This is a genomic window from Caballeronia sp. LZ029, assembly GCF_031451275.1.
Classification (GTDB): domain Bacteria; phylum Pseudomonadota; class Gammaproteobacteria; order Burkholderiales; family Burkholderiaceae; genus Caballeronia; species Caballeronia jiangsuensis.
In genome coordinates this window covers 732,545-789,184 of record NZ_JARUXO010000004.1, presented here as the reverse complement: position 1 = coordinate 789,184, position 56,640 = coordinate 732,545, and the positions used below count along the sequence as shown (strand labels likewise).

Annotated in this window: 51 protein-coding genes (1 of these 51 running past the window's edge); 16 read left to right on the top strand and 35 right to left on the bottom strand. The window is 64.0% G+C overall.

Annotated elements, in window-relative coordinates; all coding sequences use genetic code 11:
- Positions 1-1,116, top strand: the 3' portion of a protein-coding gene (locus QCE73_RS29595) for a Na+/H+ antiporter (RefSeq protein WP_309884718.1). It extends 495 nt beyond the left edge of the window; 1,116 of the gene's 1,611 nt are visible here — the last part of the coding sequence; its start codon lies off the left edge, out of view; its stop codon occupies positions 1,114-1,116.
- 3 nt (positions 1,117-1,119) lie between these two features.
- Here QCE73_RS29595 and QCE73_RS29590 read toward each other — a convergent pair whose 3' ends face one another.
- Both QCE73_RS29590 and QCE73_RS29585 read right to left on the bottom strand, forming a co-directional pair.
- Complete coding sequence (locus tag QCE73_RS29590) at positions 1,120-2,649, bottom strand: hypothetical protein (protein ID WP_309884717.1); 1,530 nt, start codon at positions 2,647-2,649, stop codon at positions 1,120-1,122.
- Positions 2,650-3,034: 385 nt separating this feature from the next.
- A complete protein-coding gene (locus QCE73_RS29585; RefSeq protein ID WP_035501920.1) occupies positions 3,035-3,823 on the bottom strand; it encodes a TerC family protein in 789 nt (262 codons plus the stop codon).
- Positions 3,824-3,966: 143 nt separating this feature from the next.
- Here QCE73_RS29585 and QCE73_RS29580 point away from each other — a divergent pair, with 143 nt between their 5' ends.
- The gene (locus QCE73_RS29580) at positions 3,967-4,848 is read left to right on the top strand and encodes a LysR family transcriptional regulator (RefSeq protein ID WP_035501922.1); all 882 of its coding nucleotides are present in this window, start codon (positions 3,967-3,969) and stop codon (positions 4,846-4,848) included.
- A 94-nt stretch (positions 4,849-4,942) separates the two neighbouring features.
- On the top strand, positions 4,943-5,353 hold the full coding sequence (locus QCE73_RS29575; RefSeq protein WP_309884716.1) for an HPF/RaiA family ribosome-associated protein: 411 nt from the start codon (positions 4,943-4,945) through the stop codon (positions 5,351-5,353).
- 38 nt (positions 5,354-5,391) lie between these two features.
- Here the strand turns inward: QCE73_RS29575 and QCE73_RS29570 are convergent, their stop codons facing one another.
- The 3 genes from QCE73_RS29570 to QCE73_RS29560 all read right to left on the bottom strand — a co-directional run bounded on the left by QCE73_RS29570 (position 5,392) and on the right by QCE73_RS29560 (position 7,592).
- Complete coding sequence (locus tag QCE73_RS29570; RefSeq protein WP_309884715.1) at positions 5,392-6,657, bottom strand: hypothetical protein; 1,266 nt, start codon at positions 6,655-6,657, stop codon at positions 5,392-5,394.
- 276 nt (positions 6,658-6,933) lie between these two features.
- Positions 6,934-7,356: a DUF3574 domain-containing protein gene (locus tag QCE73_RS29565; RefSeq protein WP_309884714.1), complete on the bottom strand. Its 423-nt coding sequence runs from the start codon at positions 7,354-7,356 to the stop codon at positions 6,934-6,936.
- Positions 7,353-7,592 carry a hypothetical protein gene (locus tag QCE73_RS29560; protein WP_309884713.1) on the bottom strand — a complete coding sequence of 80 codons (240 nt, stop codon included), beginning with the start codon at positions 7,590-7,592 and terminating at the stop codon, positions 7,353-7,355. The genes QCE73_RS29565 and QCE73_RS29560 overlap by 4 nt, the downstream gene beginning before the upstream one ends.
- Positions 7,593-7,845: 253 nt before the next feature.
- Here QCE73_RS29560 and QCE73_RS29555 point away from each other — a divergent pair, with 253 nt between their 5' ends.
- Positions 7,846-8,850: a hypothetical protein gene (locus tag QCE73_RS29555; RefSeq protein ID WP_309884712.1), complete on the top strand. Its 1,005-nt coding sequence runs from the start codon at positions 7,846-7,848 to the stop codon at positions 8,848-8,850.
- Between the two features lie 4 nt (positions 8,851-8,854).
- On the opposite strand, the gene QCE73_RS29550 is transcribed toward QCE73_RS29555, so the two are convergent.
- The 8 genes from QCE73_RS29550 to QCE73_RS29515 all read right to left on the bottom strand — a co-directional run bounded on the left by QCE73_RS29550 (position 8,855) and on the right by QCE73_RS29515 (position 19,407).
- Entirely contained in the window at positions 8,855-11,242 is a 2,388-nt protein-coding gene (locus QCE73_RS29550) for a DNA polymerase II (RefSeq protein ID WP_309884711.1), read from the bottom strand.
- Between the two features lie 161 nt (positions 11,243-11,403).
- Positions 11,404-12,066, bottom strand: a complete 663-nt coding sequence (gene flhC, locus QCE73_RS29545) for a flagellar transcriptional regulator FlhC (protein ID WP_035501929.1) — start codon at positions 12,064-12,066, stop codon at positions 11,404-11,406.
- Positions 12,067-12,084: 18 nt separating this feature from the next.
- Positions 12,085-12,402, bottom strand: a complete 318-nt coding sequence (flhD, locus tag QCE73_RS29540; RefSeq protein ID WP_014250878.1) for a flagellar transcriptional regulator FlhD — start codon at positions 12,400-12,402, stop codon at positions 12,085-12,087.
- A gap of 527 nt (positions 12,403-12,929) precedes the next feature.
- Entirely contained in the window at positions 12,930-14,018 is a 1,089-nt protein-coding gene (locus tag QCE73_RS29535) for a purine nucleoside permease (protein WP_309884710.1), read from the bottom strand.
- 86 nt (positions 14,019-14,104) lie between these two features.
- Positions 14,105-16,660: a mechanosensitive ion channel domain-containing protein gene (locus tag QCE73_RS29530; RefSeq protein ID WP_309884709.1), complete on the bottom strand. Its 2,556-nt coding sequence runs from the start codon at positions 16,658-16,660 to the stop codon at positions 14,105-14,107.
- A gap of 154 nt (positions 16,661-16,814) precedes the next feature.
- Positions 16,815-17,741 (bottom strand): cation diffusion facilitator family transporter, encoded by a 927-nt coding sequence (locus QCE73_RS29525; RefSeq protein WP_309884708.1) that lies wholly within the window; start codon positions 17,739-17,741, stop codon positions 16,815-16,817.
- Between the two features lie 18 nt (positions 17,742-17,759).
- Entirely contained in the window at positions 17,760-18,806 is a 1,047-nt protein-coding gene (selD, locus tag QCE73_RS29520) for a selenide, water dikinase SelD (protein WP_309884707.1), read from the bottom strand.
- A gap of 40 nt (positions 18,807-18,846) precedes the next feature.
- Positions 18,847-19,407 (bottom strand): putative glycolipid-binding domain-containing protein, encoded by a 561-nt coding sequence (locus tag QCE73_RS29515; protein ID WP_309884706.1) that lies wholly within the window; start codon positions 19,405-19,407, stop codon positions 18,847-18,849.
- 217 nt (positions 19,408-19,624) lie between these two features.
- On the opposite strand from QCE73_RS29515, the gene QCE73_RS29510 reads away from it, so the two are divergent.
- Positions 19,625-20,047 carry a BspC domain-containing protein gene (locus tag QCE73_RS29510; protein WP_035501934.1) on the top strand — a complete coding sequence of 141 codons (423 nt, stop codon included), beginning with the start codon at positions 19,625-19,627 and terminating at the stop codon, positions 20,045-20,047.
- A gap of 12 nt (positions 20,048-20,059) precedes the next feature.
- Here the strand turns inward: QCE73_RS29510 and QCE73_RS29505 are convergent, their stop codons facing one another.
- Positions 20,060-20,584, bottom strand: coding sequence for an Rrf2 family transcriptional regulator (locus tag QCE73_RS29505; RefSeq protein WP_035501936.1), 525 nt, complete (start codon positions 20,582-20,584; stop codon positions 20,060-20,062).
- A gap of 405 nt (positions 20,585-20,989) precedes the next feature.
- Between QCE73_RS29505 and QCE73_RS29500 the strand changes: the two genes are divergently transcribed.
- Positions 20,990-21,211, top strand: coding sequence for a hypothetical protein (locus QCE73_RS29500; protein WP_309884705.1), 222 nt, complete (start codon positions 20,990-20,992; stop codon positions 21,209-21,211).
- Between the two features lie 67 nt (positions 21,212-21,278).
- On the opposite strand, the gene QCE73_RS29495 is transcribed toward QCE73_RS29500, so the two are convergent.
- The 5 genes from QCE73_RS29495 to QCE73_RS29475 form a co-directional block, all read right to left on the bottom strand.
- The gene (locus QCE73_RS29495; protein WP_309884704.1) at positions 21,279-22,070 is read right to left on the bottom strand and encodes an anti-sigma factor; all 792 of its coding nucleotides are present in this window, start codon (positions 22,068-22,070) and stop codon (positions 21,279-21,281) included.
- Positions 22,067-22,591 (bottom strand): RNA polymerase sigma factor, encoded by a 525-nt coding sequence (locus QCE73_RS29490; RefSeq protein WP_035501939.1) that lies wholly within the window; start codon positions 22,589-22,591, stop codon positions 22,067-22,069. The genes QCE73_RS29495 and QCE73_RS29490 overlap by 4 nt, the downstream gene beginning before the upstream one ends.
- Before the next feature lie 46 nt (positions 22,592-22,637).
- The gene (locus tag QCE73_RS29485) at positions 22,638-22,778 is read right to left on the bottom strand and encodes a hypothetical protein (RefSeq protein ID WP_187606338.1); all 141 of its coding nucleotides are present in this window, start codon (positions 22,776-22,778) and stop codon (positions 22,638-22,640) included.
- Positions 22,779-22,877: 99 nt separating this feature from the next.
- Positions 22,878-23,258 carry a hypothetical protein gene (locus QCE73_RS29480; protein WP_187606339.1) on the bottom strand — a complete coding sequence of 127 codons (381 nt, stop codon included), beginning with the start codon at positions 23,256-23,258 and terminating at the stop codon, positions 22,878-22,880.
- 187 nt (positions 23,259-23,445) lie between these two features.
- Entirely contained in the window at positions 23,446-24,444 is a 999-nt protein-coding gene (locus tag QCE73_RS29475; RefSeq protein ID WP_187606340.1) for an AraC family transcriptional regulator, read from the bottom strand.
- 217 nt (positions 24,445-24,661) lie between these two features.
- Here QCE73_RS29475 and QCE73_RS29470 point away from each other — a divergent pair, with 217 nt between their 5' ends.
- The gene (locus QCE73_RS29470; protein ID WP_309884703.1) at positions 24,662-25,714 is read left to right on the top strand and encodes an aldo/keto reductase; all 1,053 of its coding nucleotides are present in this window, start codon (positions 24,662-24,664) and stop codon (positions 25,712-25,714) included.
- 195 nt (positions 25,715-25,909) lie between these two features.
- Positions 25,910-27,091, top strand: coding sequence for a 4-hydroxybenzoate 3-monooxygenase (locus QCE73_RS29465; RefSeq protein WP_035501943.1), 1,182 nt, complete (start codon positions 25,910-25,912; stop codon positions 27,089-27,091).
- Positions 27,092-27,139: 48 nt separating this feature from the next.
- On the opposite strand, the gene QCE73_RS29460 is transcribed toward QCE73_RS29465, so the two are convergent.
- Positions 27,140-29,395, bottom strand: a complete 2,256-nt coding sequence (locus tag QCE73_RS29460) for an amylo-alpha-1,6-glucosidase (RefSeq protein ID WP_035501944.1) — start codon at positions 29,393-29,395, stop codon at positions 27,140-27,142.
- Between the two features lie 179 nt (positions 29,396-29,574).
- Here QCE73_RS29460 and QCE73_RS29455 point away from each other — a divergent pair, with 179 nt between their 5' ends.
- Both QCE73_RS29455 and QCE73_RS29450 read left to right on the top strand, forming a co-directional pair.
- Positions 29,575-30,369, top strand: a complete 795-nt coding sequence (locus tag QCE73_RS29455; RefSeq protein ID WP_035501945.1) for a sulfite exporter TauE/SafE family protein — start codon at positions 29,575-29,577, stop codon at positions 30,367-30,369.
- A 256-nt stretch (positions 30,370-30,625) separates the two neighbouring features.
- On the top strand, positions 30,626-32,323 hold the full coding sequence (locus tag QCE73_RS29450) for an acid phosphatase (RefSeq protein ID WP_309884702.1): 1,698 nt from the start codon (positions 30,626-30,628) through the stop codon (positions 32,321-32,323).
- Positions 32,324-32,326: 3 nt separating this feature from the next.
- Here QCE73_RS29450 and QCE73_RS29445 read toward each other — a convergent pair whose 3' ends face one another.
- Positions 32,327-32,719 carry a RidA family protein gene (locus QCE73_RS29445; RefSeq protein ID WP_309884701.1) on the bottom strand — a complete coding sequence of 131 codons (393 nt, stop codon included), beginning with the start codon at positions 32,717-32,719 and terminating at the stop codon, positions 32,327-32,329.
- Between the two features lie 142 nt (positions 32,720-32,861).
- Here QCE73_RS29445 and QCE73_RS29440 point away from each other — a divergent pair, with 142 nt between their 5' ends.
- Positions 32,862-33,758, top strand: coding sequence for an NAD-dependent epimerase/dehydratase family protein (locus tag QCE73_RS29440; RefSeq protein WP_309884700.1), 897 nt, complete (start codon positions 32,862-32,864; stop codon positions 33,756-33,758).
- Positions 33,759-33,822: 64 nt separating this feature from the next.
- On the opposite strand, the gene QCE73_RS29435 is transcribed toward QCE73_RS29440, so the two are convergent.
- The 3 genes from QCE73_RS29435 to QCE73_RS29425 form a co-directional block, all read right to left on the bottom strand.
- Positions 33,823-34,932, bottom strand: coding sequence for a malate/lactate/ureidoglycolate dehydrogenase (locus QCE73_RS29435; protein ID WP_309884699.1), 1,110 nt, complete (start codon positions 34,930-34,932; stop codon positions 33,823-33,825).
- A gap of 179 nt (positions 34,933-35,111) precedes the next feature.
- Positions 35,112-36,581 (bottom strand): M20 family metallopeptidase, encoded by a 1,470-nt coding sequence (locus tag QCE73_RS29430; RefSeq protein WP_309884698.1) that lies wholly within the window; start codon positions 36,579-36,581, stop codon positions 35,112-35,114.
- A 96-nt stretch (positions 36,582-36,677) separates the two neighbouring features.
- Positions 36,678-39,155: a penicillin acylase family protein gene (locus QCE73_RS29425; RefSeq protein ID WP_309884697.1), complete on the bottom strand. Its 2,478-nt coding sequence runs from the start codon at positions 39,153-39,155 to the stop codon at positions 36,678-36,680.
- Positions 39,156-39,280: 125 nt separating this feature from the next.
- On the opposite strand from QCE73_RS29425, the gene QCE73_RS29420 reads away from it, so the two are divergent.
- Together QCE73_RS29420 and QCE73_RS29415 are read left to right on the top strand one after the other, a co-directional pair.
- On the top strand, positions 39,281-39,472 hold the full coding sequence (locus QCE73_RS29420; RefSeq protein ID WP_309884696.1) for an oxidoreductase-like domain-containing protein: 192 nt from the start codon (positions 39,281-39,283) through the stop codon (positions 39,470-39,472).
- A gap of 93 nt (positions 39,473-39,565) precedes the next feature.
- Positions 39,566-40,075: a DUF1993 family protein gene (locus QCE73_RS29415; RefSeq protein WP_035501953.1), complete on the top strand. Its 510-nt coding sequence runs from the start codon at positions 39,566-39,568 to the stop codon at positions 40,073-40,075.
- A 95-nt stretch (positions 40,076-40,170) separates the two neighbouring features.
- Here the strand turns inward: QCE73_RS29415 and QCE73_RS29410 are convergent, their stop codons facing one another.
- Positions 40,171-41,463: an AcvB/VirJ family lysyl-phosphatidylglycerol hydrolase gene (locus tag QCE73_RS29410; RefSeq protein WP_309884695.1), complete on the bottom strand. Its 1,293-nt coding sequence runs from the start codon at positions 41,461-41,463 to the stop codon at positions 40,171-40,173.
- The gene (mprF, locus tag QCE73_RS29405) at positions 41,460-44,054 is read right to left on the bottom strand and encodes a bifunctional lysylphosphatidylglycerol flippase/synthetase MprF (RefSeq protein ID WP_309884694.1); all 2,595 of its coding nucleotides are present in this window, start codon (positions 44,052-44,054) and stop codon (positions 41,460-41,462) included. The genes QCE73_RS29410 and mprF overlap by 4 nt, the downstream gene beginning before the upstream one ends.
- Positions 44,055-44,456: 402 nt before the next feature.
- Here mprF and QCE73_RS29400 point away from each other — a divergent pair, with 402 nt between their 5' ends.
- Positions 44,457-44,813 carry a hypothetical protein gene (locus QCE73_RS29400; protein WP_309884692.1) on the top strand — a complete coding sequence of 119 codons (357 nt, stop codon included), beginning with the start codon at positions 44,457-44,459 and terminating at the stop codon, positions 44,811-44,813.
- Between the two features lie 16 nt (positions 44,814-44,829).
- Here the strand turns inward: QCE73_RS29400 and QCE73_RS29395 are convergent, their stop codons facing one another.
- Both QCE73_RS29395 and QCE73_RS29390 read right to left on the bottom strand, forming a co-directional pair.
- Positions 44,830-45,348 (bottom strand): hypothetical protein, encoded by a 519-nt coding sequence (locus QCE73_RS29395; RefSeq protein ID WP_309884691.1) that lies wholly within the window; start codon positions 45,346-45,348, stop codon positions 44,830-44,832.
- 161 nt (positions 45,349-45,509) lie between these two features.
- Entirely contained in the window at positions 45,510-46,205 is a 696-nt protein-coding gene (locus QCE73_RS29390; RefSeq protein WP_035501961.1) for a response regulator transcription factor, read from the bottom strand.
- Positions 46,206-46,401: 196 nt separating this feature from the next.
- On the opposite strand from QCE73_RS29390, the gene QCE73_RS29385 reads away from it, so the two are divergent.
- Positions 46,402-46,854, top strand: coding sequence for a response regulator transcription factor (locus QCE73_RS29385; protein ID WP_035502017.1), 453 nt, complete (start codon positions 46,402-46,404; stop codon positions 46,852-46,854).
- A gap of 120 nt (positions 46,855-46,974) precedes the next feature.
- On the opposite strand, the gene QCE73_RS29380 is transcribed toward QCE73_RS29385, so the two are convergent.
- The 7 genes from QCE73_RS29380 to QCE73_RS29350 all read right to left on the bottom strand — a co-directional run bounded on the left by QCE73_RS29380 (position 46,975) and on the right by QCE73_RS29350 (position 55,490).
- Complete coding sequence (locus QCE73_RS29380; protein WP_309884690.1) at positions 46,975-47,910, bottom strand: aldose epimerase; 936 nt, start codon at positions 47,908-47,910, stop codon at positions 46,975-46,977.
- A 51-nt stretch (positions 47,911-47,961) separates the two neighbouring features.
- Positions 47,962-48,801, bottom strand: coding sequence for an ABC transporter permease (locus QCE73_RS29375; protein WP_404989840.1), 840 nt, complete (start codon positions 48,799-48,801; stop codon positions 47,962-47,964).
- Positions 48,802-48,878: 77 nt separating this feature from the next.
- A complete protein-coding gene (locus tag QCE73_RS29370; RefSeq protein WP_035501965.1) occupies positions 48,879-49,745 on the bottom strand; it encodes an ABC transporter permease in 867 nt (288 codons plus the stop codon).
- Entirely contained in the window at positions 49,742-50,818 is a 1,077-nt protein-coding gene (locus QCE73_RS29365; protein WP_035501966.1) for an ABC transporter ATP-binding protein, read from the bottom strand. Before QCE73_RS29365 ends, QCE73_RS29370 begins: the two co-directional genes overlap by 4 nt.
- An 81-nt stretch (positions 50,819-50,899) precedes the next feature.
- On the bottom strand, positions 50,900-52,003 hold the full coding sequence (locus QCE73_RS29360) for an ABC transporter substrate-binding protein (RefSeq protein WP_371882254.1): 1,104 nt from the start codon (positions 52,001-52,003) through the stop codon (positions 50,900-50,902).
- 652 nt (positions 52,004-52,655) lie between these two features.
- Positions 52,656-53,348 (bottom strand): FadR/GntR family transcriptional regulator, encoded by a 693-nt coding sequence (locus QCE73_RS29355; RefSeq protein WP_309884689.1) that lies wholly within the window; start codon positions 53,346-53,348, stop codon positions 52,656-52,658.
- A 156-nt stretch (positions 53,349-53,504) separates the two neighbouring features.
- Positions 53,505-55,490, bottom strand: coding sequence for a YadA family autotransporter adhesin (locus QCE73_RS29350; protein ID WP_309884688.1), 1,986 nt, complete (start codon positions 55,488-55,490; stop codon positions 53,505-53,507).
- A 16-nt stretch (positions 55,491-55,506) separates the two neighbouring features.
- On the opposite strand from QCE73_RS29350, the gene QCE73_RS29345 reads away from it, so the two are divergent.
- A partial coding sequence (locus QCE73_RS29345; protein WP_309884687.1) for a hypothetical protein occupies positions 55,507-56,640 on the top strand: 1,134 nt, incomplete at its 3' end.

Genomic DNA, 56,640 nt, shown 5'->3' with positions numbered 1-56,640 from the left:
TTCGCGCTCGTCGCCGCGATGAGCGGCGTGTTCAGCGCGCCGCGCGCCGTCGCGAGCTTCGCGGGACTGGCGATCGGCGGCGTCGTGGTCGGGATCGTCGCGGGCTTCATCGCCGTCAGGATCATGCGCGCGCTGGAGGACGATTACCTCGTCATCACCACGTCGATGTTGACGTCGTGGGTCAGCTATATCGCGGGCGAAGAACTGGGTGTGTCGAGCGTCATCGCGACGGTCACGTGCGGCATGGTCGTCGGCTGGCATCAGCACGAAGTGTTCACGGCGGCGCAGCGCATGCGCGGCACGGCTTTCTGGCAAGTCGTCGTGTTCGTGCTGGAGGCGCTCGTCTTCGTGCTGATCGGCTTGTCGCTGCGGGGCATCGCGGTACGGCTCGGCGGCGTCGGCGATGCGTTCTCGCTGCTCGGGCCCGCGACTGTCGCGGTGATCGCCGTCGTGATCCTGTCGCGCTTCGTGTGGGTGTTCGGCGCCGAGGCGGTGAAATGGATCGCGTGGACCGTCAGCGGACGCAAGCGCGGGACCGGCCCCGAAGCCGGCGCCGCCGTTCCCGACTGGCGCGCGGCCACTGTCGTGAGCTGGGCCGGCATGCGCGGCGTGGTGACGCTCGCGGTTGCGCTCTCCTTGCCCGAAACGATGCCGGGCCGCGATCTCATCCTGTTCGCCGGCTTCGCGGTGATCCTCGTCACGGTGCTGCTGCAGGGCGCGACGATCGGCCCGCTCATCGCCCTGCTTTCGCTGACGCGCGGCCATGAGCGCTCATCGCGACATCTCACCGAGCCGCAGGCATGGGCGCGTCTGGAGTCCGCGCAACTGACCGCGATTCAGCCGCTCGTGCACGACGCGGACGGCAATGTGATCCATCCGCGTCTCCTGGAGCAATACTCGTATCGCGCGGGTCTTACGAGGCGCTTCGAGGACATGGAGGAATTTCCGACGGACGCGCGCCACGCGCATTACGACGTCGTGCTCGCCGCGATCGCGGCCGGGCGCGCGGAGTTGCTGCGTATGCATCGTGCGGGCGAGATTCACGACGAGCTTCTGCACTCGCTGGAGCACGACCTCGATCTTCAGGAGATCATCGCGCTCCATTCACGCGGTTGAGGGCTACTTGCCGTCATCGCGCGAATGCGACGGAACGACGAGCGGCGTCTCGTCGAACGATTCGTCGCACTGCATCCACGCATAGGCGGTGACCGTCGCGGGCGCGTTGTTCCGCAGGCGAATCAGCCACTCGCCCGCCTCCGCGCGGCGCATGCCGCTGCGTGCGGCGGTCGGCGCGAGCGCGACGAGGATCATGTGTCCTTCCCCGCGCGCGCCCCGGCCGAGATGCACGACGGTGCAGATCGCATCGCCGCCGCGCGTGTATGTGCCGATATCGCCGAGCGTGAGCCACGCGCTCGCGATGCCCTGGGGCGGCACGATCTGCACATCGACGGCGGGCGCGCCGGCATCGCTCGAACACCAGATTTCCGCGAGACTCGGCGATGCGGAATGCGCGCGCACGGGCCAGCGCAACGCCGACTCGGCGCGATCCGCGATCGTCAGCGCCCCGCGGCAGTGCGACAGATCGACGTTGCCCGATGGAAGCACGACGGAGCAGGCGCCGGTGTCCATCAATTCGTCGAGCGCGCTTTCGATGAGCGAACTGCCGTCCTGCTGCCACGCCACATGGCCGGCGTTCAGGCTGACGAGCGCATGACAGCCCGCCCCGCCGATGTCCTGCGCGCGCTGCACGACGTAGCGGACGGCGTCGAGCACTTCGGCATCGGGACAGGGACCGAACGCGTCGCGCATCGTGCGGCAGCGTCGCTTGAGCTTCACGCCGATCATCAGCAGGGGCGCATCGTGACTGCCGTCGTCGTCTGCGGAAGCGGCGCGCCGCAACGCGCGCGAAGGATAGCGGCCCGCAAGCTCGGCGGCCGCCGGGCCGTCATGCGCGAAGCCGTAGACGCGTGCGCCGCCGGCCGTCTGCGCCGTTTCGGCATGTAGACGCGCATCGTTCAGCATCGCGTCCATCTGATGTTTGAGCAGCTCGCTTCCGTAGCCGAGACCGGCTGCCGGTTCGGCCGCGTCGTTCTGATTCCAGAAGCATTGAAAGCGCGTGCGCGTGCCGGTGGCGTCCTCGGAGAAACGCGCGTGCGTGAACGCGATGTCTTCATCGCATACGCCGACGATCGCGTTAGCCAGTCCTTCGCGCACGGGCGCATGTCCTGCTGCTATCCGTTCCACGGCCGCATCGACATGCGACGTGATCACCAGCGCTTCCGTGAAGCGTTCGAATTTGCCCGCGAGGTCGGTGTTCAGATGCGCGTAGAACTCGCGCGTCACGTGAGCGGTGCAGAAGCGCGTCGCCTCCAGCGCGGCGGGCGGATCGCGATAGAGCGCCGACATCCAGATCCACTCCTGCCAGCCGTTACGCTCGATGCTCTGCGCGAATTGCTGCGCGGTATCGCCGCCCTGCTTCATCTCGATGGCGATCGGCACGCGGCCGCGCGGCGTGCCGCCGAGGTCGCGATAGTGCGTTGCGTTGGCCCACACGATATATGGATCGATGCGCGCGACGGATGCGAGCGCTTGCGGCGCGATGGGTTCGAACCCGACGCTCGCCGTGCCGATCTCCCAATGCGGGCTCATTCGTCCCTCCTGTGGCCTGCATTCCGAGGCGTCTGATCAATCGGGCGACCGTTCTTCTTGTCGTGTCGTTTCTTTTCTGCCGACGATTGATCGCGGTGCGCGAACTGCAATTTCATCGGTGGATATTTCGGGAACCGAAAGAAATCAGGCGTTCGCTATCGCATAACGTAGTCACTTGCTGTGCGAGAAGCAAGTGGAATTCCCGGTTGAGCGTGCGTGAACTGCGAGTCGGCGCACAGTCGGGTGCAAGCCGCGCGAATGTTCGTTTCATCGCACAGCGCCGCGGATTTCTTCAGTCGCATCAGGCTGATAGCGCGCGGCTCCCCTGTTTGTCCACAGCCTTGTGCACCAAAGCTGTGGATAAGCGCCGCGCGCCGTTCGAAGGTCATCCGGACACGCCATCCAGACGCGCGCGGTTTTCCGTCTGCACATTCGCGTCCCGCTTGCCCTTCACGCGCCGCGCAAGCAGATTCAGGCCTTCGACGAATCCCGCGAAGCCCATCGCCGCATAGATGTATCCCTTCGGCACGTGCGTTCCGAAACCTTCGGCGATCAGCGTCATCGCGATCACGAGCAGGAACGAGAGCGCGAGCGTCACGACCGTCGGATTGCGCTCGATGAAGCGCGAGAGCGGCTGAGCGGCGAACAACATCGTCGCGACCGCGAAAATGACGGCGATGAACATGATCGGCAGATGCTCGGTCATCCCGACCGCCGTAATGATGCTGTCGACGGAAAACACGAGGTCGAGCAGCAGGATCTGGCCGATTGCCGACCACGCCGTGATGCTGCCGAGACTCGACGCGACACCGGCGGCCTCGTCGTGGTTCTTCCCGACGTGATGGTGCATCTCCTTGGTCGCCTTCCATACGAGGAACAGTCCGCCCGCGAGCAGGATGAGGTCGCGCCACGAGAACGCATGATCGAACACGGAGAACACTGGCGTGGTCAGTTGCGCGATCCATGCGACCGTGCCGAGCAGCGCGAGCCGCATCACGAGCGCAAGCATGATGCCGATGCGCTGCGTGCGCGCACGCTGGGCGACGGGCAGCTTGTTGCTGAGTATCGAAATGAAGACGAGATTGTCGATGCCGAGCACGACCTCCATCACGATCAGCGTGACGAGGGCGGCCCACACGGCGGGATCGGCGGCGAGCGAAAGTAGATATTCCATGAGCGAGGGAAGGTTCGATTGACTGGATGTATCGCGCCATGATCGTCGTTTCTCGCAATCGAAAAAATCAGCGATAATCGAAATCAAACTTCGGGTTTTTCGAAGTATCGAATGTTCACCGGAACTGCGAGGACGCGCAGCGTATGCTCAACTATCGACATTTGCACTACTTCTGGGTCGTCGTGAAGGAAGGCGGCTTCGCACGCGCGGCGGAGCGGCTCGATATGGCCGTGCAGACCATCAGCGCGCAAGTGCGCGAACTGGAAAAATCGCTCGGACATCAACTGCTCAAACCGGCGGGACGCGGCGTCACCATGACCGAAGCGGGACAAGCCGCATTCGCGCGCGCCGAGGAAATCTTTCAGCTCGGGCAGATGATCCAGGATGAAGTGCGGGAAGCGGCGAGCGGCACGCTCGCGCGTCTCGCCGTCGGGCTGTCGGACGGCATCTCGAAGCTCGCCGCGCACGCGCTGCTTTCGCCGGTGCTCGCCAATCCGTCGCTGCGCCTGCTCTGTCACGAAGGCGAAACGGACGAACTGCTCGCCGAACTGGCGCTACATCGGCTCGATCTGGTGCTCGCGAGCCATCCCGCGCCGCACAACCACAATCTGCGGCTTACGAGCGAGCGCCTCATCGCGTCGCCGGTCGATTGGTACGGGCCCGCTTCGATCGTGCGCAAGAGCGCGATCGATCACTTCCCGGAAAGTCTCGCCTCGTTGCCGATTCTCCTGCCGACCGGCCATTCGTCGCTGCGCGCGCGGCTCGATCGCTGGCTGGAGACGCAAGGCATCGCGCCGCGCATCGTCGGCGAGTTCGAAGATAGTGCATTGATGGCGGTGTTCGGCGCGCGTGGCCTCGGCGTGTTTCCGCTCGCGGAATTCGGCGCGGGCGATGCGCCGCTGTTGCGCGGCCTGCGCTGGCTCGGCCGCTCGCCCGACGTGAAGGAGGAAGTCCACGCGATCATTTCGCGGCGCGGGCGGCATCATCCGTTGACGCAGCAGGTGCTTGCGCGTGCGGGAGCGTAACTTCGGTTTTTTCGAAGTTCGTGTTCCGTTACTTCTGCTTTTTCGCAACGCGCTCACGCCTTACGCTGATCCCATGTTCAACGAGGAGGCGTCAATGAAAGTCCTGTTCAAGTCCCGCGATCCCGAAGCCATTGCGATGCACGAACTCGCGAAGGCGCGCAGCGAATTCGTCTTTCGACGCCTCGCGTGGCTGATCTCGAAGGCGACTGTCAGCTTGTCCGACATCAACGGGCCGCGCGGCGGCGTCGACAAGCGCTGTCAGGTGGAAGTGCAGTTGAATCGGGAAAACAAGGTCGTGGCGACGTCGATCGCGCGCGACTGGCGCGGAGCAATCGACCTCGCGCTCGCTCGCGCCGTGCGCTCGCTGGTGCGCCGGCGTGAGCACGTCAAGCCGACGCGCCGCGTCCGTGCACGCGGCTTTGCGTGGGATCTCGCGCCGGAGCCGGCGCTACAGGAGGCGGTGGACCCGCGCGCGCGTCTCATGAGGAAGATGGCCGGCGCGTAACGCGAACTTCGGGTGGCATCAGCGGCGCGCTGTGCCGCTCATTCGATGGCTTCGAAACCGCCGTCCGGCACGGCGTTCATCGACATATACAAGGTCCGCATCTCGGTGCTCAGGCCGTGGAAGTGGCACAGGAACGTGTTCCGGTCCGCGTAGTACCACGGCGTGTTGAGCTCCCTGAAGCTCACGAGTTCGGCTGAGTCCATTTCGGGGCACAGGCCGTGTGCGATCAGTCGCTCAAGGAAGACATACTGGTCGCCCTGACTCGAGAACGTGTACTTGACGTCCTCGATCTCACGCACCTTCGCGAGCACGTCATCGAGTGCGCGGGCGTTTTCTTCCGTGTTGCGAAAGCCCATCACGCCCGAATTGAAACGCCAGCCGCAAATGTCCGCGGTCAGCACGCGCTCGCGTCCTTCGATGAACGTCTCGAGTTTCACGGTCTGATTCATCGCGATGATGTCCGCGTCCATCCAGAAGACCCAGTCGTGCAGCGGCAGGTACTTCTGGAGCAGGAACGGTTTGGCCCAGTTGCCACAAGCGTCGCGCCCGAAGTCCGGCGGCACGTCACGGTGCACGTGGAGCGTATAGCCATGCCGCTCGCAATAGGCGCGCAAACTCGCTTCACCGTAACGCGCATAGCTCGCGATGTTCGGCGTGTAGAGCATCACGACCGCGATTGAGCGTCCCGGCTGATACGTGAAAATCGGCTCGTTGGAATCGTTCGACAGCGGCGCCGCGCTGTCGAACACGCGCAGCTCGCCCGACGCGTGGCACGCATTCAGATGGCGTGCGAACATCGCGCGCCACAGCGGGCCGCACTTGCTGTAAAGACGCGGCGTATAGACGAGCGAGACGGCAACGACTTCCCTGCCGCGCAGATCCGGATGCTGGCCCGACCACATCGACGCGATCGGCACCACGCCGTTCAGATCGTCCCAGTCGGGCACGGTCGGCATATCGTCGAGCAAGGCTTCCTCGGTGACGAAATCGCCGTAATCGTAGTACTCACGGCAGCGCGCGGCGAATCCTCGCGCGATGCGCCGGTTCTCTTCCGTGTTTCTCAGCACGAACATTTCGGTGTTGACGCCGAAATGTCCTTTGGTCCACAGCACATCGCGGCCGGTCATGATCGGCTCGAAGTCGTGAAAGCGCACGAACAGTGCGTTTTCCGTCGCGAAGATGACCAGTTCGCCCTCGTCCGCTTCGCGCAGCATGTCGCTCACGAGCTGATATTTGTAGAGCGTGCGCAGCTCGATCGAATCGACGCAGCTCGACACCGCCTCGAAGCGATGTCTCACATTCATGCGGCGACAATATTCATCGTGGTTGTCGCGCGATGATGTTGCGTTGCGATCGGAGAAAAAGCTGACCAGAGTGACCATGGCGTTTGAGAAGCGAAAAGATGGAAATAGGGGAAAAGACACGCAGACCGGCCGCACACATGAAGCGTCCGAGCATATCTGGCCCCGTCCGTGGATTTGTAAATTATTGATGCAGCCACGCTGCTCGACGCTAGGAATCGGCCGATTTTTGAGAAGTTTCTACGGAGATTCCGAGCAGTCGCGTGGTGCGAAGTCGAACTAGAAAGACGCGCAGGCCGTGTGCCGCACGCGCAGCGTCGATTCCTGCTCGAAGCGCGCGCGATAGTGCTCGCGAATTTCGCCGATGGCCTTGTCGCTCGCTTCGTCGTCGGGATGGGCGAGGCTCAGCACCCAGGTCGGCTCGTGCACCATCGAGCCATCCGCCGCGCGCCATTGCCCGCTCGCGCGCCATGTCGTGAAGCCTTGCGGGAAGCGCGGCGTGACTTCGGTGCGCAGGAAGTCGTCGAATTCCGCGGGCGTGACGAAATCCACCGGCTTCGCGGTGCCGAAATAGATGAGGTCATTCACGACGCGCTGTTCGCCCGTCGCGCACGTTTCATTAATCAGCGTCGTACAGGACGAAACAAGCGGCGCGAGCATCAGCAGCGAGATCGTTCGATATGTCGCGCGCGATGCCTTCAACCCGACACCGCGACGCGCGGCTCGCGCACCGACAGGCGGCCGTCGAGTTCCGCCTTGCCGCATTCGATCGCGTAGTTCGCGGCGGCCTGGGCCGTCGGAAACGCGCGAAGCGGTCCGATCGCGCGCCGCACGCCGCCGGGCCGCTCGATCAAGAGCGTCGCCGCGAATTGTCCGGACACGTGCCGGACGATGACCGAAAGCTCACAGCCTCGATATTCGATTGGAGTGGAGTCCATCACTGACCTCGCTTGCTCGATTTCACTGGAATGAAATCAATCTACGCAAGCTGGACGAAAGACGTAACCCCGCGTGTGAGTGGCTGCGAACGTAGGCCGAGCGATTGTCGGTCGCGGCAAACGCGCAAACGTTTGACTTCGGGATCGACGTAAATAGGAATGACTCAGATTTCTGCGCGAATCTTCTTATGTCTGTATCCTGCTCGAACAGGACCATACGAAAGATGCCGGACTTTCGAATCCGACTTCGCCGATGACAACCTCCAGGAAAGCACGATTTTGCCGAACCGCCGCGCGCGTGATCGCCTGCGCAACACTCGCCATTGCGACGAGAGCGGCGCACGCCCAGGAATTTTCTTTCCTCGCCGGCGCGCTCAGAAGCGGCAGCCAGAACACCTATTCCTGGGAAGCCAACTATCGCGAAGGACTCGGGCGCTATGCCGCCTGGAGTTTTTCGTGGCTCAACGAAGGCCATATCCCCGATCATCATCGTGACGGGCAGTCGGTGCAGATCTGGGGGCGCCTGCCGCTCTGGAACGACCGGCTGGAACTGTCGGCGGGCGCGGGGCCGTATCGCTATTTCGATACGAGCCAGGCGCAGGCCGGTGGCGAATATTCGAACACGCACGGCTGGGGCGGCATGTTCACGCTGCGCGCAGCGTATTACTTCGATAACCGCTGGATCGCGGAGATGAAGCTCAATCGCGTGCAGGCGTTCGGCGGCCCCGACACGACCGCGCTGCTCTTCGGCATCGGCTATCAACTCGACGCGCCCGAAGGACGCGGATCGCGCGCGCGCCCCGTGCCGCGCACGACGAACGTCACGAACAACGAAGTCACCGTGATGCTCGGCACGACGATCCTGAACAGCCTCGACTCTGAAACGAATCTGGCGGAAAGCATCGAGTATCGGCGCGGACTATGGCATTACATCGATTTCACCGCCTCGTATCTGCATGAAGGCGGGCATGTGCAGTCGCGTCGCGACGGTCTCGCCGCTCAGATTTGGGCGACACGCGCGTTCTTCGACGACAAATTAACTCTAGGCGTCGGCGCGGGACCGTATCTGTCGATCACGCAAAACGACGACCTCCCGCAAAACCGTACCGGCGACGGCCGCTTCTCGGGCCTTGTTTCGGTATCGGCGAGTTACCGGCTCACGAATCGATGGCTCGCGCGCGTGACGTGGAACCGCATGGTCACGCGTTATGACCGCGATGCGGACATCATCGAGGCGGGTTTCGGCGTGCGCTTTTAACGGATTAAAACAGCTCTTTCTGGCCGGACATCAGCGCGGTGAAGTCGTCGCGCAGGAACGGCAGGATGCCGTCCGCGACCGGCTGAAGCTGTTTGCTCACGTAGTGCTCGTAATCGATCGGCGCGTGCCGCGCTTCCACCGGCTCGGGACCGGCCGTCGTCATCACATAGCTGATCCAGCCGCCGTTCTGATATTGCAGCGGGCGACCGGCGCGCGCGTTGTATTCATCGGCGATGCGCGCGGCGCGCACGTGCGGCGGGACGTTGCGCTGATAGTCGCCGAGCGTGCGCCGCAACCGCTTGCGATACACGAGCAGTTCGTCGAGTTCGCCGCGCCGCGTGCTGCCGACGTAATCGCGCACATACGCCTCATACGTCTCGCCCTTGAAAACGCGCATGTAAAGCTCGCGCTGGAAGCGCTGCGCGAGCGGCGTCCAGTCGGTGCGCACCGTTTCGAGCCCTTTGTAGATGATTTCCTCGCTGCCGTCGACGCGCGTCGTCAGTCCTGCGTAACGTTTCTTGCTGCCCTCTTCCGTGCCGCGGATCGTCGGCATCAGGAAGCGTTTGAAATGCGTTTCGAATTGCAGTTCGAGTGCGCTGTCGAGTTCGAACGTCTCGCGCAGATACTCGCGCCAGTATTCGTTCACATGCGCGACGAGCGCGCGGCCGATACGCGCCGCGTCTTCTTCATCGCGCGCGCGCCGCAGCCACACGAAGGTCGAATCGGTGTCGCCGTAAATCACGCTGTATCCGCGCGCTTCGATCAGCTCGCGCGTGCGATGCATGATTTCATGACCGCGCATCGTGATCGACGACGCGAGACGCGGATCGAAGAAGCGACAGCCGCTCGATCCCAGCACGCCGTAGAACGAGTTCATGATGATCTTCAGCGCCTGCGACAGCGGCTTGTTGTGCTGGCGCTTCGCCGCTTCGCGCCCTTCCCACACTTGCGCGACGATCGCGGGCAGGCAGTGCGTGTCGCGTGAAAAGCGAGCGCCGCGAAAACCCGGCACGGTGTCGGCATCGTCCGGCGTGGCGATGCCTTGCGCGAGCCCGGCCGGATCGATCAGAAACGTACGGATGATCGACGGATACAGGCTCTTGTAGTCGAGCACGAGCACGGAATCGTAGAGTCCGGGACGCGAGTCCATCACGAAGCCGCCGGGGCTCGCTTCCTCCGGCACATCGCCGAGATTCGGCGCGACATAGCCGAGCCGATGCATCCGCGGCATATAAAGATGCGTGAACGCCGCAACCGAGCCGCCGCTGCGATCGGCCTGCAAGCCGGTGACGGTCGCGCGTTCGAGCAGAAATGACAACAGTTCGGTCTTCTCGAAGACTTTCGTGACCAGTTCGCAGTCGTTCAGGTTGTAACGGGCGAGCGCGGGCTTGTCTTCCTGAAAGCGCCGCTCGATCTCGTCCATGCGCGCGTAGGGACTGTCGATCGCCTTGCCTTCGCCCAGCAGCGACTGCGCGACATATTCCAGGCTGAACGACGGAAAATTCCACGTCGCGGAGCGCAGCGCCTCGATGCCGTCGATCACGAGCCTTCCCGCGATCGAGACGAAGAAGTGATTGCGCTTCATGCCATGCTCGCGCCATTCGACCGCGCTGCCGTCGCGGCCGAGCGTGAGGGGCACGCCGTAGTCGTCGGCGTGCCGCTGGAGGATGCGCAGGTCGAACTGCACGACATTCCAGCCGATGATCGCGTCCGGATCGTAGTGCGCGATCCACGCGTTGAAACGACGCAGCATGTCGGCGCGGCTTTCGCAATAATCGAGCGCGAAATCGGTTTGCTCTTCCACGCCATTCGGCGAACCGAGCATATAGACCTGGCGCGCGCCGCAGCCTTCGAGCGCGATCGAATAGAGATCGCCTTTCGCGCTGGTTTCGATATCGAGCGACACGACTTTCAGCGATGGCCGGTAATCCGGCGCGGGCTTCAGTTCGCTGGAAATGTAACCGTCACCGGCGACGCCTTCGAACGACGCCGGCGCCGTGATGAACCGCTCCATCAGATAGCGCTCATGCGGACGGATATCGGCTTCGAAGACATCGACGCCCGCGCTTCTCAGGTTCTTTTCGAGCGCGAGCAACTGGCGATATTGCGGGCAATAGAGGCCGAGCACGGGCTTCTGGCGAAAATCCCTGAGCGGCAGCTCGCGCAGATACGCGTCGCGCACACCGGCGACGATCGGCTCGGCCTTCGCGCGATCTTCCACGCGAATGAACGCGACGCTCGTCTGCAAAGCGATGCGGATTTTTTTCGGGCCGTCGTCGGTGGCGAGCCAGAAATCGACTTCCGTCCCGGCCGCGGTGTCGCGCCAGTGACGAGTCAGCAGAAAACCCTGTTGTGCGGAAGCCAAGCCGGTACCTTCGAGAGCGCGTGCCATCGAAGCATTTTACTTGGGCGCAAAACAAAAGAGCCCGGCGCATCGAGGTGCGCCGGGCTCGGGAATTCGGGAAAAGAAAAAAGTAAAACACGGTAGCGGCAAGCCGGTCATCCACCATCCTCGCGGACAGTCCCCGGAGGATGGCCGGCGGCCGCTACCGCCTAAGCAGCCTGTGCGACCAGGCTCGCCCGTTGCGGCTGCAACGCCGCTACGTTACCGAGTGCCGTGTGCTCCGCATGCTCCGGCACTTCGTTCTTCGACATCACTACCTCCAGCGCGGCTTCTTGACTGGCCTGTCTTGCGGCCGCCGCTTTCTTGGTCTTCCCCGCGCGTGACGGCGGCTGGCAGGCCCCGCACACCACGTTGTTCTGCAAATCATGTTTGTGTGCGACGAACTTCCCGGTGCAGCGGCAGCAAGGTGTCATCTGCAGCATGCCCGCGTCGAAGAAGCGCACAAGAGTCCAGGCCCGCGTAAGGTCGAGTACCGCCTCGGCACCGCTATGGTTACAGTGCTCGAGATACAGCCGATACCCTTTGGTCAACGCATCGAGATGCGAACAGCCAGCTTCGTTCTTCAGGAACGTATAGGTGTTATAGAAAAGCGATGCGTGGATATTGGCGAGCCACGTCATATACCAGTCGGCCGAGAACGGCAGCATGCCCTTCGGCGGCGATACGCCCTTTACTTCGCGATAAAGGCGGATCATGCGATCGCGCGAGAGCGTGAGTTCGCTCTCCAGCACTTGCATGCGCGCGCCGAGCTCGATCAGCGCGATGGCGCGGAACACTTCCTGGGCGTCTTCGGTGAGGCTCTTCTTCAGCATGGCTCGCTCCGTCATCACTTAAGCGAACTGTTCGGCCGGCTGGCCAGCCAGCAGGATTGCCGCGTGCGTCGGCGCGATGTCCGCGTTCTTCGCGGGTTGCGTCAAGGCCGACAGCATCGTGTGATCGTTGAAGCGGAATGCGCAAAGCAGGTTATCCGACGACGCGAGCTTGACGACCTGTGCGAGCGTGAGGCCCGACAGCAGATCGGCGAGTTCCGCCGACAGACCGAGCCGGAACATGCCGATGGCCCGGTCCTCGCGCAACAGACGCTGCGCGAGCATGATGTAAGACAAGTTGATTTCCCGGATCGATTCCAGCGTTTCGCGACCGTTCATGGTTGCAACTTCCAGTAAATCCCCGAATTTCCCGCCGGCTTTTTGCCGATATCTTTTTTGTGCCTCACCGGACTCGTTCTGCCCGGCTACGTACTGCGTAATCTTTGTTTCAGTGCGTTACATCTTGTAACAACCACTGTGAGACGGATTCTAAGTACGGTCTGAATCTAAAGCAAGGGTGTCTCAATAATATTTTGTTGCAAACAACATTTTCGATCGGTAATTTTTTCGGTCTGGCAAATTCAGCCGAATTTAGCGCGCACGCTCTATTCTTCTTATGTTTGCGGCGCTTAATCGGGGCGGCTTGGTTTTAGTCGGAATAATTGCGTGCCGCCAGCAATAACGGGGGATTGCGGGAATCGGTTGACGTCGGTAGCAGCTATTTTTGGGGTGATTCATCTGATGATAAACCCGAAAAATAGCGGTCAAAACGCTCTTTACCGATTCCCCAATTGTTGGGTAATAATTACTTCTACCTTGTTACGTCCATGTTACGGCGCGTGTTACGCGGTTTGTAACCTCGCTTGTTACCTTTGCGGGACAGCTTTACTCCACGCGTCCCAATGTGTAACAACCTCCTGCACAAAAGGATTCCCAGTCCGGTACAGGTTTTCGAGGGCCGGCGCAAAGCCGCCCTGCTCCGCGTAATTGAGCAGATTGTCGACGGCCGGCTGGCCCTTGTACGGGCGATCGAAATCGGAACCCGCGCGCAGCACGGCCACGCGCGCCAAATCCACCCGCTGCACACTCGCCGCCCGCTTGAGCGCCTCGTAGGTCGCGTTGTCCTCTTGTTGCGTCGTGCAGTACACGCCGCGACCGTCGGTCAGAAGCCGCGTCCATGCGCGCGCCCGCTCGCCGATGTATTTGCCCGACCACCACGTATCGCCCGCGAGCGTGTCGCACTGGATCACGCGTGGCGGCCGGTTGGCCGGCGCGTAGTTGAATTTTTTGCGCGCGGCTTTGGCCTGGTCGCTGTCGGCGAGCGCGACGTTGCGCGAGATCGCGTAGGCCGTGTCGGCGAGCGTCGCGTTGAGCGCGAAGACTTCCGTGCGATAGTCGGGCGCCGGCTTGTCGTTCGGCCCCTTCGTGTTGATGCCGATGAATCCGCTCGGCCAGCGGGCCGGCTTCTCGCGCGCGTCGAGCTCCCATTGCGGGCCGAAATCGACGAGATACTTGGCCCACGCCGCCGAGCCGACCGTGCCCTGCGCCGGATCGATGCCCGCGATGCCCGCGATCAGAAAGTACGTGTGGCGCAAGTCGAAGCGGTCGGAGAACGCGAGCGCCATCGTCGACGCGGCCGCGTTCGTGTGGCCCATGCCGGTCGTGACGACGCACACATCGTCGCGGTTGCAATGTACGTCGGGGTAATCCGGCGACAGTCCGGCCACCTTGATCGCGTCCCACGGGCCGAGTTTGTCGAGCCACACTTTGCCTTCGGGCGCGAACATCGTGACGATCATGACCTTGACCGCGCGCACGCTGCTCGCGCTATCGGACGCGCGCGGCGCGGATGCGCATCCCGCGAGGCCCGATGCGCCCACGGCGATCGTCATGGCGACGACCGCGCGCCCCAGTCCGTTCGATGTCTTTTTCGATTCCGATGCGGCGACTCTCATGGCAGGCGTGATCCTCGTAAAAGTTCGACCTTCGAAAAAAATCGCGCCCGTCAGAGGGCGCGATTCAGGGCCGAACGATTATAGGATCACGTGCCGCTTTGCGAGGTCCGCGGCGGCGGCGCATTCGATGCGACGTTCGCCGAGCCCGCCGCCTCGCTCGTCGGATGCTGCGCGGCCTTCGACGGCTCGCCGCGCTGATCCGCGCCCGCTTCGTCCGCGTCCTGAACGCCTTCCGGATTGCCTTCCGCATTCCCGCCGTTGACGATCACGAAATTGCGCTGCGGATTCGCGATCTCGATGCCGCGCGCCGTGAACTCGTTGAGAATGCGTCGGTTGAACTCGCGCTGCACCGGCCAGCGCGCGCTGTCGCGGCACTGGATCTGGCCGGCGAGCGTGACGGTCGAACCGTCGACGGCATCGACGCCCCAGAAGCTGAAGTCGGACAGAATGCCGTCGCGGAAGGCTTCGTCCTCGCGCAGCGCCGCGCCGATTTCCTTCAGCGTGGAGATCGCGCGATCGACGTCCTGGCCGAGCGCGATCGACACGCGCACGGCCGCATTGCCGATGCCGCGATTCGTGTTATTCACCGTCGATACCGAACTGAACGGCACCGTGTAGAGCGAGCCGTCGCCGCCGCGCAGACGCACCGTGCGGATCGACAGATACTCGACCGTGCCCGACACGCCCGCGAGCGTCACCCAGTCGCCGACCTGCATCGCGTTTTCCATCAGCAGGAAGATGCCGGTGATGAGATCCTGCACGAGCTTTTGCGAGCCGAAGCCGAGCGCCACGCCGAAGATGCTCGCGCTCGCGAGCAGCGGCGCCGTGTTCACGCCGATCTCGGAGAGGCCCGTCAAAACGACGACCATCGCGATCACGATGAAGAGGCCGGAGCGCATCATCGGCAGCAGCGTGCGCAGGCGCGCGGCCCGCAGACGCTCGCCGCTCGCGGTCCATTGTTCGAGCCGCTGCTCGACGACGATGTTCGCCGCCTCCCACACCAGCACGGCGAACACGGCCGCGACCACGATGGTGAGAAACGCCGACGCGAGCCGGTTGCCGACGCCGCCCGAGGTGAAGAAATGCAGGATGTTCACGTGCCACACTTCGAGCAGCGCGACCACCGTGACGACCGAAATCAGCGCCTGCACGATACGCCGCAACGCCGGGTAATAGCGATAGGCGCGGCGGCGCACGATGGAATCGGTCGTGAGATCGTCCTCGTCACTGTGATGAAACACGCGCCCGAGCGCACCGAACGCGACGATCGCCAGCACGCGCGCGCCGACCAGCACGAGCAGCGACACGCCGCCCAGATGGAACAGCGTTCGATAGCCGTTCTGCACGTCGAGCGCCCACACGAACCACAGCGCGATCACGAAAAAGATCGCGACGCCCGCCCAGACATCGGCGACCCAGTTGCCGAAGAGCCTCACCGAGCGATTCGTCCGCGCCTGCTCGCGGATACGCTCGGCCACCGACGTGCGGCTCTGGAAGATCACGAACGCGATCATCAGATGCACGATCAGCAGAACGATCTTCAGGATCGCGATGCGCGCATCGGCGGACAGACCGAGCGGCTCGGCCGCATTGGCGAGCGCGATGCCGGCGCCCGCGATGGACACGATGCGCTGCACCCAGCGATGCAGATAGATCGCGTAGAAGTCGCGAATCTGGATGAGGCGCAGGCCGGGTGCACGCGGCGCGAGGAAAAATCCGCTCACGATCACGATCGCGCGGCAGACCAGATAGACGTCGATGAGCGAACCCGCGACGCGCGCTTCGGGCGTGTTGTCGTCGATGAAAATCGACATGAGCAACGTGACGACACCGATGAAAACGACGAGCGGAACCAGCGAAAGAAAGCCGTACAGAAGCGCGCTCGGCAGACGCTGCAACAGCGTCCAGTGACGCGCGGCGTGACGCTGGCCGCGCGCCGTATCTGCCTTGCGCTCGGCCAGATGCATGGCGGTCTCGTCGCCGCTGCGCGCCGCGGCGTCCTCCGCACGCTCGGCCGCGCGTTGCTCGCGCACGAGATCGGGGTCCTGCTCCTCGGCATCGGCGACGCCGCGTGCCGCGATCCGCGCACGCGGCCGCTTCAGCAGGCGCAGGCACAGGAATTCGAGCAGTAGCGCGGGAACGAGCGACGCCAGCACGGTCCACACGACATGGCCGACGAGCGCACGCGCATCCGCGCTCGAGGTCCGGTCGCGCCACCACGAAACGACGGAGCCGAAATCGAGCAGCGCCACGGTCGAATGCCGCAGCCCCGCGCCGATCTGCACGAGCCAGTGCCCTGCCTGTCGCGACAGTTGCGATGCGAGACCGTTCGCGGTCAGCGAATGGGCCAGCACGCTCGACGCGCCCGATGCCGGCGCAGCCGCCGATGCGGCCTGCGGCGCGCTTGCGGGCGCGGCCAGCGCGCCTGCCGCGGCGATGGCGCGCAGCGTATCGGCAACCTGCGAGCGGCGCGCGGGATCGTTGAGCACCGAGAGCGCATCGCGCGCCTGCTGCGGCGTCAGCGCGACGCCCGCTTGCGACGCGTGCTGCGCGGAATCGGCAGCGGCGAAGGATGATTGGGGAAAGATCGGAAGAACGCTCGACACGACGACGAGCAGTACTGCTAGGAGCAATTTGCGCATAGGTCGGATGAAGATCACGAAATGTCAGGGACTCGATGCGGACGACGCGCACCACGTATGTTAACGCGGTGCCGTCGATACGGCAGAAGCGGTCCTGAACGACCCTTTTTTCGGTAGCACGCGGCGCTCCTGCCCCGTCGTGCCCTTCGTGACCTTACAACGCCGCCGGCTCGCCGCGATCGCGTGCGATATCGGGTTCGAAGAACACCCAGCGCACTTGCGGAAACGCATGCTGGAGATCGTCTTCGATGACGTTGATCGCATCGATCATCGCGCGGCCGCTCGCGTAGTCGATCATCTCGGCCTGCACCGCGACGACGACATGCTTGCCCCATTGCAGCGTGATGAGGCTGATGATGCGCGTGATCTCGGGACGCGCGCGCAGATGCGCGTCGATCGCCTTGCGCACTTCCGGGCTCGCGGATTCGCCGACGATCATCGACTTCACTTCGCGCGCGACGAGAAACGCGATGATCATCAGCAGCACGCCGACGCCGATGGAACCGGCGGCGTCGTATGCTGGATTGCCGGTGAGCATCGTCATCAGCACGGCGGCGAACGCGATAGCGAGGCCGAGCAACGCCGCGACATCCTCGCCCGCGACCACGAGCAGTTCCGATTCGCGCGTCTCGCGGAACCATCGCCACAAGGTCTTGTCGGGCGCGCCCTTGCGGATTTCGCGGATCGCGCCCGCGAGCGAGAACGCTTCGAGCACGACCGAGATGCCGAGAATCACGAGCGCGACGATCGGATTCGACAAGGGCTCGTGATGCATCAGCCGATGCGCGCCCTCGTACACCGAGAATACGCCGCCGACGAAGAACAGCAGCAGCGCGACGATCAGCGCGTAGAAATAGATCTCGCGCCCCGAGCCGAGCGGATGCAGCGCATTCGCAGGCGCCTGCGCGCGCTTCAAGCCGAAGAGAAGCAGCAGTTGATTGCCGCAATCGGCGGTGGAATGGATGGCTTCGGCGAACATCGCGCCGGAGCCGGTGAAGGCCGCCGCGCCGAACTTGCAGACGGCGATGCCGAAGTTCGCGGCAAGCGCGTAGAAAATGGCTTTCGGGGATTCTTCCTTCATGCGCTCTTTTTTATTGGTTCAGATCACGTCGACGCGGCCTGCGCCGTCCACCATTTCACCGATGACCGTCGCATCGTCGAAGCCGTCCGCGCGGAAGATCGCGAGCACGTCGTTCACCGCTTCCGGCGCGCACGACACGAGCAGGCCGCCCGAAGTCTGCGGATCGGTGAGCAAGGTGCGGGCCTCGTCGCCTTCGATGTTCAAGATGATTTCATCGCCGTATGCGTTCCAGTTGCGTCCCGATGCGCCCGTGAAGATGCCCGCGCGCACGAACTCGCGCACCTGCGGCAACCAAGGCAAGTCGGCGTAGCGGATGCGCGCCGTGAGCTTCGCGCCGCGTGCGAGTTCGAGCGTGTGACCGAGCAGGCCGAAGCCGGTGACGTCGGTGAGCGCATGGACGCCGTCGAGTTGCGCGAGATCGGCGCCGGGCCGGTTGAGCTTGGTCGTCGCGTCGATCATCGCCTTGTAGCCGGCGGCATCGAGCTGGTCCTTCTTCAGCGCCGCCGACAGCACGCCGACGCCGAGCGGCTTGCCGAGTACGAGCACGTCGCCCGCGCGCGCGGCCGCGTTGCGCTTCACGCGCGACGGATGCACGATGCCGAGCGCGGCGAGTCCGTAGATCGGCTCGACGGAATCGATCGAATGGCCGCCCGCGACCGGAATGCCCGCTTCCGCGCAAACCGCTTCGCCGCCTTTCAGCACTTGCGCGATGACCTCGTGCGGCAACACGTTGATCGGCATGCCGACGAGCGCGAGCGCGAGAATCGGTTTGCCGCCCATCGCGTAGACATCGGAAAGCGCGTTGGTCGCGGCGATGCGGCCGAAGTCGAACGGATCGTCGACGATCGGCATGAAGAAGTCGGTCGTCGCGACAATGGCCTGCTCGTCGTTGAGCTTGTAGACGGCGGCATCGTCGGCGGTGTCGTTGCCGACGAGCAGATCGGGAAACGTCGGCAACGGCGTGGCGCGCTTGAGCAAGTCGGCCAGCACGCCGGGCGCGATCTTGCAGCCGCAGCCGCCGCCGTGGGAAAGGCTCGTGAGACGGGGTGAAGTCGTATCGTTCATCGTTCGGATCTCGGATCGGGGCAAGCAAAGAACCGCATTATTACGCGACGCGCTTGTAGAGTCCGGGATAGTCGAGCACGAGGCCGCTTTCGTCGACGGTGATATCGGCCGTGAAGCCCGTGTCGAGCCCTTCGTAACGATAGCGATGATTCGGCTCCAGGCACGTGTACGCCTGCTCGACCGCGCTCACGCTCAACTCCGGCACGCGCACATAGACGACGCGGATCACGCGGCGCTCGCCGCGCGCGAGTTGCAGACGGCGAATCGGCAGCGTATTGGTGAACGGTGTCGCGGTGATGTCCACGTCGATGCAGCCGTGAAGCCGCTCTTGCGCCTCGCCGTTCGCGTCGGTCCACACATGCGCGTCACCGTTGTTGCCGTCTCTGCGATGCAGATCGAGCGCTGCGCCGCCCGCGAGCTTCAGCGCGAGACGCGTGACCTGCCAGCGTGCATCGCATTCGATGCGATAGACGAGGCCGAACGCATGCGTCTCGTCCTCGCCCACGACCGCGCTCTCGACTACGACGCCATCCTGCGCCTCGTTCAGAACGAGATGTTCGAGCCCTGTGCCGTCCTGTTGCGACCATCGCACTGCTTTCATCGCGCACCTCGTCGGTGTGTTGTGTTCGTCCCCATCGAAGGATACAACGCGCCGCGCAATGCTTTCGATCAGCATTCGAAATGCGCGATAAGCTCGACGTCACAAAACGTCACACGGTATACTTCGCGCCATTCCTGCGCAGGCGCGCGCATCGCACTCACAGCGCCGTTCACGCGATCCGCGCTCTGCCCGAACGCCCCTTTCCATCGCCCATCGCATGAAGACCATTCTCGCTCCCGCATTGCTCGCGCTCGCGCTGTCGGCGTCGATGTTTCAGCTCGTCCAGGCGCAGGAAACGCCGGACCTGCCCGAAGATTATTCGTATCTGACGAAGCTCCACGTACCCGACGCCGTCGCGCAATGTGTCGCCGCATTCGACCGCTGGGTGGAGAACGCGCCGAAGTACGACACGCTCATCGTGCCCGACCGCCGCGTGCTCTCGGCGACAATCGACGACGATACTCCGATATTCAGTGTCGGCGACCCGATTCCGGTCGACAAGGTCATCGTGATGCGCGCGTTCGCGAAGGCGCGCGGCAAGGCGCAATGGACGCGCATGGACAGCCGTTGCGGCGTACGCGATGGCCACGTGGTCGGCGTTTCGCTCACGCCGAACATGAAGCCGAAGATCGTTCGCTGAGTTCGCGCGGCTCTAGTTTTTCGCCGCGCGCCGCTGGCTGGTGCGCTCGTCGAGCCACTTGACGACCTGCGGCCCGAACGTGCGCGGCGCTTTGGCATGTACGCGGCCCGCGAGATCCGCCAACCGATCCGCCGCGAGCGCCTCGCGCATGCGCTTCTCCGCGTTCTTCATCACCGCGTGGACGGCGCACACGCCGCTCGTCGCCCAAGGCGGCGCGTCGTCGCCGAACACCGCACAGCGCGCCCGAATCTCCCTGCAATCGAAAAGCGGCTTGTCGCCGTCGATCGCGTCGACGACATCGAGGACGCTGATTTCGCTCGACGGGCGCGCAAGCGCAAAGCCGCCGCGCGCCCCTTCCGTCGCGACGACGAGTCCCGCCTTGTGCAGCTTCGTGAAGAGCTTCGCGACGTACTCCGCGGGCACGCCCTGCAATTCCGCGAGGTCGCGCACGCTCGCCTCGCGCACGCCGTGCGGCGGCTCCGCGAGATAGAGCATGCAGTGCAGCGCGTACTCGACGCCCGTGCTGATGTGAGACATATACACTCCGACATTCCGAATCGGAGTTCAGGATAACGCTTCGTGCGTCCGCATGCAACGGCGAGACGCCCGACGCCATGCCTTTACAGCCGCCCGTCGCAAATATTTCAGATTACACGTTTGCTTACAAACGAACACGGCTTGTCATTTTGCGAACCGCTAAATTGGTTTCCATGGATTCACAGGGAGAAACCAATGAAGAAGCTAGCGATCCTTGCAGCGCTGGGCGTGTTGTTGAGTAGCGCGCTCTCGGGCTGCATCGTCGTGCCGGACGGTGGCGGGTATCACCATCATCACGATTACTACCGCGATTGACTCTCGCGCAACACGCACTGAACCAACACGAAACTGCTACCTCCTGACTCGCGGTTTCGACTGCAAGCAAACGATCAAGGAGCAAACATCATGATGAACAAGACGAAGAAGAGCCTGCTTGTCGCTTCCCTGGCCGCCGCACTCGGCATGGGCCTCACGAATGTCGCCTCCGCCGACATGCATCACAATCCGCCGCATCGTGTGTCGGTGGGCTGGCACGGCGAGCGTTACTGGGACGGTCATCGTTACTGGCAGCGCCAGGAATGGGAGCGCCATCATCATGTCGCGCCGCCGCATCATCGTTATTACTAAGCCGTTTCAGGCGTGAAAAAGGCCGCAGCGAAACCCATCGCTGCGGCCTTTTCGTTTGATCGCCGGTTCACCAGCTCTTCGGATCGCCGCCCAGCTCCTTGCATGTGTCATAAGCGATCGCCTGCAGCTTTTCCTCGCCGATCTGACCCGAGAGCGCGTAGCCGACGCGGTCCCAGGCCCAATAGAACGTCGTGCGCTGCCCGTCCTTGAGCGTTCTGATCTTGCTGTCGTTGCGCCGGATCGTCGCCGTCGTCATGTAGAGCGTGAGACGCTCGCCGGCCGCGTTCTGATACATGAACTGCGCGGCCGGGCCTTCCTCGTCGGGCAAAAGGCGGCCGCCGACGAGCTGAAAGCCGTATTCGGCCAGCGACGGAATCGTCACTGCGCGATTCAGCCGCTTCGACAGCCACGTCACGAGATGATCCTGTTGCGACGCCGCGACCTCCACCGCATGGCGCTGCTCGGGCGCGTACACGGCGTAGGCGATATCCGCGCGCTCCGCGAAACGCGGACTCTCGCCGATCGAAGGCAGGAGCATGTGCATCAGGAATCCGCACGCGACACCGACGACCAGAAAGCACGCCGCCATCAGATAACGCTCGCGCGCACGCGGCCGCAAGCGTACGACCTGCGGCTCGCTCTGATCGGCAAAGAGCGCGCGCAGCGCATTGTCCTGCGCGCGATAGGCGGCAACGGTGGCCTCGCTCGCGGGATCGGTCGCGATGTGTTCGGCAACGGCGTCGCGTTCGTCGCCGTGCAGTTCGTCGTCGATGAAGGCGGACAGCGCCTGCAGATCGCGATCGGGTTTGGGGGGACCCATACGGTCGCCGCCTTCGAACGGACGGTCTTGGCTGGTCATGATCGGCTCACCACTTTCAGTGACGACGGCGACGTCTTGCGGCCGGGTTCTTCGCCGAGCAGAACGCGCATATGCTCCCGCGCTCTCGACAAGCGCGACATCACGGTTCCGGTCGGCACGTTCAACACCACGGATGCCTCCTGATAACTCATTTCCTCGACACACACGAGCAGCATCACTTCACGCTGCTCGACCGGCAGACAATAAAGCGCGCGCTGCACGTCGCGCAGCACGAGACCGTCGACTTCGCCGCGCGGCGCGGCCATCTGCCGCCAGGGCGCGGTTTCATCGTCGACGGCGATATCGCGCCGTCCGCGCAACTGGTCGATATACAGGTTGCGCATGATCGTGAACAGCCACGCGCGCAAATTCGTGCCGTGATGGAACGATTTGGCGCGATTGAGCGCACGCTCGGTCGCGTCCTGCACGAGATCGTCGGCCCAGGCGCGGTCGCCCGTCAGCGCGCGCGCGTATCGGCGCAACTGCGGCAGCAGCGCGAGAAGATCGCTCTCGAAGCTCAAGGCCGTACGCCCGCGTGCGTGACGCAACCGTGAGAAGCGTTCGACATCAGTAGCTGCCTCCTCCGGCCGGCCCGCTAGGCGCGCCCGACGAATTCGGTGCACTTTGCGTGCCGCTCGCACAACCCGCCGCGCCGAGTGCGAGACCGAGCGCGATCAGGAGCGCCGTCACTCCGATCGTTCGTTTCATGATCGTTACCCGTTGATTTCATAGACCGGCGGGCCCGCCGATTTATTCCGCGAACCCGCCTCTCGCGATGTGTCTTTCAGACTGCGCGTCCGCAGAAGCTCAGGGCTTCACGACGTGCCAGACATCGCGGAAATTATCCCCGTTCTTGTCGCCGGGCTTCGTGTCCTTCGCGAAGCGATAGACGCGCTTGCCGTCGTAGGCCCACTGCTTGCCGCCGTCAGCGGCTTCCATGGTCCATTTGCCGCTCGCCTTGTCGGCGTCGGTCGCCATCGCCGCCGGCCACGCCTGCGCGCAGCCGCCGGTGCAGGCGCTCGCGCCGCCTTTGGTGTCCTTGTCGAAGGTATAGAGCGTCATGCCGTTTTCATCGACGAACATGCCGTTCGCTTCTTTCGGCGCCGCAGCATACGCGGATGAAGCAAGTGAAGCGAAAGCGGTGGCGACTGTTGCGGCAGCGGCGAACATCTGGATGCGCTTCTTCATTTCATCTTTCCTTTTTTGTAGAAGTATCCGTAGAACGTTCGGAAGCGCTGCACTATTCCGCGGACGATGAAATAAATCGATGCGGCAGCGCCGTCGCATCGCCAGTCGGCAATCCATTCAAGACCATTCGCGCGCGCCTTGCCAGAGGTTCATCGAAATTTCGTCGCCGGGATCGCGAAAACCGCGTTCAGGCGCCGACCGCGGCGGCGGTCGCGTCGCGCCAGCGGCGGGTGTCGCGCAACGGCGGCGCGCCGAAGAGCCGGCTGTATTCGCGGCTGAACTGCGAAGCGCTTTCATAGCCCACGCGATGCGCGGCCGTGGCGGCATCGACGATATCGAGCATCATCAGGCGGCGCGCCTCCTGGAGCCGCAACTGCTTCTGATATTGCAGCGGGCTCATCGCGGTGACAGCCTTGAAATGATGATGAAGCGACGACACGCTCATATGCACGTCGCGCGCGATATCCTCGACGCGCAACGGCTGGTCGAAATGCTGGCGCAGCAACTGGATGGCCTTCGCGATGCGCTGCGTCTGACTGTCCTGCAGCGCGATCTGCCGCAGGCGCGCGCCCGAGCCGTTCATCAGCAGGCGATAAAGAATCTCGCGCTTCACGAGCGGCGCCAGGATCGGCACGTCCTCGGGCGTGTCGACGAGGCGCAGGAGCCGCAGCACGGCGTCGAGCATCGAGTTGCCGAGGCGGTTCACGTAGAGACCGCGCGACGCGTCGGCCGACATCGCGGGCGGCAGGTTCTCGTCCTGGATCAGCGACGTGATTTCCTCGACGTCGAGTTCGAGCCGCATGCCGAGATAGGGCTCCGACTCGCTCGCGACAGACACCTGTCCGCACACGGGCAGATCCACCGACGACACCAGATAGTGCATCGGATCGTAGATATAGACTTCGTCGCCGACCATGAGACGCTTGCTGCCTTGCGCGATCAGCGCGAGCGCGGGCGTCTGGATGCCGTGCTTCGGCCCGCCCGGATTCATGATCCGATGCAGCGCGAGCCCCGGCACCGGCGTTTCGACCGAGCCTTCGCAACCGGCGGTGAAGCGGTCGAGCAGCGCGACGAGATCCAGCCGCGCCTGATCCAGCCCCGGATCGGGCGCGCCGTCGTGGCGTATTTCCTTTGCCTGGTCGTGACTGTCTTTTCCGGCGAGGCCGGGCGTGTCGTTCAGAGCCATGATTAAAGGACGATTTTCGGATGAGAGAGAGTCTGACTAGCTTACTCGCGCGGGCGCGGGAATGCTCGCGGCCCACCCCAGCGTTTGCAGGAACAGGCAAGGATTGAACAGGATCAGGCTATGGACCCGCCACGCGCCGGGACGATACTGCATTGCCGGCCGGATCGTTCGCTCGAGTCGAGCGATGCCGCGCCTTTCCAGTCAATCGGGAGCAACCATGCGCTACAGGAAATTCGGCAATACCGGTCTTTTCGTCTCTGAACTGTGCCTGGGCACGATGACTTTCGGCGGCGGGACGGGCGGGATCTGGGACAACATCGGCCAGTTGCAACAGGCGGACGCGGACAAGCTGATCGGCCGCTCGCTCGACGCGGGCATCAATTTCATCGACACCGCCGACGTCTACGCCGACGGCCAGTCGGAAATCATCACCGGTCAGGCGCTGAAGAATCTGAAGGTGCCGCGCGAAAACGTCGTCGTCGCGACGAAAATTCTCGGCGAAACCGGAACGAAGGGTACGAATTCGCGCGGCGCGTCGCGCTATCACATCATCGACGGGGTGAAGGCCAGCCTGAAGCGGCTGCAACTGGATCACGTCGATCTGTACCAGATTCACGGTTTCGATCCGGCGACGCCCATCGAGGAAACGCTGCGCGCGCTCGACAATCTCGTGCAGCACGGGCATGTGCGCTATATCGGCGTGTCGAACTGGGCAGCGTGGCAAATCATGAAGGCGCTCGGCATCTCCGAGCGGCTCGGGCTCGCGCGCTTCGAGTCGCTCCAGGCGTATTACACGATCGCGGGCCGAGATCTCGAGCGCGAAATCGTGCCGCTGCTGCAAAGCGAAAGCGTCGGATTGATGGTCTGGAGCCCGCTCGCGGGCGGCCTGCTTTCGGGCAAGTTCACGCGCGACGGCGCGAAGGAAGAAGGCAGCCGGCGCACCAAGTTCGATTTCCCGCCGGTCAATGTCGAGCGCGCGTATGACTGCGTCGACGTGATGCGGCGCATGGCCGAGGCCAAGGGCGTGTCGGTCGCGCAGATCGCGCTCGCGTGGCTGCTGCATCAGAAGGTCGTTTCGAGCGTGATCATCGGCGCGAAACGCATCGAACAGCTCGACGACAACATCGCGGCGACGAAAGTCCGGCTCAACGAGGACGAACTCGCGGCACTCGACGAGGTTAGCCAGTTGCCCGCGGAATATCCGGGCTGGATGCTCACGCGGCAGGGCGAATATCGGCGCAACCAGTTGAAGGAAAAGTCGGCGGAGTAACGCTGTGTGACGTGCGGGCGGGCCGGTTCGCCGCTCGCACGTCGTAGGGATTTACCCGCGGCTCACCCATTTTCAAGGCATTTTCGGGCCTTTATCTCAAAATTAGATAGACCGTATCCTCCGTATCGCGTTGCGGCATAAGGCCGCTCTGCCGACACTGTACGCACAACATCACCACTGCCTCACGGAGACAACATGCGTACTCAGGTCGGCATCATCGGCGCGGGCCCCGCCGGGCTTCTTCTCTCTCATCTGCTGCATCTGCGCGGTATCGAATCCGTCGTGCTCGAAGCACGCAGCCAGGACGCTATCGAATCGACGATTCGCGCCGGCGTGCTCGAACAAGGCACGATGGACACGCTCAATCAGGCCGGTCTCGGCGCGCGCATGCAGGCCGAAGGCGCGCTGCATCATGGTTTCGAACTCGCGTTCGAAGGTCAGCGCCGCCGTATCGCGCTGACGGAGCTGACCGGGCATTCGATCACGGTCTATGCACAGCACGAAGTCATCAAGGATCTGGTCGCGGCCCGCCTCGCGGCGAACGGCGCGTTGAAGTTCAACGTATCGAACGTGTCGCTGCACGACTTCCAGGAAGGCAGCGATCGCAAGCCGCGCATCAAGTATCAGCACGAAGGCCGCGACGAAGAACTGGAATGCGACTTCATCATCGGTTGCGACGGCTCGCAGGGCGTGGCGCGCCAGTCGATTCCCGAAGCGGTCCGGCAGGACTATCAGCGCATCTATCCGTTCGGCTGGTTCGGCATTCTGGTCGAAGCGCCGCCCTCTTCCGACGAGCTCATCTACGCACGCCACGATCGCGGCTTCGCGCTCATCAGCACGCGCTCGCCGGGCGTGCAGCGCATGTACTTCCAGTGCGATCCGAAAGATACAGTCGACGCCTGGTCCGACGACCGCATCTGGGCCGAACTGCACGCACGCGTCGATAGCGCCGATGGCTGGCAGATCACCGAAGGCAAGATCTTCCAGAAGAACATCGTCGGCATGCGTAGTTTCGTGTCCACGCCGATGCAGTCCGGCAAGCTCTTCCTCGCCGGAGACGCCGCGCACATCGTTCCGCCGACTGGCGCGAAAGGCCTGAATCTCGCGGTGTCGGACGTTCGTGTGCTGAACGCCGCGCTCGACGACTTCTACAAGGAAGGCGGCACCGAGAAGCTTGCGCGCTACACCGAGACGGCGCTGAAGCGCGTCTGGCGCGCCGAGCATTTCTCGTGGTGGATGACGCGCATGCTGCACAAGCTCGACGACACGTCGCCGTTCGAGCAGCGTCTCCAGGTGGCCGAACTGGAACACGTGACGACGTCGCGCGCGGCAGCAACCGCGCTGGCCGAAAACTACGTCGGCAGCGTGGCGGTTTAAACGCGCATCACACGCACAGCGCCACCGTGGCGCTGTGCGCTTACCGCATCACAGCACCGCAACCACTCGTACATCCCCTTCCACCGACGGAATCACCTGCCCGCCGACGCGCCGGAACGTGATCGTCGCGGTCTTGTCGCCGAGGCGCAGATCGCCGATTTCCAGCCAGTCGATGCCTTCGGGCAACGCGGGCCTGTCGATGCGCACTTCATCGTTGACGGCATCGACGGTCACGCCCAGACACGCTTCCAGAACCATGAAGGGCGCGCCCGCCGCCCAAGCCTGAGGCAGACAGGCGACCGGATACGCAATCGGCCGTTCGCCGCGCTGACGCGTGAATCCGCAGAACAGCTCCGGCAGCCGCATATCGAAGGTGACCGCGGCTTCGAACAACGATTGCAGCAAGCCCACGGCCGCGCCGCGGTCGCCGTAACGCGCGAGACCGCGTGCGCACAATGCGGTGTCGTGCGGCCATACGGAGCCGTTGTGATACGACATCGGATTGAAGCGCGGTTGCCCCGCCGCCAGCGTCCGCACGCCCCAGCCGGTATGAAAGAGCGTGGATTCGAGCTGACGCGCGACCGCCTCGCCGCGCTTGCGTTCGACGAGATCGAATGCAAGCAGATGCCCCGCATTCGACGACAGCACGCGGCACAGTTCGCCCTTGCCGTCGAGCGCGATGCCGTAGAAGTCCATCTCCGGCATCCAGTACATTTCCTCGACGCGCTCGCGAATGTGACGCGCACGGCGCTCGTAGTCGGACGCACTTTCATCTTCGCCGCGCTCGCGGGCGAGGCGCGCCATCGTGGAGAAAGCCGTCGACGCATAACCCTGCACTTCGACGAGCGAGATCGGACCGACCGGAAATTTCCCGTCCGCATGGAAGACGGAATCCTGACTGTCCTTCCAGCCCTGATTCGCGAGACCGTGTTCCGATGCGCGCTGATAGTCGAGCAGGCCGTGCGGATTCTTGTCGCAATGGCGGGCGACCCATTGCGCCGCGAGCTGCAACGACGGCCAGATTTCGTCGATCAGCGCACTGTCGCCGGTGCGTTCGGCATACGCGCCCGCCAGCACGATGAAGAGCGGCGTGCTGTCCACGCCACCGTAATACAGCGCGAACGGCACCTCGCCGGTCGCGGCCATCTCGCTTTTGCGCGTCTCGTGCATGATCTTGCCGATTTCGGCATCGCGGAACGCCGAGTCCTCGCGCGCCTGATGAGCGGCGAGGAAGCGCAGCACACCGCGCGCGAGCGTCGGATGCAGCCAGAGCATTTGCAGCGACGTGATGATCGCGTCGCGGCCGAATGCCGTCGAGAACCACGGAATGCCCGCGTACGGATAAGGGCCGGTTTCGAGATCGGTGGTGAGCAGGCCGAGATCGGCGAGCGAACGGTCGATCCATTCGCTGAAAAGCGGATTGCTCGAACGCACGCGCGCGCTCGCGCGACGTCTGTCGCGCATGCGGCGATGCGCTTCGACGAGCGCCTCGCGGATCGCCGGACGGCCCGATTCGGGCGCACATTCGGCGGCTTCGGCGGCGTTGCGCTTGCTTTCCTCGCTGGCGTCCGAGAGCGCATGCGTCACGGCCGTCACCGACAGATACACGGAGATCGCGGTTTCCGACTGGATATGCAACGCGTAGTCGGCGCGCGTGGGCGACAGTACATCCGGCGCGGGCGTGAACTGGATGCGCGCCGTGCGCTCGACTTCGTCCAGGCCGACATAGCGCAACACGACTTCGCCGTTCTCGATCGCGGGCGCACGTAAAGTGCCGCGCTTGCCGCGTTTAGCGCCGCGCACCTCGAACATGTCGAGAAAATCCGCCGCGAAGGAGATCGAAAGCGGCACGGTGGACGGCTCCGTGCCGTAGTTCGTCAGCACGATGCTCTCGTGCAGCACGTGCCCCGAGAGCACGCGCTTGCGCTCGACGTGGATCACGCCCTCCGGCGTACGGGCCCCGCCGATCGGCGGCAGCGGGCGGTTGGTCAGATGCGCCGTGAACACAGCGTTATCGCTCGATACGCTCCCGGAAAGCAGCGAGGGCGCACGCCCGCCGAACGTCAGCACGAGTTCCGAGAGCACCCGCGTGTCGTTGACGAAGAGGCCGTCGTCGCCACCGCGAATGTCGCCGTTCGCATCGTAGACGGCGAATGTGTTGCCGGATTTCAGGACGAACTGGCGTTCGCTCGGCATGTTGGCATGCTCGGTCGGGATGAACGCTTCGTCCGCGAGTCGCGGCTGCGACTCCTGCGCTTGTTGTTGCTGTCGTTGCTGCTCTTGCGACTGTTCCTGTGTGTTCATTGCACCTTCCTGAAAGTAATCTGAAGGGTTTTTCTGAGCCGCTCGGGGAGCGCGCTCGAAGCTCCCGGGATGACGCAATCGCTCGGTCGAGCAGTGCTCTCGTGCAGCAAGTGAGCCACTTACCCGCTATCATCGACGGTTTTTCGACCCAACCACGCCTGACGGGTTCTCCGCGCGCAATGTCATTTCCGCATATCGACTTACTTTATTCTGCCTCAGGGCTGGCGGTTGGCTTCCTGGTTGGCCTGACGGGTGTGGGCGGCGGCTCTCTGATGACGCCGCTGCTCGTCCTGCTGTTCGGCATCCATCCGGCGACCGCTGTCGGCACCGACCTGCTGTACGCGGCCGCGACCAAGACCGCCGGTACGCTCGTGCACGGCATCAAGGGCTCGGTCGACTGGCGCATCACCGGCCGTCTCGCGGCGGGCAGCGTGCCGGCGGCCGCGATCACGCTGTTTTTCCTGCACTCGCACGGCATTGCGTCGCCCGGCACCGCGCGGCTCATCCAGTTGATACTCGGCACGGCGCTCCTCATCACCGCTATTTCGCTGGTCTTTCGGCCGCAGCTCGCGCGCTTCGCGTACAAGAAAGGACATGGCCGCCCCGAACACCCCGTGCGCACCGCCGCCTGGACGGTTTTCACCGGCGCGATTCTCGGCGTGCTGGTTTCGATCACGTCCGTGGGCGCGGGCGCGATCGGCGTGACCGTGCTGCTCCTGTTGTATCCGCGTCTCGCGACGGTTCGCATAGTCGGCTCCGACGTGGCGCACGCCGTGCCGCTCACCTTGATTGCCGGCGCTGGCCACTGGATGCTCGGCTCGGTCGACTGGAACCTGCTCGCCTCGCTCCTCGTGGGTTCGATTCCGGGCATTGCCATCGGCAGCATGCTGTCCTCCAGGGCGCCGGAAGCGCTGCTGCGCCACGTGCTCGCCGCGACGCTCGTTCTTGTCGGAGCAAAGCTCGTATTCAGTTGATGTTAGTCACGCTCGTTCGCGCTTTCCAGTCGGCTGAAAGACATAGGCCGATTCGCACGACATTGCTGTTTTTTGCCTATGCCGTTCGGCCGGGTTTCGCGCGGCGGGGCGATACGGCATCATCCCCACTCAGTTGAGCCGCGCGTAGCAACGCGGCAAAGTCGGGGCGCCGGGTAATGGGCGCGTCATCTTTCGGCGTCGATAATGCAGGCGCGCGTCATCGGACGTGCACCGCATGTTCACGAGGAGTCAGGCGATGAATGAGAAGGACCATCCGCAGCATGAGCTTCCCTCCAGCATTGACACGCCAGCCGGCGACGCACCAGCGGACCCCGCCCGGCGGCGGCTGCTTGCGGCGGGGGTAGGTCTCGCGGGGCTGTCGCTCGGCGGATGCAATCTGTTCGAAAACAAGCCGACCACCCCGAAAACCGCAGCCGATGTCGCGCTCGACCGTACGCTCGCGGCGAAGGTTCAGCACATCGTCGTGATCTACGCGGAGAACCGCAGCTTCACGAATCTCTACGGCAACTATCCGGGCGTGCAATATCCGCTCTCGGCCGTGCCCGCATCGCATTACACGCAACTCGATCGCGACGGCCTCACGCCCATGCCCACGCTGCCGAAAATCTGGGGCGGGCTCGTGCCGCAGGCGCAGGAAGTGGGCGGCAAGCGCTTCGCGATCACCGAGCAGCAGATCACCGATCTGAGCAACGCGCCCTTCCAGATCATGGACGCGAGCGGCGCGCCGCTCCCCAATTCGGTCATCACGCGGGATCTGGTGCACCGGTTCTATCAGAACCAGATGCAGATCAACGCTGGCCGCAACAATCAGTTCGCGGCGTGGGGCGACTCGGGCGGTCTAGTGATGGGCCACTACCAGAACTCGCCTGACACGCTAAGGCTGTGGGGGCTCGCGCAGCAATACACGCTCTGCGATAACTTCTTCATGTCGGCGTTCGGCGGCTCATGGCTGAACCATATTTTCCTGATTTCCGCGCAGGCGCCCTTCTATCCGGATGTCAAAGGCAGTCCGGCCGCCAAGCTGCTCGCGGTCATCGAAGGCGACGATCCCACGGGCTCGCGTCTGAAACTTGCGCCGGATTCACCGAAATCCGCGCTCGAAGGGCCGCCGAAGTTCGTGCGCGACGGCGCCCTCACCGCCGACGGTTACGCGGTCAACACCATGTTTCCGCCCTATCAGCCGAGCAATGTGCCGCCTCCGCAAGGCGGCGATCCGCGTTACGCGGACCGGTCGAACGCGCTCGTGCTGCCGCCGCAGACCTACGCGACCATCGGCGACCGTCTGTCGGACAAGAATATCGACTGGGCGTGGTACAGCGGCGCCTGGCAATACGCGCTAGAGCATCGCGATACCGGCATGGTGCCGGATTTTCAATATCACCATCAGCCGTTCAATTACTTCGCGAACTACGCGCCGGGCAGCGCGGCGCGCGTGCAGCATCTGCGCGACGCGGGCCTGGGCGACGATCCATCGACGAACAAGCTGCTCGCCGACATCGACGCGGGCCGGCTGCCCGCCGTCACGTTCTACAAACCGCAAGGCAATCTCAACATGCACGCGGGCTATGCGGACGTCGCGTCCGGCGACCGGCATATCTCGAACGTGATCGAGCACATCCGGCGCGGGCCGCAGTGGGACAACACGGTGGTGATCGTCACCGTCGACGAGAACGGCGGCTGGTGGGACCACGTCTCGCCGCCGAAGGGCGATCGCTGGGGTCCGGGCTCGCGCATTCCGGCGCTCGTGATCTCGCCGTTCGCGAAGAAGGGCTACGTCGATCACACCGTGTATGACACGAACTCGATCCTGCGCTTCATCTCGCGCGTGCACGATCTGCCACCGCTCGACGGCGTCGCCGCGCGGGATCGCGCGTTCGCCGCGAGCGGCCAGACGCCGCTCGGCGACCTGACGAAACCGCTGGACCTCGCGTGACGGCTAGCCGCGCTCGATCCAGGCGCGCGCGGAGATCTCCAGCAAATAGCCATAGTGCAGCGCGCCGACCGGCACGACGGCGCGCGCCGGCTTCCACGCGCCGAAGTGGCGCGCGTAGATCTCGTTGAACGCCTTCCAGTGTTCGACGCCGACGAGATACACGGTCACTTCGATGCAGTCCGTGAGACTCGCGCCCGCCGCTTCGAGCACGGTGCGCAGATTGGACAGGGTCTGCTCGGCCTGCTCTTCGAACGGCAGGTCGCCGGTATGCGTGCCGTCCGGGCGGATCGGCAACTGGCCGGACACGCAGACGAGGTTGCCGGCGCGCGTCGCGTGGCTGTAGTGTCCCGGCGGAATCGGCAGACCGGGAGCGTTGATGGTTTCGATCGGTGGCATCGTCGGTTCGGGTTTAGTGAAACGCGGTCGCGTGGATTGTTGATTTCGAGTCAAGTTTCATTTGAGACTATCACCGTTTTTGCGAAAGTCGAAGCGGCTCATACTGTGCTCATCGTAGTTTGAACATCAACGGAGCACGGACATGAACATCTTCATCACTGGCGCGGGCGGCTTTATCGGCGGCTCGATCGCGGCGGGACTCGCGCGCGACGGTCATCGCGTGCGCGGGCTCATCCGGCGCGCGGAACAGGCCGACGACCTGAAGCGCCTGAATATCGAACCGGTGATCGGCAGTCTGGATGACACGGACTTGCTGGCCACCGAAGCGCGTGCCGCCGATGCAGTGATCAACGCGGCGAGCAGCGATCATCGCGCCGCGGTCGAGACGCTGATCGGCGCGCTCGAAGGCACGAACAAGCCGTTCCTGCATACGAGCGGATCGAGCATCGTCGGCGATGCGTCGGGTGGCGAGGCATCGGACAAAATCTACTCCGAGGACGACCTGCCCGCACCGACGCCCGACAAGGCGCCGCGCGTGGCGATCGACACGCTCGTGGTCGACGCCGCCAAACGCGGCGTGCGCTCGGCCGTGCTCTGCAACACGCTGATCTACGGCCACGGCGCCGTGCCGAATGCGACGAGCGTGCAATTGCCGCGGCTGGAGCGTCAGGCGAAGAAGAGCGGCATTGTGCGTCACGTCGGGCGCGGTCTGAACATCTGGTCGAACGTGCATATCGACGATGTCGTCGATATCTACCGGCTGGCGCTCGAAAAATCGCCGGCGGGCACGTTCTACTTCGTCGAAAGCGGCGAATCGCAGTTTCGCGACATGACCACCGCGATGGTGCGCGCGCTCGATCTGCGCGGCCCGGAAGACTGGCCGCTCGAAGAAGCGATCGAGGAATGGGGTTACGAAATGGCGTCGTACGGCCTCGGCTCGAACAGCCGCGTGCGCAGCAAGCGCACGCGCGAGGTGCTCGGCTGGCAGCCGAAGCGCACATCTGTTATCGAGTGGATCGAAAAGGAGATGGTCCGCTGATCGCGAATCGCGAGTCGCGCGGCAAACTGGCTTGACCAATTTGCCGCGCAGGTGACTTCGTGGGTTACTTCAACGCTGCCGCAAACTTCTCGATTTCCGCTTCCGGCATGCCCGATTTCGTCGCCGAATCGCGGATCTGCTTCCATGTCGTCGGATCGATCGCGATGCCGTTCGCCGTGCGATCCGCGCGACGCGCGTCTTCCGGCTCGCCCGGCGCGTAGATCGCGTCGATGCCCTCGGCGCGCGGCGAGGCCTTCATCCATTCGAGGAACGCTTCGGCTTCGGCCTGCGCGGCGGGCGCATCGAAGGCATTCGGATCGACAATCACCGAGGTCATGCAGTTGATGATCGCGCTCGACTTCTCCAGCGTCTCCTCGTGCGTCGTATAGCCGCCCGAGAGCGCCCCGCCGAAGATCTCGCACAGCGCGGCGAGGCCCGATCCCTTGTGCAGCCCGAACGCCGTCAGCGAGCCGAAGGGCTCTTCGTGCATCACCTTCGGCTCGATGGTCGGCTTGCCTTCGTGATCGAGCAGCATGCCCGGCGCGACCTTCACGCCCTTGTTGTACGCGACCCGCGTCTTGCCGTAAGCGATGCCGGCCGTCGCGAAGTCGAGCACGAGCGGGCTTTTGCCGTCGCGCGGATAGGCCGCGCAGAACGGATTCGTGCCGAAACGCCGGTCGATGCCGCCGAAGGGCGCGACGAGCGGATCGCCGGCGACGTTCACGAAATGAAACGACACGAGGCCCGCCTTCGCGCACTGCTCCGCCCAATGGCCGATACGCCCGATGTGATGCGCATTGCGCAAGCCCACCGCGCACACGCCGAGCTTTTTCGCGCGCTCGATGCCATGCTCCATCGCTTCGTAGGCGACCACTTGCCCGAAGCCCTTGCGGCCGTCGATGGTCAGCACCGCGCCGGCATCGCGCACGATTTCCGCGTGCGTGTTGAGCTTCAACTGGCCCTCGCCGAGCGACGCGACGTAACGCGGGATCATTCCCACGCCGTGCGAATCGTGACCCGACAGATTCGACATCACGAGATGATCCGCAACCAGTTCCGCCTCGCGCGGCGCGCTGCCGGCTGATTCCCAGATCGCGCGGACATAAGCGTGCAGCGTGTCGGCGGCGATGCGCTGTTCGGTGGCGGAAGGGGTGGACGTGGGGGATGCATTCATTGCGGCACTCGTCTCCGTAGTTGATGGCTCGCGCGTTCGATTGTCGAAACGCGCGTGGGCCTATCACTTTACAGACGATCAACTGGCCTTACCAGTTTGTTTTTACAAAATCGCTGAAAACGCGCGCAAAAAAGCCCGGGCGAACCGGGCTTTCCATGACTTCGACCGGCGATTGATGCTCAGGGCGCAGCCGCAATCACTTCCGCGACCGACGCGGTCAGCCTCTTCGCATACGGAACGTGCAGGAATTCGTTCGGGCCGTGCGCGTTCGATTTCGGGCCGAGCACGCCGCACACCATGAACTGCGAACGCGGAAATCCTTCCTTCAGCGTGTTCATCAGCGGAATCGTTCCGCCCTGCCCGATGTACGCGACATCCGCGCCGAAGTGACGTTTCGACGCCTCGTTCAGCGACGAACGCAGCCAGGGCGCCAGGTCCGGCGCATTCCAGCCCGTTGCGGCGCCCGCTTCGGGCTTGAACGTCACCTTGGCGTTGTATGGCGGATCCATTTCGAGCAGCCGCTGCAAATGCACGACCGCCCTCGCCGCATCGACGAGCGGCGGCAAACGCAGCGACAGCTTGAACGCCGTGCGCGGTGCGAGCACGTTGCCGGCATCCGCGAGCGGCGGCAGGCCCGATGCGCCCGTCACCGTGAGCGACGGACGCCAGGTGGAATTGAGAAGCGCTTCGCGAGGATCGGTGGTCGTCGGCAGAACGCTGCCACCGTCCGCGCCGCAGCTCCACGGCAGCTTCTTCCAGACATCGTCACCGAGGATGCGCGCGGTCATTTCGGCTTCGCGCCGGCGCAGCATCGGAATCGGACAGTGAAAGCCTTCCGGCAGCAGATTGCCGGTGCCCGAATCTTCGAGGCGCTCGAACAGTTGCCGCATGATACGGAACGTCGAAGGCGCGATGCCGCCGTAGCCGCCCGAGTGAATACCCTCTTCCAGCACCTGCACTTCGAGATCGCCCGCGACGAGACCACGTAGCGACGTCGTGAGCCACAGTTGGTCGTAGTTGCCCGCGCCGGAATCGAGACAAATCACGAGACCGACGTCGCCGAGCCGGTCGCGCAATGCGTCGATGTAAGGCAGGAGATCGTAGCTGCCCGATTCCTCGCACGTCTCGATGATGCCCACGCAACGCGGCCGCTCGACGCCCTGCGCATCCAGCGCCGCGAGCGCGGTGATGCTGGCGTAGGTCGCATAGCCGTCGTCAGCGCCGCCGCGGCCGTAGAGCTTGTCGTCTTCGAGCTTCGGCGTCCACGGACCGAGATCGCTGCGCCAGCCTTCGAACTCCGGCTGCTTGTCCAGATGGCCATACAGCACGACCGTCTCGTTGCTGCCGCTACGCGTGGCGGGCGTTTCGAAGAAAATGACCGGCGTGCGCCCGGGCAGGCGCACGATCTCGACCGTCAGACCTTTCACCGGCTGCGTTTTGATCCAGTCGACCGCGTCCGTGACCACGCGCTCGATGAAGCCGTGGCGCGCCCAGTCGCTGTCGAACATCGGGCTCTTCGCGGGCACGGCGATGTAGTCGGTCAGCGCGGGCACGATTTCGTCGTTCCATTTGCGCTCCACGAACTCGCGCAGCGCGGCGGAATCGAGCCGTACCGTTTCGTCGTGTTGCGTGCTTTCGCCGATAGTCATGACCGTGTTTCCATTCGAGACAAACTTCAATGATAGACGCGTTTTGCCCCCGGCTGGCGCGGCCGCGGCGCGTGTATGCCCCTTTTGCGTGATTTTTTAGCGCGCGGGCGCGCCCGCTGCGCCATCGCGCGTTCCCGAAACGACGACGCGCGTCGCGGCCGGATCGGAATCGATCGCCTGATCGGAAAACGGGAAGCGCAACCAGCGCTTCGCCGCAAACGCGCGCGTGGCGTCGCCCGAGTGCGGCGAGGCCGGATCGTCGGATTCGGCGTGCGAGAGCATGGTGTCGGCTTCCACGCCGTTCTCGCCGAAGGTGACGACCTGCACGTAGCTGTCGCCCTGGCCGGCGATGTCCATCGGATAACCCTTCGCGTCGAGCGGACGACGCGCGCAGACGATCGTGAAGTAACCCTCCTCGTCGCAGCCGCCGTAGAGCGGCACGCGCGCGCCGTTCCGTGTCGTGTAGAGAATGTCGCCGCGCCGCGAATCGAGCGCGAAGCCGTTCAGCTTCAGCGCGAGCGCCGCGCCTCCGAGCGCCTGGCGCAAGTCCTGAATCACCGCGGGATTGTCGGCATTGAAGCCTGCCGGCGTCGCGAGCGGCTTGTTCGGATCGAAGCCCGATTCATACAGGCGCTCCGGCGCGATACGCGTCGCGCGCAGCCAGAACTCGTCCCAGAGATTCGCGCCGCGCGCATCGATATCCGCGGTGCCGTTCCAGTTGCGCAGGACCTCGCAGGCCTCGTGCAGCGGGCCGACGGCTTCGTTGACCGTACAGACGACATCGAGCAGCGGCTTGCGGAAGAGCCGCTCGGACATCGAGTTCGTCTCCAGCACGGCCGATTCGAGCGCCTCGCGTGTTACGCCGCCGCGCTCGCGTTGCAGGCGCGCGGCGAGCAGATGCCCGTAACGCGTGCGCAGCGACTGCTCGACGCCGGTCGCGCCCGCGATGCGCGGATAGCCCGACATTGGCGCATTCGCATTGGTGAGCCAGTAGCTGTCGTTGAAATTGCCGACGTAGTCGCCGCGCGTCGCCGTCGGCAGTTGTTCGACGCTCAGCGTGCCCGACTGCACGCTCGCCGGATCGACGCGCCATGCGCACGCGCTCTTCGAGCCATCGAGAAACGGCACGCCCGGCACGCGAGCCGCGAACGCGCGGCCGGCCGGTGTCGTGCACGATTCCGCGAGCGCGTCGGGCACGTTCGGGATCGGGCCGATATCGGCGAACCAGACCCGGTCGTCGCCGCGCCCGATCGCGAAGGTGTTCGCCCACGGCATCGCGGCGTAGCGCTTCTGGATCGCCATGAAATCGGCGAGCGAGCGCGCCTGATTCCACGCGAAGAAGTTCTGGAACGAGCGCGTGTTGTCGATGTTCACGTCGGCGAGGGCGTAGGCGCGCTGTGCGCTCCAGCCGAGTCCCTGCGCCATCGGCGACAAATCGACCACCGGGCCGAAGCGCGTCCCGTACAGCGTGCGCGACACCGATTCATAGGTGCCGTCGGCGCGGCGCGAGCGCACCGTGAGCGGCACGGGCGTCATCGCTTCGCTATGGCCATCGACGAGATAACGCGTCGGATCGGCGGGATCGAGCGTCAACTGGAAGATGCCGAAGCGACGCGCGCTCGACACCGTGTGTGTCCACGCGATGTTCTCGTTGAAGCCGAGCACGATCAGCGGCACGCCGAGAAACGACACGCCCGCCACGTTCAACTGGCCGGGAATCGTCAGTTGCGCCTGATAGAAACGGTCGGGGCCGCGCCAGAACCAGTGCGGATTGCCGAACAGGATGCTGCGTTTGTCGCGCGTGATCGGCGCGCCGAACGCGAGCGCGTTGCTGCCGATGCCCGGATTCTCGCCGATGGAAAAGCGCAACGATTCGAGCGCGGTTTGCGCGGTGTCCGATGCGGCGGGCGAATCGCTGTCGCTGCGCGGCGCAGTCGTGGCCGGTTTCGGTGGATGCGCCATCGCGATTGGCGTCACGAAACGCGCTGAGCCGCTCGCGAGATTGGCCGCGATCAGGCGCAGGTAGATGTCGTCGGCGCTGATCTTGTCGACCCACGGCTTGCCGCGGCACGCCGCGTGCGCGTTCGGAAAGCTGCCGGCGTTCAGATCGGCGAGATAGCGGTTGTAGCCGTTCGCGAAACCGTCGATCAGATTGCGCAGCTCGGCGGGCTGCGCCTGACGGGAACGCTCGACGGCCGCATGATCGCCGACCAGACGAAAGAAGAAATCCGCGTCGATATTGCGCGGCTGGCCGAAGGTCGCGGTGGCTGGCGGGCGCGCATCCGGGCCGAACCACGCCGATCGCTCGCCGCGATACGTGACGAAGCCATCCGCGAGCGTGCACAGGTTGTCCTGCGCCTGCGCATAGCCGAATCCGAAGCCGAGACTGCCCCAATCGGCGGCGCGAATATGCGGAATGCCATCCTGCGTGCGGCGGATCTCGGCGCTCCAGTTGCTCTGCGCGACCGGATTCGTCTGGCCGGGTCCGACCGACGTTTCCGGCGGCGCGACGCAGCCGGCCAGCAACGCGCTCAGAAGCGCGCCGGAGATCGCAAGGCTGACGAAGTGATTCATCGCGTGAGTCCCCCGGTCCGATCGACGTGATGACGGGCGCATCGACGCCCCGCGCGCAGTATCGCATTGCGGGCAGCGCGATTCGCCGCCAAAGTTTAGCCGCTCGCGTCCGTCAGGCGTTGCCGATGCACAATGAAGCGATGAACGATACGTCCAGTCGCCCCGCTGATCCGCGCCCGATGCCGCCCGAGCGTCCGTTGCCGGAAGACTGCTGCCAGAGCGGCTGTAGTCCGTGCGTCTTCGACATGTATCAACAGGAACTGGAGCGCTATGAGGCGGAACTGCGCGCGTGGGAAGCGCGGCGTGCCGCACGGTGAATCGTTCCGGCCGGTTCGAGCAGGCAAATGTGCGCGGCGCTATGCTTGTGTCCCCTGTCGCTGTAGAAACCAGAACTCAAGGAGAACAATTCCATGTCTCTCACGATGTATCGCGCATCGATTCCCGTCTTCATCCGCGGACTCGAGGTATGCGCGGATCTGCTGAAGAAAGGCGCCGCCTTCGCCGATGAAAAAGGCCTCGCCCACGCCGACGTGATCAACGCGCGCCTCGCCCCCGACATGCTGCCGCTCGCCGCCCAGATTCAACGCGCGAGCGATACGGCGAAGCTGTCGGCGGCGCGTCTTTCCGGCGTCGAAGCGCCGCGTTTCGAGGACGACGAAGACAGTTTTCCGACGCTGCAGGCGCGCATCGAGAAGACGATCGCGTTCCTGAAGAGCATCGACAAGGCTTCGTTTGCCGGCTGCGAGACGCGCACCGTCACGCTGAAGTTTCCGGACTTTTCGCCGTCGTTTTCGGGCGACGATTATCTGTTCGGCTTCGGGCTGCCGAACTTCTACTTTCACGTCGTCACGACGCACGACATCCTGCGCCACCTCGGCGCGCCGATCGGCAAGCGGGATTTTCTCGGACCGCTCAAATGAGGTTGTGATGCGGGTCGCGCACGTTGATTGAACGTGGCGTTTGACAGGCCGCTCGATCGGACGATCGAGCGGCCAGATGAAGGCGTGTGTGAGAACTATCCCTGCCGCGCCGCGATCTGCTTGCGCCAGCCCGCGAGAATGCGCCGCGCGAGCGCGTCGTAGTCACCGCCGAAGTGATGATCGCCGGGCAGCTTCACCACTTCGATACCGGTCTTCGTCAGTTGCGGACACAACGTGTCCTCTTCCTTCTCGCCGTAAATGCATTGCACCATCGACGGCGGCAGCTTGTTGAATTCCGGCCGCACCTTGAGCGCCTTTTCGCTCGCGTGCATGCCGAGCCAGCCCGTGACGCGGATCTGAAAATCCGCGTCGGGCGAGAATCCCATCAGCGAGATATACGACACCTGCTCGCGCACCGCGTCCGGCAGACGGTTGTACGCGAACGGCATCACGTCCGCGCCGAACGAATAGCCGACGAGCGCGACATGGCTCGTATGCCAGCGCGCGTTATAAGCGCGGATCACGCGTGCGATGTCATTGGCCGTTTGCTGCGGCGTCTTCTCGCTCCAGAAGTAGCGCAGCGAGTCGATGCCGATCACCGACACGCCATCGCGTTGCAGCGCGAGCGCCATCGTCTTGTCGAGATCGCGCCAGCCGCCGTCGCCGGAAATGACGATTGCGAGCAGATCGGTCGGTTGCGCGGCGCGCAGTTCGATCAGCGGGAGATCGGAGACGTCGCTATCGGTCGCGGGCTCGATCTTCTTCAGATGCGGCGCCGTCATCGCAACGAGCGCGGCGGCCTTCGTCTGACCCGGTTGCAGCGCCGTGCGCTCCATAAAGCCGGGCAAGCCCTTCGCGTGGATGATGGTCGGGTCCGGCGGGCACGGTTTGAAGCGTGCGTCGAGTTGCGCGTCGGCCGCGAGCGACACGGCGCCCGCGACGGTGTTGTCGGGCGCCTGCTTCAGCGAGCTTTCCGCGACGGTCGCGCCCTGCCCCGTGCCGACCAGAATCGGCGAGAAATAATGATTCGACTGCACGGTGCGTTCGAGCTGATGGCTCATGTTCTCCGCATCGCCGACGAGGTTATGGCAGGACTTCTCGGTCTTGTCGGCCGCGAGTCGCGTGGCGTAACGGGGCGTATCGACGCCGATCACCATCGCGCCCTTGGCGGCGAGCGCATCGGCGGCTTCCTGATCGGCCGGCGTCCAGCCGCTTTTCTCGGAGAACAGCACGACGAAGCCGGTCATGCCGCCCGCGGGCTTCGTGAGCGTCACCTGGCCGTAACGTCCACCGGAAATCGATTCGGCGGCATGCGCCGCGTTGAACAACGACGCACCACAGACGGCGGCCACCACGAGCGCCGCCGCTTTCTTGCAAAGGAATTTCATGAACGCCAACCGCCCGCGAGGAGCGAAAGATCCGCCAAAGTGAAAAATACGCCGACCGAACCGGACGCCGCCAGATAACGCGGCTCCCAGCGCGGCTGGAACTTGCTTTTGAATCCGCGCAGTCCGCGGAAGTTGTAGAAACGGCCGCCGAAACGCCAGACGAGCCCCGCGAGCCGATGCCAGTGCGATGCCAGCGGCGTCGGTTCCATGCCCGACAGCGGCGCGATACCGAGCGACAGCGACTTGAACCCCGCTTCCTTCAGATGCAGCGCGAGCTTGGTGAAGAGGTACTCCATCGCGTAAGGCGACGCGGCCGACACATGGCGCATCACGCCGACGGTCGCTTCGGTGTTCATGTCGGTCGTCATGAAGGTGACGAACGCGACCGGCTCGCCCTGCTGGCGCACGAGCAGCACCGACTGCGCCGCGAGGTATTCCTCGTTGAACGCCGCGACCGAGAAGCTCTTCTCGCGCGCGGAGCGGCTTTCGAGCCAGTCGTCGGAAATCGCGCGCAGCATCGGCATGCTTTCGGCGATATGCGCCGGGCCGATGACTTCGGTATCGAAGCCATCGCGCTCGCCGCGCTTCAACGCATAGCGCAGATGCGACCGGTGCGAGCCCTTCAGATCGAACTCGGAGAGCGCGACGTGCGCTTCCTCGCCGAGCTTCATCAGCGTGAGGCCGGCATCGAGATAGAGCGGCAGCGCGTCGGCGCGGACCTGATAGAACGCCGCGCGGCCGTTGTGCGCATGCGCGAGCTCGACGAATTTGCGGATCAGCTCCGCCCACTCGCGGCGCGGGCCGACCGGATCGTGCAGCGCGGCCCACGTGCGGCCATGCTTCGCGTACATCAGGAAAGCTTCGCGCGATTCGGAGAAGAGGAAGCTCTTGTCGCCCATCATCGCGAGGCCGGCGTCGCTGCGTTCCTGCGCGCGGAAAATGCGCGCGGCATCGGCGAGATCCTGCGGCGCGGGTTTCACGAAGCGGCCCGCCGCCGGACGCAGCAGTTGCCACACGCCGAATGCCGACGCGAACACTGCCGCCGCGAGCGTGGCACGCAGCGCACGCGGGGCGCGCTCGTCGAAGGCGAACTGCCACCAGAGATCGCCGCTGTACGGCACGTCGCGGAAGGCGAAGAGCATGATCCACACGGCGAACGCCATCACGACGCCGATCGAAATCAGCCACGTCGCGGTGAAGCGCTCGGCAAAGAGCGACGAGCGGCGATTGAAGCGCTCGCGCGTCAGAACGAGCAGCACGACGAGGAACGCGAGCACGCCGACTTCGACGAACGCGAGACCCTTTGCGAGCGACAGCGCGAGGTTCGCGACCGCCAGCACCAGCGCGAGCCACCAGGCGGCGTCGAGCCGGCGCATCAGCCCGCGCGCAACGAAGAGCAGCAGCACGCCCAGCACGGAGCCGAGCAATTGCGAGCTTTCCAGCACCCACAGCGGGACGATGGTCTGCAGCAGCGCGATACGCATCTTGAACGCGGGCGTCGCGCCCGAGATGACGAGCATCGAGCCCGCCGCGAACGTGACGATCGAGAGGAACAACGGTGCGAGTTGCGACACGTGACGCGGGCTCAGCAGACCGAAACGGCCTTTGAGCGCGCGGCCTTCGAACGCGGCCATCACGCCGGCGGAAAGGATCAGCGGCAGGCCGAAATAGATCGCGCGATACGCGAGCAGCGCGGCGAGCACGTCCGGCGTCTGGGCGCTGTTACCGAGCGCGAACACCATCGCCGCCTCGAACACGCCGACGCCGCCCGGCGTATGGCCGATCATGCCAAGCAGCATCGCGGCCGAGAAAACCGTCATGAATTCGCCGAAGCCGACTTGCGGGTTCGGCAGGAGCGCCCAGAGCGCGAGTCCGGCGCCGAGCACATCGACGACCGCGAGCGCGGCCTGCGCGACGAAATCGCGGCGCGCCGGCACGGTGAACGAAAGCCACGTCCAGCGCGAACGCAGCGTGCGCGGCGCTGCGCCGCAGACGATGACCATCGCCACGAACAAGGCGAGAAGCGCCGCGCCGGTGACGCGCAGCACGGCCGGCGGCACGTGCATCATGCCCGAGAGCGTGCTTGCGCCGAACAGCATGCCGGCGGCGGCCATGAATGCGAGGGACAGCGCGAGCGTGACGCTCGTGAAAATCGTCAGACGGCCGACCTGCGCCGGCGTGACCTCGGCCGCGCCGTACACGCGGCAGCGCACGGCGCCGCCTGTCAGGGCGCCGAAGCCCGTCACGTTGCCGAGCGCCGAGCCGACCGTCGCGCCGACCCACAGCAGGGAGCGCGGCACCGCGACGCCGATGTGACGCAGCCCGACCGCGTCGCGCCCGACGAGCGCGGCGAAGCTGAGCGCGGTCGCGAACAGCGCGGCCATCCAGGCTTGCGGCGTCATCAGCCGCAGCGAGTGGATCACCGACTTGTAATCGACCGAGCGCGAAAGATGCTGGAAGACCACCAGCAGCAGCACGCAGATGACGACCGTGAGCACGGGCGCGGCGAACCGCTGAAAATCGATACCGCCGGACGGACGTCCGGTCGGGGAGATGGCGCGAAGCCGGGCAAGCAACTTTGTGCGAGACATGCGTTCTATCAAACTGGCAACCGCTGCACACCGGCCGCAAGCGATCGATGGCAACGGTACAACACGGTTTATCGGGACCCGCGCACCACACGCGGTCGGAGAGCGCCACTTCGGCTCCCTGCCGCCCGCGCTCGCGCCATACAAAAGGCTTTAAAGCATGAAACGCCTATATAACGGCGGCGGTTGACCCGACTTGACTAATATTGGGAAAACTACGGATCGAAAGCTTGCCAACAGATCTGGCGCGGTTTTCCGGACGGCTCAACCGGCACGAATGACCGATCACGCGCGCTTTACGGTTTGTCAGGAGAGCGGTTAGGATCGACGGCCACGAGGCTTGCTGGCGTCGAACGAGCACGGGACGCTAGCTTAAGCGGATACTACAAAAAAGGCATCGGAATCATGAGAAAAAACATCGCAATCTTGTTTGTCGCAATCGGCGCATCCGCGTTGAGCGCGTGCGTTGCAACCGACGACGCCCTGCTCAAGACCGTGCCCTTCGGGTCCGGCACCTCGCAGTACAAGCCCTACGACTTCATCCGATGCGTGAAGGAAAAATGGACGCCGATCGCGCCGCGCGTGCGCGAATACTCGCCGAGCTCCGATACGCTGGCCGTTTCCGTGCCCAGCGGCGGCATGACGAGTCAGTCGGTGGTGTTGGTGATCGCGCAGGCGTCCGCGAACGGCACGGGCTACACGATATACGGGGATGTCGCAGCCGCGGGACGCTACGTCACAGCGACGCACACGTGCGATTGAGCCCCCGTTTTCTCGATCAGGAAGGCTTGCCGTTGCGCATATCGACGCCGGCCAGATGCGTCCCGACGACGCGTCCGATCAGATAACCGTCCGATGCGCACGCGTTGACGCGTTCCTTGCCGTCCCACTGGATCTTGTACTGATCGTCGAGGGAATGGACCGTCGATGCGTCGAATTTGCGCTTCGCCTTGCCGCCATTGCGCACGTCCTCGCTGACGAGGCGGTTCCAGGTCAGCGCGTAGCCGTAGCGCACGCCGTCGGCGAATGCGCCGTCGTCGCAGACTTGCGACGGAGGAGTCGTCTTGAGCATCAGATGGTAGCCGTTCGCGGAGCCGACCATGATGCGCCGCTCGCCCGGCGGCGCCGGCGGTGCTGGCTTGACCGGAACTTGAGCCGCTTGCGCGGCCGATGCCGCCGACGCCGCCGCGGCTGCGTCGGTGTCGTTCTGCTGCGGAAGCGGTGCACATGCGCCGAGTAGCAGCGCCGCTGTCACCGTGATTACCGTGCCGGCGCCTTGCATTTTTATGAACGTCATCCTGCGAATCACCTACGCTGACTCCATCTCAAATATAGTCCGGGCTATACCTTACCATCCCCGGGTGCATTCCTCGGAACGATGAAAAAAAGGCGGCGCAGATGCAACGACGCGGGCGCCTTTCGGGCAGCCCGCGTCGAAAAGAAGGTGAATTTGACCGCTCAGGACGCCGACGACGTATTGCTCATCGGCATTTCGATCCCGCGCCGCGCCATCTCGACGATCAGAAACGTTCGCCGCGTGACGTGAAAGCGCGCGAGCAGATCGCTCGAATATTCCTTGGCGGTGTTTTCGCTGATATTCATCTTGCGCGCGATGGCCTTGTTCGACAGCCCCTGCAGCAAATAGCGCAGCGTCTCGGTCAGGCGAGGCGGCAGATCGAGCGATTCGACCGTCACGCCCGCGTGCGGCGAAACCGGCTTCGGGCTGTGGCCGCCCTTGCCGAGCACCGTGTTCGGCAAGTAGACGCGTCCGTTGAGAATGGTTTTCAGGGCTTCGCGGAAGACGCCCGCGCCCTGCTCGCTGCCCTTCGAGATGAAGCCGCACGCGCCGTTCTTGATGCATTCGAGCACGGTGTCGCGGTCGTCCTGCGCGGACAGCATGATCGTCTGGATCTCGCGCTCTTCCTCGCGAATCCAGTTGAGCAGATCCATGCCTGTGGCGTTGCCGCGCAAGTGGTAGTCGAGGAACATCAGATCGTAGGTATTGGCGGAAAGCTTGGCTTTCGCCTGCTCGAATCCGTCGGCTTCGTCGATCTCGAGCAAAGGCTCGTTCGCCAGGATGAGGCTTTTCATGGCGCTCCTGGTGAGCCCTTCGTCCTCTACTAGCAACACTGTTTTGAAATAGCCATTTTCCATTGCGACGCTCCGAGAACGGTTCCGATATTACGCGCGCCCTGTGCGACTTCCACCCCCCTTTCGCAGGGATACATTCGGCAGTCCCCCAAAATTCCCCGCATCCCCCTCCCGTGCCGGGTTTAGCGATCGGTACGTTCAGTCGACACTGGTCGCAGTCGATTCAACCACGTAACGCAATACGAGAATGGAGGATGAGATGTCAAGCCGTCTGGCCGACAACGAACGCGAATTCGCGTTGTGGCGTATCAAGCGGGCCCGCGCCGGAGACGCATCGCGCCGTGTGCTGATCGCCCACAAAGACAAGTCGATCGGCGATTCCCTCGCCGTGCAACTTCGGCTCAAAGGCTTGCAGGTCATCCATTCGCAGGATCTGAAATCCGTGCGCGCGCTGGTGCATAGCTGGCAGCCGCAGGCGCTGCTGCTCGACACGCGCCTCGACAACGATTCTGGCTACGTCTTTCTGCGCACGCTGCGCATGGACGCCGACGTCACCGGGCGGCTCCTCGTCGCGATGAGCAACGTGTGGCCGGCCGATCCGGTTCAGACGCTAAAGGAAGCCGGTTTCGACGCCCACTGCCGTCGGCCTTGCGCGACCTGGCGCATCGTCGATCTCGTGGAATCGTTCTTTTCCATGCCGCTCACGCGCTGATACGCAAATCTGGAGGTGCCGCCATGAACAGGGATGCATGCCTCGTCGCCGGGGGGATGTTGCCGGCGAATGCGTCGCGCTGTCCCCCGGTTCGCGAACGCGCCTGTGTCGAGGCGCGCGTCAGGCGCCGCCGCCGTCGTACCGGTCCGGGGTCGCGCCGGCTGCCATCACGAGCGACGCCCGTATTTCACTACCTGGCTCGATGACCGCGATGCCCGTCCCGGGCAGCCCTTGCGCCGCGAGGTTGAAGCCGTCGCTCACGTGCGACACCGGTTCGACGCACAGATAACCCGCGCCCGCCGGACAATGCACGACGACGTGGTTCAGCGTGTCGCCGGCATCCAGTTCGAGCGTGCGGCCGTCCGCGTAACGCAGCGTGGCGCGGCCGTCCCAGCCGCTCAGATAACGCGTGTAGCCCTCCGTTTCCCGCACATGCCGATGCGCGGGCGACTCGACCGTCGGCTCGATCGCGATCTCCGCTTCGTGACGCCAGTGCGTCGTCGCATGAAGTTCGGCTTCGTGCGCGCCGAAGTAAGGATGAAAACCGAGGCCGACGGGCATCGGACTGGACGACCGGTTCGCGATCCGCATCGATAGCCGCGCGCCGTCTGCATTCGCTTCGATCAACTGCACGGCCTCGAAAGCCCACGGCCAGCCATGCTCGCCCTCGCCGTGCACGTAACGCAGCACGACGCAATCCGCCTCCTGAAGCTCGACGCTCCATGCCGCGAACTGGCCGAAGCCATGCAGCGCGTGCGCCATGCCAAGAAACGTCGCGATCTCGACGATGGAACCGTCCGGCGCGGCAAAGCGCGCATCGCGCACGCGATTGGAAAACGGCACGAGCGGATAACTGCCGCCCTTGGGCCATGCATCGCACGGCCAACTGGCGGCTGTCACGGGCACGAGCCAGTCCTGCAACCCGCGCGCGCCTTGCGTGGCGAACCGAGTGATGCGCCCGCCCGCCGCCGGCGCGATCTCGACGACATGCGGCCCGCTCGAAATGCTCAGGCGCGGCACGGCGTCCAAAGGTACGACTTCACGAAATTTCGTCACGACACGACTTCGATATGAAATGAACCCGCGCGCAGGCGCGCGGGTGGAACATCACTGCTTCTGCTCCTTCACGCGCGACACGAGTTGCGTCGGGCTCACGAACTGCAACGCGATCAGCACCCAGACCATCGTGATGGCCATGTAGATCATCGCCATCGCGTCGATGGACTGCGGCGCGCGCACGCCCGTGGAGAACACGGCGTAATAGAGCGCGACGACGAGCGTCTGAGTCGTCGGCCCAGCGGTGAAGAACGTCAGCTCGAACATGCCGATGGTGCGCACCAGGACGAGCAGGCCGGCCGCCAGCATGCCGGGCACGAGCAGCGGCAGCAGCACGTAGCGGAAGTAGCGGAACGTGTTCGCGCCGAAGATGCGCGCGGCCGATTCCAGATTCGGATCGATCTGCTCGATGAACGGCGTCATCACGAGAATCACGAACGGCAGCGCAGGCACCAGATTCGCGAGGATCACGCCGGTCAGCGTGCCCGCGAGATGGAACTTGTACATGACCGTCGCCATCGGGATGCCGTAGGTCACGGGCGGCACCATCAGCGGCAGCAGGAACACGAGCATAGCGAAACGCTTGCCGGGAAACTGCACGCGGGCGAGCGCATACGCGGCCGGCACGCCGAGCACGATGGACAGCAGCACCACCGCGCCCACCACTTCGAGCGTCACGAGCAGCACGCTCGAAAGCTGGAAGTCGCTCCATGCCTGCGCGTACCAGTGCAGCGTGAAGCCCTGCGGCAACAGCGTGCCGAACCAGCGCGTCGCCACCGAGTTCACGGCGACGGTCGCGATCAGCAGCAGCACGTTGACGAGGAAGAAGCCCATCGTCGCCCAGACGAAGAACTTCCATAGCCTGTCGCGCAGGCTCACTTGCTGTTTCATGTGCTTGCCGGTGCCGTTTGTGGTTGCGGTCGGGACGCCGGCCTGCCAGCCGGACGCCGCGCGGTTATCGGTCGTCATTATCCCTTGCCTCCCGTCACCGGACCCGTGTAGAAGAAGCGACGCGCGCCGAGCATGCCGCCCACGACGAGCAACTGCACGAAGCCCATCACGATCGCGATCGTCGATGCGAGCGCGTAGTCGTAGTTTTCGAACGCGGCTTCCGAAGCGGCGATCGAGATCACGCGCGTCGGACCGGCGGGCGCGCCGAGCAGCACCGCCGACGGAAACACCGAAAACGCCTGCACGAACGAGAGACAGGCGGTCATCGTCAGACCAGGCAGCAGCAGCGGCAGATAGATCTGACGGAACTGTTGCCACGGGCTCGCGCCGAGCGTTGCAGCGGCGCGCGCGAGCGTCGGGTCGATGCCGGTCACATACGACAGCGTCAGCAGAAACGCGAACGGAAAGCCCGACACGATCAGCGAAATCAGCACGCCCCAGTAATTGTGCGTGAGGCGCACTTCATCGCCATAGAGATGCAGCGCCTGCAATGCCTGCGGAAACCAGCCGTTCGGGCTGAAGTACGTCAGCATGCCGTCGGCGATCAGCACGGTGCCGAGCGTCACCGGCACGACGAGCAGCGTCGTGACGAACTTCTGCCACGGCGACGTGCGGCGCAACGCGAAGGCCACCGGCACCGACACGCCTACATTGATGATCGTCGCGGGCACGGCGAGCTTCAGCGTGACGACGATCGTCGGCCACATCGACGAATCCGTGAAGAACGTGATGTAGTTCGCCCAGACGCTGCCGCCGTTCATCGGACTGAACGACAGCATCAAGCCGTAGGCGAACGGATAGATGAACAGCGCGATGATGAAGAAGAGCGCCGGCGTGACGAGCCAGCCCTTCGGATCGCGTGGCTGCGCGGGAAGCGCGATCATTTTTCCTCTCCGTACACGAGCGTTTTCGAAGGCGCGACGCGCAGCGAGATGCGCTCGCCCTCGCTGCATTCGCCCGCGATGCGCGCCCACAGCTTGCCGAACGCCGTATTGACGATAATGAGCGAATCGCGCCCGCCATATTCGACGACTTCGACGTGCGCATCGAACGCGTTCTCGGCGCCGGGCGCCGCGCGTTCCATGTCTTCCGGACGCAGCGCGACGGCCACGCGCTTGCTGTCGAAACCTTCCATCGGCGTGCCGAGCAGGCGCACGCCGCTCGCGTTCACCGCGACGGCTTCGCCCTGCGTGCCTTCGAGCGTTGCCTGCACGACATTGCGAAAGCCCATGAAGCGCGCGACATGCAGATTCTTCGGCCGCGAATACACTTCCTTCGGCGCGGCCACCTGCTGGACGACGCCCTCTTTCATCACGACGATGCGATCGGCCATCGACAGCGCTTCGTCCTGATCGTGCGTCACGTAGATGGTCGCGCGCTCCAGCTTGCCGTGGATGCGGCGAATTTCGGCACGCATCTCGATGCGCAGCTTGGTGTCGAGGTTGGAGAGCGGCTCGTCCATCAGAACGAGCGGCGGCTCGATGACGATCGCGCGCGCAATCGCCACACGCTGCTGCTGACCGCCCGAAAGCTGACCGGGAAGCTTGGCGTCGTGGCCGATCAGTTGCACGAGCTGCAACGCGGCCTTCGCGCGCTTCGTCGCTTCCGCCTTCGGCATGCCGCGCATCTTCAGGCCGAAGCCGACGTTATCCAGCACCGACATATGCGGAAACAGCGCGTAGTTCTGAAAGACCATGCCGAAGCCGCGTTTTTCGGGCGGCAGCACGTCGATACGCTTGTCGTCGAGCCAGATGCCGCCGCCCGTCAGCGGCTGCAATCCGGCGATGCAGTTGAGCGCGGTCGACTTTCCGCAGCCCGATGGCCCGAGCAGCGCGATGAACTCACCGCGCTGGATGTTCAGATCGAGTCCCTTCAACGCCGCGAGCTGCTGCCCTTCCGCGTTGGTGAAACTGCGCGAGACCGCGTCGAGGCGCAACTGCTCAAAAGTGTGCTTCATGACAATTTCCTGCGCTTTTTTGTACAAGCGGCGACGCGCCCTGACGGGAGCGTCGCCGTCTCATTACCGCGTTACGCCGAGTTACTTGGTCTTCGCCGCGCCGACTTCGCGATCCCATTTCTGGAATGCCGCGACCATCGCCTGCGCATTGAGCGGAAGCACGTGCGGACGGTCGGCGAGCAGCTTCGCGTACTCGGGCCGGCCGAACTTCTGGATGACTTCCTGACTCTTCGCGGGCGCCATCGAGAGCGGCACATCCTTCACCGCCGGGCCCGGATAGAAGTAGCCATCGTCATAGGTCAGCGCCTGCTGCGCCGGCTCGAGCATGAAGTTCATCAGCTTGTAGAGCACGTCGAGCTTTTCCTTCGGCACGCCCTTCGGAATCACCATGTAGTGGGCGTCGTTCACCCAGGTCATGTTGTCGAATGCGGCCACTTTGAATTCCGCCGGCACGATGCCGAGCGCGCGCGGGTTGATATCCCAGCCGGTCACCGTGACCGTCATGTCGCGCGTGCCCTCGCCCAGTTCCTTCATGACGGCCGAGGTTCCGCCCGGGTAGTACGGAATGCAGTCGTTGAGTTGCTTGAGGAACGCCCAGGTCTTGTCCCAGCCGTTGATCGGGTCCATCGGGTCCTTGTCGCCGAGCACATACGGCAGGCCCATCAGGAAGGTGCGGCCCGGGCCGGAGTTCGCCGGGCGCGCGTAGATCAGCTTGTTCGGATGCGCCTTGCACCACGCGAGCAGTTGATCCGGCGTCTTCGGGACGTCGGTGACCTTGGCCGGGTTGTATTCGAGCAGCGGACCCGCCGGCATATAGGTCACTTCGAGACCATAGCCCTGCGCGATGTCCTGCATCTTTCGCGGGCCGGGCGCGTACTTGTCGAGCACGCCGGGGAATGCCTTCGCGTTATCGGGAAGCAGTTTCTCCCACAGACCTTGCTGGATGCCGGCCGCGAGCGCGTCGGTGCCGGTCACGACGAGGTCGATGTCCGAGCGGCCCGCCGCCTGCATCGCCTTGATCTTGCCCGGCAGTTGCGGCGCGGGCGCGTTCGTGAAGGTGATGCTGGAAACCAGATCGGGATATTTGGCCTTGAACGCCTCGAAGCCCTTTTGCGTCAGTTGCAGATTGCCCGCAACGTCGACGATGTTGATCGATACGGGATCGGCCGCGTATGCCGCGCTCATGCCGAAAGCCGCGCTGACGGCGACGCAAACCGCCGCCAGTTTCACTGACAGTCCTGCCTTGAAAGCCATTTTGTCTCCTCACTTCTCTCGCAACCGGTGGTCGGGAAAAGGTCCGGTCGAATTCTTCGATTTCGTCGATCGCCGGCCTGTTTGTGCTTCGTTCTGATTCGTTTGTGCGCCGCTTGCTGGCACCTTGAATGTAGCGTGTCTCTGTACGCGTGCGTCCTCATGGCGACCGGATGCTGAAAAATAGCTAACGGGGTCATAGGATGTCAAGCAAATTGCTTCCCGCGAGTCTGTTACCGAAACAGTGGGAAGCCGGTTTTTCCTCTGGCGATAGCGGTTTGCAAGCTATGTCGGGAGATACCCCGAGCGGTTGTTTCCTATCTTTTTAACCGGGATTTAACTGTTGTTTCCTGCGGAGTTATTGTGACTTTCCTTTTCGGTCGAAGGTCGCGGAATACTCAACGCAGGGGCAAAGCAGATGGAATTGGCTTGGTGCCACGAAGCGGAGCGCGGCGAATGTTGAAGTTTTAGGGCGACCAACCGAAGGGTAGCGCCGCAGTCGCTCTGAAGTTGTCAAACAACTTACCCGCCGGCGAGCAAGTTTTTGCTCGCCCGAGCCAAGGTTGTGTGACAACTGTAGCAGTGGCTAGTCGCCGAATATCCGGTCGAGCGCGTTTTGAAGATGCGCCTTCATCGCTTTCCCAGCGCGGGCGGGATCGCGTGCGCGGATCGCCTCGAGGATTTCGAGATGTTCACGCTGGACCACACGCTGGCGCTCGAGCGTTTTCACGAACGACAGATTGCGCGACAGGTTCATGCTGACTTCGACCTGTTCCTCGATGAACGCCAACGCGGTAATGAAGAACTGGTTCTTCGATGCGCGTGTAACCGCGAGATGGAACGCAAAATCGTCTTTTGCGCCGATGCCCTGCTGCGTCTCGACGACGCGCTCAAGCCGGTCCCATGCATCCTGAATCGCGCGAAGGCCGTCTTCATCGGCCTTGATGGCGGCGAATTCCGCCGCGCCGGACTCTGTCACGATCCGAAATTCGTAACAACGACGGATGTCGGAGAGTGTTTCAAGCGGGGCGAATCGGCGCACATCCGGATCGGGACGGCGTCCGACGATCGTTCCCGAGCCGCGCCGCGTCACGATGATTCCGTCCGCGCGCAATCGCGCGAGCGCTTCGCGGACGGTCGGTCGAGAGGTTGCGAAACGTTCAGCGAGCGCATGCTCCGTGAGAAGCCGGTCGCCCTCCTTGAACTCGCCTTCCACGATGCTGTTGAGGATGTCGCTGTAAATGCGATCGGCGAGTCCGGATGACTTACGCTCGTTCATGTGGCGCTTGTCGTGCTTGTCAGGGTGGGAGACCGATTGTAAGGCAGATTTTTCGCGCCGAGCGACGCGTAGGGATCAGGCGCGAGCAATAAAAAAGGCGGTCGACGCAGGAGCTGCGTCGACCGCCTTCGTATGCTCGGCTGTTACGTCAGGCGCTTACCACTGGTGGCCCGCGCCGATCGTAAACCCGACGTTGCCGGAACTGCTGGTATTGCCCGAAGCCTTCACGACCCATCGATCGTCCTGCGTCACGTACGAGATGCCGATCGCCGCACCGGATGCGCTCGCGTAACGCGCCCCGGCGACGGATACCATGGTCCTGCCCGGAGCGGTCGGCTGCGGCAATCCCGCTGCGGCCATTGCTGCGGCGATACCGCCGTACGCCGTGCTGGCGACATTGTTGATCTGGCTCTGCACGCCGGCGATGCGCGAATCGGTATAGCTTTGTGCCTGCGCCGATGCCAGATTCAATTGCCGGACGTTGACCGCATCGGTCTGTTGCTCGCCGTTGGCAACGTTCGTGATCTGGCGTTCGTTGCCTGCCGATCCGACTGACACCGTGTTCACCCGGTCGGCCACCGAATTCGCACCGAGCGCGACCGAATTGTCCGCACTCGCGCTGGCGTTCGCACCGATGGCCGTGGCGTGCGTGCCGGTGGCGCTGGCGACCTCGGTGGCGCGATTGCCATCGGCGGCGAACAAGGTATTGCCACCGCTTTCGGCAATATTCGTCACGCGGTCGAGCGCGGCGTTCATCTGGTTCACGTTCACGGCATCGGTGCCGGCTAAACCATCCGCGACGTTGTGAATCGTCGTCGCGCCGGTTTTATTGCCGAGCGTGATGCTCGTGTAGTCGGGTTTGCCATCCGTGCCCGAGTCATAGGTGACGGCGGACTTCGTCGAGCCGTCGCCATCGATCAGGCCCGCCTGCTTCAACTGCGACACATTGACTGCGTCCGTATCCGCCGTGCCGGCGGCGACGTTCGTGATCTGGCTTTCCGCGCCTGTCGCGCCGACCGAAACGGTATTCGAACGATTCGCCACCGAGTTCGCGCCCAATGCCACCGAATTGGCTGCCGTCGCCGACGCAGCGCCGCCGATCGCCACCGAGTCCGCGCCCGTCGCGGACGAATCCGGCAGCGTGGAATTGGCGTGGAAGTACTTGATCCCGCCGCCTGTCGCGATGGTGTTCAGCGTGTTGTTGATCGTGTCGATGTCGGTCGAATTCTGGGCCGTGCGTCCGTCCAGATTCGCCAGTGCGCCCCCGACGGTGTTGTGCGTCGAGTTGTCCGTGAACTTGTAGGTCGGCCCGGTGATCTTGCCGTCCGCGTCCACGGATGATCCGCCGCCCAGTGCGTCCGCGACGCTTCGTGCAGTCCCGAAGAGTTGCGAACCGTTGATCGCTTCGCGGCTATCGAGCGCAACCGTTCCGTTTGCCACGTTGTCGATTGTCACGTGGGCTTGCGGATCCTGAGCATGCAGCGTGATCTTGCTGTGCGTCGGATCGTCGTAGGTTACGGCGTTCGCGACACTGGTCGAGATCGTCGAGTTCAACTGAGAGACGTTGACCGCATCGGTTTTTTCCGTACCCGTTGCGACGTTCGTGATCTTCCGTTCCGCGCCCTCTGCACCAACGGAGACGGTGTCGGCACGATCCGCACGCGAACCGGAGCCGAGCGCGACGGCATTACTTGCGGATGCGATCGCACCGCCGCCGATTGCCACCGCATCGACGCCGGACGCGGACGAATCCGCCAGGGTCGAATTGGTGTGGAAGTACTTGATGCCGCCGCCGTTGTTGATGGTGCTCAGCGTCGTGTTGATGATGTTGATGTCCGATGTGTTCTGCGTGACGCGGCCGTCGAGATTCGAGAGAGAGTCCCCGACGGTGTTGTGCGTCGAGTTGTCGGTGAACTTGTAGGTCGGGTTGGTGATCTTGCCGTCGGCGTCCACCGATGATCCGCCGCCCAGCGCGGCCGCAGCGCTTTGCGCGGTTGCGAAGAGTTGCGAGCCGTTGATCGCTTCGAGGCTGTTTGCGTTTATCGCACCAGGCGCGACATTCTTGAGCGTAACGGGCGTGCCGAGCGTGCCGAGCGTCACGCTCGTGTGGTCCGGATCGTCGTATTGGACGGTGTTTGTCAACGCGACCGATAGAGAATTGACGCCGGTTGAAAGGGAGACCACTGCGCTCGAAGTCGAGGTCGAGAGCGTATCGATGCCGGTTGACAGCGATGTCACCGCCGTGGATGTGGACGCGGACAGCATGTCGATGCCGGTCGACAGGGATGTGATGCCGGAGGTTACCGTGCTGAGGCCGGTCGACAGCGACGCGACGTTCGACGTCACCGTGCTCAAGCCCGTCGAGGTCGATGTCGATAGCGAGTCGAGGCCCGACGTCACCGTGCTGAGGCCTGTCGAGGTCGATGTCGACAGCGAGTCGAGGCCCGACGTCACCGTACTGATACCGGTTGACAGTGAGCTCACGTTCGACGTGATCGTGCTCACGCCGGTCGAGAGCGAGCTCACGTTGGAGCTTACTGTGCTGAGGCCGGTGGAAAGCGAAGTGACGACCGAGGCCACCGTGCTCAGGCCCGTCGAGGTCGATGTCGACAGCGAGTCGAGGCCCGACGTCACCGTGCTCAGGCCGGTGGACAGTGAGCTCACGTTGGACGTGATCGTGCTCATGCCCGTCGAGAGCGAACTCACATTGGAGGTCACCGTACTGAGGCCGGTGGAAAGCGAAGTGACGCCCGAGGTCACCGTGCTCAGGCCGCTGGACAGTGAGCTCACGTTCGACGTGATCGTGCTCACGCCCGTCGAGAGCGAGCTCACGTTGGAGGTCACTGTACTGAGGCCGGTGGAAAGCGAAGTGACGACCGAGGTCACCGTGCTCAGGCCCGTCGAGGTCGATGTCGACAGCGAGTCGAGGCCCGACGTCACCGTGCTTACTCCGGTGGACAGTGAGCTTACGTTGGACGTGATCGTGCTCACGCCCGTCGAAAGCGAGCTCACGTTGGAGGTCACCGTACTGAGGCCGGTGGAGAGCGAAGTGACGACCGAGGCCACCGTGCTCAGACCCGTCGAGGTCGATGTCGACAGCGAGTCGAGGCCCGACGTCACCGTGCTCACGCCGGTGGACAGTGAGCTCACGTTGGACGTGATCGTGCTCACGCCCGTCGAGAGCGAACTCACATTGGAGGTCACCGTACTGAGGCCGGTGGAGAGCGAAGTGACGACCGAGGCCACCGTGCTCAGACCCGTCGAGGTCGATGTCGACAGCGAGTCGAGGCCC

What these genes read in the sequence shown, in the direction of transcription:
- QCE73_RS29590 (WP_309884717.1), bottom strand. Translation starts at nt 2,649, where the DNA reads ATGAGCCCGCATTGGGAGATCGGCACGGCGAGCGTCGGGTTCGAACCC.
- QCE73_RS29585 (WP_035501920.1), bottom strand. Translation starts at nt 3,823, where the DNA reads ATGGAATATCTACTTTCGCTCGCCGCCGATCCCGCCGTGTGGGCCGCC.
- QCE73_RS29580 (WP_035501922.1), top strand. Translation starts at nt 3,967, where the DNA reads ATGCTCAACTATCGACATTTGCACTACTTCTGGGTCGTCGTGAAGGAA.
- QCE73_RS29575 (WP_309884716.1), top strand. Translation starts at nt 4,943, where the DNA reads ATGAAAGTCCTGTTCAAGTCCCGCGATCCCGAAGCCATTGCGATGCAC.
- QCE73_RS29570 (WP_309884715.1), bottom strand. Translation starts at nt 6,657, where the DNA reads ATGAATGTGAGACATCGCTTCGAGGCGGTGTCGAGCTGCGTCGATTCG.
- QCE73_RS29560 (WP_309884713.1), bottom strand. Translation starts at nt 7,592, where the DNA reads ATGGACTCCACTCCAATCGAATATCGAGGCTGTGAGCTTTCGGTCATC.
- QCE73_RS29555 (WP_309884712.1), top strand. Translation starts at nt 7,846, where the DNA reads ATGACAACCTCCAGGAAAGCACGATTTTGCCGAACCGCCGCGCGCGTG.
- QCE73_RS29550 (WP_309884711.1), bottom strand. Translation starts at nt 11,242, where the DNA reads ATGGCACGCGCTCTCGAAGGTACCGGCTTGGCTTCCGCACAACAGGGT.
- flhC (WP_035501929.1), bottom strand. Translation starts at nt 12,066, where the DNA reads ATGCTGAAGAAGAGCCTCACCGAAGACGCCCAGGAAGTGTTCCGCGCC.
- flhD (WP_014250878.1), bottom strand. Translation starts at nt 12,402, where the DNA reads ATGAACGGTCGCGAAACGCTGGAATCGATCCGGGAAATCAACTTGTCT.
- QCE73_RS29535 (WP_309884710.1), bottom strand. Translation starts at nt 14,018, where the DNA reads ATGAGAGTCGCCGCATCGGAATCGAAAAAGACATCGAACGGACTGGGG.
- QCE73_RS29530 (WP_309884709.1), bottom strand. Translation starts at nt 16,660, where the DNA reads ATGCGCAAATTGCTCCTAGCAGTACTGCTCGTCGTCGTGTCGAGCGTT.
- QCE73_RS29525 (WP_309884708.1), bottom strand. Translation starts at nt 17,741, where the DNA reads ATGAAGGAAGAATCCCCGAAAGCCATTTTCTACGCGCTTGCCGCGAAC.
- selD (WP_309884707.1), bottom strand. Translation starts at nt 18,806, where the DNA reads ATGAACGATACGACTTCACCCCGTCTCACGAGCCTTTCCCACGGCGGC.
- QCE73_RS29515 (WP_309884706.1), bottom strand. Translation starts at nt 19,407, where the DNA reads ATGAAAGCAGTGCGATGGTCGCAACAGGACGGCACAGGGCTCGAACAT.
- QCE73_RS29510 (WP_035501934.1), top strand. Translation starts at nt 19,625, where the DNA reads ATGAAGACCATTCTCGCTCCCGCATTGCTCGCGCTCGCGCTGTCGGCG.
- QCE73_RS29505 (WP_035501936.1), bottom strand. Translation starts at nt 20,584, where the DNA reads ATGTCTCACATCAGCACGGGCGTCGAGTACGCGCTGCACTGCATGCTC.
- QCE73_RS29500 (WP_309884705.1), top strand. Translation starts at nt 20,990, where the DNA reads ATGATGAACAAGACGAAGAAGAGCCTGCTTGTCGCTTCCCTGGCCGCC.
- QCE73_RS29495 (WP_309884704.1), bottom strand. Translation starts at nt 22,070, where the DNA reads ATGACCAGCCAAGACCGTCCGTTCGAAGGCGGCGACCGTATGGGTCCC.
- QCE73_RS29485 (WP_187606338.1), bottom strand. Translation starts at nt 22,778, where the DNA reads ATGAAACGAACGATCGGAGTGACGGCGCTCCTGATCGCGCTCGGTCTC.
- QCE73_RS29480 (WP_187606339.1), bottom strand. Translation starts at nt 23,258, where the DNA reads ATGAAGAAGCGCATCCAGATGTTCGCCGCTGCCGCAACAGTCGCCACC.
- QCE73_RS29475 (WP_187606340.1), bottom strand. Translation starts at nt 24,444, where the DNA reads ATGGCTCTGAACGACACGCCCGGCCTCGCCGGAAAAGACAGTCACGAC.
- QCE73_RS29470 (WP_309884703.1), top strand. Translation starts at nt 24,662, where the DNA reads ATGCGCTACAGGAAATTCGGCAATACCGGTCTTTTCGTCTCTGAACTG.
- QCE73_RS29465 (WP_035501943.1), top strand. Translation starts at nt 25,910, where the DNA reads ATGCGTACTCAGGTCGGCATCATCGGCGCGGGCCCCGCCGGGCTTCTT.
- QCE73_RS29460 (WP_035501944.1), bottom strand. Translation starts at nt 29,395, where the DNA reads ATGAACACACAGGAACAGTCGCAAGAGCAGCAACGACAGCAACAACAA.
- QCE73_RS29455 (WP_035501945.1), top strand. Translation starts at nt 29,575, where the DNA reads ATGTCATTTCCGCATATCGACTTACTTTATTCTGCCTCAGGGCTGGCG.
- QCE73_RS29450 (WP_309884702.1), top strand. Translation starts at nt 30,626, where the DNA reads ATGAATGAGAAGGACCATCCGCAGCATGAGCTTCCCTCCAGCATTGAC.
- QCE73_RS29445 (WP_309884701.1), bottom strand. Translation starts at nt 32,719, where the DNA reads ATGCCACCGATCGAAACCATCAACGCTCCCGGTCTGCCGATTCCGCCG.
- QCE73_RS29440 (WP_309884700.1), top strand. Translation starts at nt 32,862, where the DNA reads ATGAACATCTTCATCACTGGCGCGGGCGGCTTTATCGGCGGCTCGATC.
- QCE73_RS29435 (WP_309884699.1), bottom strand. Translation starts at nt 34,932, where the DNA reads ATGAATGCATCCCCCACGTCCACCCCTTCCGCCACCGAACAGCGCATC.
- QCE73_RS29430 (WP_309884698.1), bottom strand. Translation starts at nt 36,581, where the DNA reads ATGACTATCGGCGAAAGCACGCAACACGACGAAACGGTACGGCTCGAT.
- QCE73_RS29425 (WP_309884697.1), bottom strand. Translation starts at nt 39,155, where the DNA reads ATGAATCACTTCGTCAGCCTTGCGATCTCCGGCGCGCTTCTGAGCGCG.
- QCE73_RS29420 (WP_309884696.1), top strand. Translation starts at nt 39,281, where the DNA reads ATGCACAATGAAGCGATGAACGATACGTCCAGTCGCCCCGCTGATCCG.
- QCE73_RS29415 (WP_035501953.1), top strand. Translation starts at nt 39,566, where the DNA reads ATGTCTCTCACGATGTATCGCGCATCGATTCCCGTCTTCATCCGCGGA.
- QCE73_RS29410 (WP_309884695.1), bottom strand. Translation starts at nt 41,463, where the DNA reads ATGAAATTCCTTTGCAAGAAAGCGGCGGCGCTCGTGGTGGCCGCCGTC.
- mprF (WP_309884694.1), bottom strand. Translation starts at nt 44,054, where the DNA reads ATGTCTCGCACAAAGTTGCTTGCCCGGCTTCGCGCCATCTCCCCGACC.
- QCE73_RS29400 (WP_309884692.1), top strand. Translation starts at nt 44,457, where the DNA reads ATGAGAAAAAACATCGCAATCTTGTTTGTCGCAATCGGCGCATCCGCG.
- QCE73_RS29395 (WP_309884691.1), bottom strand. Translation starts at nt 45,348, where the DNA reads ATGACGTTCATAAAAATGCAAGGCGCCGGCACGGTAATCACGGTGACA.
- QCE73_RS29390 (WP_035501961.1), bottom strand. Translation starts at nt 46,205, where the DNA reads ATGGAAAATGGCTATTTCAAAACAGTGTTGCTAGTAGAGGACGAAGGG.
- QCE73_RS29385 (WP_035502017.1), top strand. Translation starts at nt 46,402, where the DNA reads ATGTCAAGCCGTCTGGCCGACAACGAACGCGAATTCGCGTTGTGGCGT.
- QCE73_RS29375 (WP_404989840.1), bottom strand. Translation starts at nt 48,801, where the DNA reads ATGAAACAGCAAGTGAGCCTGCGCGACAGGCTATGGAAGTTCTTCGTC.
- QCE73_RS29370 (WP_035501965.1), bottom strand. Translation starts at nt 49,745, where the DNA reads ATGATCGCGCTTCCCGCGCAGCCACGCGATCCGAAGGGCTGGCTCGTC.
- QCE73_RS29365 (WP_035501966.1), bottom strand. Translation starts at nt 50,818, where the DNA reads ATGAAGCACACTTTTGAGCAGTTGCGCCTCGACGCGGTCTCGCGCAGT.
- QCE73_RS29360 (WP_371882254.1), bottom strand. Translation starts at nt 52,003, where the DNA reads ATGAGCGCGGCATACGCGGCCGATCCCGTATCGATCAACATCGTCGAC.
- QCE73_RS29355 (WP_309884689.1), bottom strand. Translation starts at nt 53,348, where the DNA reads ATGAACGAGCGTAAGTCATCCGGACTCGCCGATCGCATTTACAGCGAC.